51 protein-coding genes and 2 tRNA genes (2 of these 53 only partly in view) are annotated in these 57,671 nt (G+C 69.8%); 39 read left to right on the forward strand and 14 right to left on the reverse strand.

Features of this window, described 5'->3' with window-relative positions; all coding sequences use genetic code 11:
• Nucleotides 1-172 carry the 5' end (the start) of an Abi family protein gene (locus H9I38_RS01615; protein WP_226336874.1) on the reverse strand. The gene continues 833 nt to the left of window position 1, outside the view, so 172 of the gene's 1,005 nt are visible here — the first part of the coding sequence; its start codon is at nt 170-172; the stop codon falls past the left edge of the window.
• A 242-nt stretch (nt 173-414) separates the two neighbouring features.
• On the opposite strand from H9I38_RS01615, the gene H9I38_RS01620 reads away from it, so the two are divergent.
• The gene (locus H9I38_RS01620; protein ID WP_226336875.1) at nt 415-672 is read left to right on the forward strand and encodes a type B 50S ribosomal protein L31; all 258 of its coding nucleotides are present in this window, start codon (nt 415-417) and stop codon (nt 670-672) included.
• Between the two features lie 145 nt (nt 673-817).
• On the opposite strand, the gene pepN is transcribed toward H9I38_RS01620, so the two are convergent.
• Nucleotides 818-3,430 (reverse strand): aminopeptidase N, encoded by a 2,613-nt coding sequence (pepN, locus tag H9I38_RS01625; protein ID WP_226336876.1) that lies wholly within the window; start codon nt 3,428-3,430, stop codon nt 818-820.
• A 65-nt stretch (nt 3,431-3,495) separates the two neighbouring features.
• The gene (locus H9I38_RS01630) at nt 3,496-4,533 is read right to left on the reverse strand and encodes a YeiH family protein (RefSeq protein ID WP_226336877.1); all 1,038 of its coding nucleotides are present in this window, start codon (nt 4,531-4,533) and stop codon (nt 3,496-3,498) included.
• Nucleotides 4,534-4,607: 74 nt separating this feature from the next.
• On the opposite strand from H9I38_RS01630, the gene H9I38_RS01635 reads away from it, so the two are divergent.
• The 3 genes from H9I38_RS01635 to H9I38_RS01645 are packed head-to-tail and all read left to right on the forward strand — an operon-like array spanning nt 4,608 to nt 7,950.
• The gene (locus H9I38_RS01635; protein WP_226336878.1) at nt 4,608-6,179 is read left to right on the forward strand and encodes a circularly permuted type 2 ATP-grasp protein; all 1,572 of its coding nucleotides are present in this window, start codon (nt 4,608-4,610) and stop codon (nt 6,177-6,179) included.
• Nucleotides 6,173-7,102 (forward strand): alpha-E domain-containing protein, encoded by a 930-nt coding sequence (locus H9I38_RS01640; RefSeq protein ID WP_226336879.1) that lies wholly within the window; start codon nt 6,173-6,175, stop codon nt 7,100-7,102. Before H9I38_RS01635 ends, H9I38_RS01640 begins: the two co-directional genes overlap by 7 nt.
• Nucleotides 7,099-7,950: a transglutaminase family protein gene (locus H9I38_RS01645; protein WP_226336880.1), complete on the forward strand. Its 852-nt coding sequence runs from the start codon at nt 7,099-7,101 to the stop codon at nt 7,948-7,950. The genes H9I38_RS01640 and H9I38_RS01645 overlap by 4 nt, the downstream gene beginning before the upstream one ends.
• A 72-nt stretch (nt 7,951-8,022) precedes the next feature.
• Here the strand turns inward: H9I38_RS01645 and H9I38_RS01650 are convergent, their stop codons facing one another.
• The 3 genes from H9I38_RS01650 to H9I38_RS01660 form a co-directional block, all read right to left on the reverse strand.
• Nucleotides 8,023-9,534, reverse strand: a complete 1,512-nt coding sequence (locus tag H9I38_RS01650; protein ID WP_226336881.1) for an SDR family NAD(P)-dependent oxidoreductase — start codon at nt 9,532-9,534, stop codon at nt 8,023-8,025.
• Nucleotides 9,535-9,646: 112 nt separating this feature from the next.
• The gene (locus tag H9I38_RS01655; RefSeq protein ID WP_226336882.1) at nt 9,647-11,725 is read right to left on the reverse strand and encodes an acyl-CoA dehydrogenase; all 2,079 of its coding nucleotides are present in this window, start codon (nt 11,723-11,725) and stop codon (nt 9,647-9,649) included.
• A gap of 11 nt (nt 11,726-11,736) precedes the next feature.
• The gene (locus H9I38_RS01660) at nt 11,737-12,393 is read right to left on the reverse strand and encodes a TetR/AcrR family transcriptional regulator (protein ID WP_226336883.1); all 657 of its coding nucleotides are present in this window, start codon (nt 12,391-12,393) and stop codon (nt 11,737-11,739) included.
• 101 nt (nt 12,394-12,494) lie between these two features.
• Here H9I38_RS01660 and H9I38_RS01665 point away from each other — a divergent pair, with 101 nt between their 5' ends.
• From H9I38_RS01665 to H9I38_RS01700, 8 genes are all read left to right on the forward strand, one after another.
• Nucleotides 12,495-13,829 (forward strand): acetyl-CoA C-acetyltransferase, encoded by a 1,335-nt coding sequence (locus H9I38_RS01665; protein WP_226336884.1) that lies wholly within the window; start codon nt 12,495-12,497, stop codon nt 13,827-13,829.
• Between the two features lie 2 nt (nt 13,830-13,831).
• Nucleotides 13,832-15,169, forward strand: a complete 1,338-nt coding sequence (locus tag H9I38_RS01670) for a 3-oxoacyl-ACP reductase (RefSeq protein WP_226336885.1) — start codon at nt 13,832-13,834, stop codon at nt 15,167-15,169.
• 14 nt (nt 15,170-15,183) lie between these two features.
• Nucleotides 15,184-16,110, forward strand: a complete 927-nt coding sequence (locus H9I38_RS10885) for a MaoC/PaaZ C-terminal domain-containing protein (protein ID WP_226336886.1) — start codon at nt 15,184-15,186, stop codon at nt 16,108-16,110.
• 106 nt (nt 16,111-16,216) lie between these two features.
• Nucleotides 16,217-16,302, forward strand: a tRNA-Leu gene (locus H9I38_RS01680).
• A 287-nt stretch (nt 16,303-16,589) separates the two neighbouring features.
• On the forward strand, nt 16,590-17,918 hold the full coding sequence (locus H9I38_RS01685) for an MFS transporter (RefSeq protein ID WP_226336887.1): 1,329 nt from the start codon (nt 16,590-16,592) through the stop codon (nt 17,916-17,918).
• A tRNA-Leu gene (locus H9I38_RS01690) sits at nt 17,901-17,986 on the forward strand. The genes H9I38_RS01685 and H9I38_RS01690 overlap by 18 nt, the downstream gene beginning before the upstream one ends.
• 349 nt (nt 17,987-18,335) lie before the next feature.
• Entirely contained in the window at nt 18,336-19,013 is a 678-nt protein-coding gene (locus tag H9I38_RS01695) for a hypothetical protein (RefSeq protein WP_226336888.1), read from the forward strand.
• Between the two features lie 559 nt (nt 19,014-19,572).
• Entirely contained in the window at nt 19,573-20,298 is a 726-nt protein-coding gene (locus H9I38_RS01700; RefSeq protein WP_226336889.1) for a hypothetical protein, read from the forward strand.
• Between the two features lie 733 nt (nt 20,299-21,031).
• Here the strand turns inward: H9I38_RS01700 and H9I38_RS01705 are convergent.
• Complete coding sequence (locus tag H9I38_RS01705; protein ID WP_226336890.1) at nt 21,032-23,050, reverse strand: GH25 family lysozyme; 2,019 nt, start codon at nt 23,048-23,050, stop codon at nt 21,032-21,034.
• Nucleotides 23,051-23,321: 271 nt separating this feature from the next.
• On the opposite strand from H9I38_RS01705, the gene H9I38_RS01710 reads away from it, so the two are divergent.
• The 5 genes from H9I38_RS01710 (at nt 23,322) to mshC (ending at nt 28,307) form a co-directional block, all read left to right on the forward strand.
• On the forward strand, nt 23,322-24,302 hold the full coding sequence (locus tag H9I38_RS01710; RefSeq protein WP_226336891.1) for an SPFH domain-containing protein: 981 nt from the start codon (nt 23,322-23,324) through the stop codon (nt 24,300-24,302).
• A gap of 111 nt (nt 24,303-24,413) precedes the next feature.
• Nucleotides 24,414-25,766: a M20/M25/M40 family metallo-hydrolase gene (locus H9I38_RS01715; protein ID WP_226336892.1), complete on the forward strand. Its 1,353-nt coding sequence runs from the start codon at nt 24,414-24,416 to the stop codon at nt 25,764-25,766.
• Nucleotides 25,767-25,834: 68 nt separating this feature from the next.
• Complete coding sequence (locus H9I38_RS01720; protein ID WP_226336893.1) at nt 25,835-26,044, forward strand: hypothetical protein; 210 nt, start codon at nt 25,835-25,837, stop codon at nt 26,042-26,044.
• A 77-nt stretch (nt 26,045-26,121) separates the two neighbouring features.
• Nucleotides 26,122-26,952 (forward strand): undecaprenyl-diphosphate phosphatase, encoded by an 831-nt coding sequence (locus tag H9I38_RS01725; protein ID WP_226336894.1) that lies wholly within the window; start codon nt 26,122-26,124, stop codon nt 26,950-26,952.
• A gap of 44 nt (nt 26,953-26,996) precedes the next feature.
• Nucleotides 26,997-28,307 carry a cysteine--1-D-myo-inosityl 2-amino-2-deoxy-alpha-D-glucopyranoside ligase gene (gene mshC, locus H9I38_RS01730; RefSeq protein ID WP_226336895.1) on the forward strand — a complete coding sequence of 437 codons (1,311 nt, stop codon included), beginning with the start codon at nt 26,997-26,999 and terminating at the stop codon, nt 28,305-28,307.
• Here the strand turns inward: mshC and H9I38_RS01735 are convergent.
• Nucleotides 28,304-29,308, reverse strand: coding sequence for a proteasome assembly chaperone family protein (locus H9I38_RS01735; RefSeq protein ID WP_226336896.1), 1,005 nt, complete (start codon nt 29,306-29,308; stop codon nt 28,304-28,306). The genes mshC and H9I38_RS01735 overlap by 4 nt on opposite strands.
• A gap of 37 nt (nt 29,309-29,345) precedes the next feature.
• On the opposite strand from H9I38_RS01735, the gene H9I38_RS01740 reads away from it, so the two are divergent.
• From H9I38_RS01740 to H9I38_RS01810, 15 genes are all read left to right on the forward strand, one after another.
• A complete protein-coding gene (locus H9I38_RS01740; protein ID WP_226336897.1) occupies nt 29,346-30,077 on the forward strand; it encodes an HAD family hydrolase in 732 nt (243 codons plus the stop codon).
• A complete protein-coding gene (locus H9I38_RS01745; RefSeq protein ID WP_226336898.1) occupies nt 30,074-31,210 on the forward strand; it encodes a site-2 protease family protein in 1,137 nt (378 codons plus the stop codon). Before H9I38_RS01740 ends, H9I38_RS01745 begins: the two co-directional genes overlap by 4 nt.
• Nucleotides 31,207-32,271, forward strand: a complete 1,065-nt coding sequence (locus H9I38_RS01750) for a tRNA (adenine-N1)-methyltransferase (protein WP_226336899.1) — start codon at nt 31,207-31,209, stop codon at nt 32,269-32,271. Before H9I38_RS01745 ends, H9I38_RS01750 begins: the two co-directional genes overlap by 4 nt.
• Nucleotides 32,261-33,916 (forward strand): proteasome ATPase, encoded by a 1,656-nt coding sequence (gene arc / locus H9I38_RS01755; RefSeq protein WP_226336900.1) that lies wholly within the window; start codon nt 32,261-32,263, stop codon nt 33,914-33,916. Before H9I38_RS01750 ends, arc begins: the two co-directional genes overlap by 11 nt.
• Entirely contained in the window at nt 33,913-35,595 is a 1,683-nt protein-coding gene (gene dop, locus H9I38_RS01760; protein ID WP_226336901.1) for a depupylase/deamidase Dop, read from the forward strand. Before arc ends, dop begins: the two co-directional genes overlap by 4 nt.
• The gene (locus H9I38_RS01765) at nt 35,592-35,801 is read left to right on the forward strand and encodes a ubiquitin-like protein Pup (RefSeq protein ID WP_226336902.1); all 210 of its coding nucleotides are present in this window, start codon (nt 35,592-35,594) and stop codon (nt 35,799-35,801) included. Before dop ends, H9I38_RS01765 begins: the two co-directional genes overlap by 4 nt.
• A 3-nt stretch (nt 35,802-35,804) precedes the next feature.
• Nucleotides 35,805-37,202: a Pup--protein ligase gene (pafA, locus tag H9I38_RS01770; RefSeq protein ID WP_226336903.1), complete on the forward strand. Its 1,398-nt coding sequence runs from the start codon at nt 35,805-35,807 to the stop codon at nt 37,200-37,202.
• Between the two features lie 116 nt (nt 37,203-37,318).
• Nucleotides 37,319-38,680, forward strand: coding sequence for an FKBP-type peptidyl-prolyl cis-trans isomerase (locus H9I38_RS10890; protein WP_226336904.1), 1,362 nt, complete (start codon nt 37,319-37,321; stop codon nt 38,678-38,680).
• 62 nt (nt 38,681-38,742) lie between these two features.
• On the forward strand, nt 38,743-39,138 hold the full coding sequence (locus H9I38_RS01780; RefSeq protein WP_226336905.1) for an FKBP-type peptidyl-prolyl cis-trans isomerase: 396 nt from the start codon (nt 38,743-38,745) through the stop codon (nt 39,136-39,138).
• Nucleotides 39,139-39,213: 75 nt separating this feature from the next.
• Complete coding sequence (locus H9I38_RS01785; protein WP_226336906.1) at nt 39,214-41,316, forward strand: WYL domain-containing protein; 2,103 nt, start codon at nt 39,214-39,216, stop codon at nt 41,314-41,316.
• 28 nt (nt 41,317-41,344) lie between these two features.
• Entirely contained in the window at nt 41,345-41,578 is a 234-nt protein-coding gene (gene tatA / locus H9I38_RS01790) for a Sec-independent protein translocase subunit TatA (RefSeq protein ID WP_226336907.1), read from the forward strand.
• A 5-nt stretch (nt 41,579-41,583) separates the two neighbouring features.
• A complete protein-coding gene (tatC, locus tag H9I38_RS01795) occupies nt 41,584-42,384 on the forward strand; it encodes a twin-arginine translocase subunit TatC (protein WP_226336908.1) in 801 nt (266 codons plus the stop codon).
• A gap of 147 nt (nt 42,385-42,531) precedes the next feature.
• Entirely contained in the window at nt 42,532-45,303 is a 2,772-nt protein-coding gene (locus H9I38_RS01800; RefSeq protein WP_226336909.1) for a DEAD/DEAH box helicase, read from the forward strand.
• A gap of 34 nt (nt 45,304-45,337) precedes the next feature.
• Entirely contained in the window at nt 45,338-46,993 is a 1,656-nt protein-coding gene (locus tag H9I38_RS01805) for an amidohydrolase (protein ID WP_226336910.1), read from the forward strand.
• 80 nt (nt 46,994-47,073) lie between these two features.
• Complete coding sequence (locus H9I38_RS01810) at nt 47,074-47,841, forward strand: polyprenol monophosphomannose synthase (protein WP_226336911.1); 768 nt, start codon at nt 47,074-47,076, stop codon at nt 47,839-47,841.
• A gap of 149 nt (nt 47,842-47,990) precedes the next feature.
• On the opposite strand, the gene H9I38_RS01815 is transcribed toward H9I38_RS01810, so the two are convergent.
• Nucleotides 47,991-48,386, reverse strand: coding sequence for an RNA polymerase-binding protein RbpA (locus tag H9I38_RS01815; protein ID WP_226336912.1), 396 nt, complete (start codon nt 48,384-48,386; stop codon nt 47,991-47,993).
• Nucleotides 48,387-48,452: 66 nt separating this feature from the next.
• Nucleotides 48,453-49,358 carry a putative RNA methyltransferase gene (locus tag H9I38_RS01820; RefSeq protein WP_226336913.1) on the reverse strand — a complete coding sequence of 302 codons (906 nt, stop codon included), beginning with the start codon at nt 49,356-49,358 and terminating at the stop codon, nt 48,453-48,455.
• A gap of 60 nt (nt 49,359-49,418) precedes the next feature.
• Here H9I38_RS01820 and H9I38_RS01825 point away from each other — a divergent pair, with 60 nt between their 5' ends.
• Nucleotides 49,419-49,973 (forward strand): isochorismatase family protein, encoded by a 555-nt coding sequence (locus H9I38_RS01825; RefSeq protein WP_226336914.1) that lies wholly within the window; start codon nt 49,419-49,421, stop codon nt 49,971-49,973.
• 38 nt (nt 49,974-50,011) lie between these two features.
• On the opposite strand, the gene H9I38_RS01830 is transcribed toward H9I38_RS01825, so the two are convergent.
• Nucleotides 50,012-50,692, reverse strand: coding sequence for a phosphatase PAP2 family protein (locus H9I38_RS01830; protein ID WP_226336915.1), 681 nt, complete (start codon nt 50,690-50,692; stop codon nt 50,012-50,014).
• Nucleotides 50,693-50,798: 106 nt separating this feature from the next.
• Between H9I38_RS01830 and H9I38_RS01835 the strand changes: the two genes are divergently transcribed.
• Together H9I38_RS01835 and H9I38_RS01840 are read left to right on the forward strand one after the other, a co-directional pair.
• Entirely contained in the window at nt 50,799-51,188 is a 390-nt protein-coding gene (locus tag H9I38_RS01835; RefSeq protein WP_226336916.1) for a DUF3054 domain-containing protein, read from the forward strand.
• Nucleotides 51,185-51,466, forward strand: coding sequence for an Lrp/AsnC family transcriptional regulator (locus tag H9I38_RS01840; protein ID WP_226336917.1), 282 nt, complete (start codon nt 51,185-51,187; stop codon nt 51,464-51,466). The genes H9I38_RS01835 and H9I38_RS01840 overlap by 4 nt, the downstream gene beginning before the upstream one ends.
• 45 nt (nt 51,467-51,511) lie before the next feature.
• On the opposite strand, the gene trpD is transcribed toward H9I38_RS01840, so the two are convergent.
• The gene (gene trpD / locus H9I38_RS01845; protein WP_226336918.1) at nt 51,512-52,582 is read right to left on the reverse strand and encodes an anthranilate phosphoribosyltransferase; all 1,071 of its coding nucleotides are present in this window, start codon (nt 52,580-52,582) and stop codon (nt 51,512-51,514) included.
• 139 nt (nt 52,583-52,721) lie between these two features.
• On the opposite strand from trpD, the gene H9I38_RS01850 reads away from it, so the two are divergent.
• The 4 genes from H9I38_RS01850 (at nt 52,722) to H9I38_RS01865 (ending at nt 56,970) form a co-directional block, all read left to right on the forward strand.
• Nucleotides 52,722-53,363 carry a heme-copper oxidase subunit III gene (locus tag H9I38_RS01850; RefSeq protein WP_226336919.1) on the forward strand — a complete coding sequence of 214 codons (642 nt, stop codon included), beginning with the start codon at nt 52,722-52,724 and terminating at the stop codon, nt 53,361-53,363.
• Nucleotides 53,364-53,397: 34 nt separating this feature from the next.
• Complete coding sequence (locus tag H9I38_RS01855) at nt 53,398-54,195, forward strand: c-type cytochrome (protein ID WP_226336920.1); 798 nt, start codon at nt 53,398-53,400, stop codon at nt 54,193-54,195.
• Nucleotides 54,196-54,270: 75 nt separating this feature from the next.
• Nucleotides 54,271-55,290, forward strand: a complete 1,020-nt coding sequence (locus H9I38_RS01860; RefSeq protein ID WP_413463500.1) for a Rieske 2Fe-2S domain-containing protein — start codon at nt 54,271-54,273, stop codon at nt 55,288-55,290.
• 3 nt (nt 55,291-55,293) lie between these two features.
• On the forward strand, nt 55,294-56,970 hold the full coding sequence (locus H9I38_RS01865) for a cytochrome b (protein ID WP_226336922.1): 1,677 nt from the start codon (nt 55,294-55,296) through the stop codon (nt 56,968-56,970).
• 144 nt (nt 56,971-57,114) lie between these two features.
• On the opposite strand, the gene H9I38_RS10895 is transcribed toward H9I38_RS01865, so the two are convergent.
• Together H9I38_RS10895 and H9I38_RS10900 are read right to left on the reverse strand one after the other, a co-directional pair.
• Nucleotides 57,115-57,360: a hypothetical protein gene (locus tag H9I38_RS10895; protein ID WP_319002161.1), complete on the reverse strand. Its 246-nt coding sequence runs from the start codon at nt 57,358-57,360 to the stop codon at nt 57,115-57,117.
• Between the two features lie 28 nt (nt 57,361-57,388).
• A protein-coding gene (locus H9I38_RS10900; protein ID WP_319002162.1) for a hypothetical protein crosses the window boundary here: on the reverse strand, nt 57,389-57,671 show its 3' portion. Its footprint extends 254 nt past the window's final position; 283 of the gene's 537 nt are visible here — the last part of the coding sequence; the start codon falls outside the window, past its right edge; its stop codon occupies nt 57,389-57,391.

Raw genomic sequence — 57,671 nt, forward strand, 5'->3', positions numbered from 1 at the left:
GGCGGTAATAGCCGATCTGGCGAAGATAGCGGGCAGCCCTTTCCGGGTCTGGGATGACCAGCCCCCGTGTGGAGAGAAGCCTGATGAGATCGTCGAGGTCTAGCGCCGGCTTGTCGAATGTGCGGGTGCCCCGTGGACGGGGCAGCCGTGCCGCGTTTTGCGATCCCGTCACAGGGGCACCTCCTGGCCGCAGGCAAAGAAAAATCCCCCAAGTGCGCATCGCGGAGAGGCGTGGGGGATGTGGTGCGATCAGCTTAGCACGTCGCGCCAGCGCGCAGGAGCAGGTTGCCGCCGCCGTGGCGTTTTGGGAGACCCGGGTGCGAGTCCGGTAGACTGCAAAGGTTGCTCGGCAATCCGAGACACGCTACCGCGACCCTGGCAAAAACCAGGCGCACGATTCCCAAAGGATTGATCATGAAGAAGGACATCCACCCGAAGTACGCTCCGGTCGTCTTCCGGGACCTCGCTTCCGGCGAGAAGTTCCTCACCCGCTCCACCGTCTCCTCGGACAAGACGATCGAGTGGGAGGACGGCACCACGTACCCCGTCATCGACGTTGAGATCTCGGCCGCCTCGCACCCGTTCTACACGGGCAAGCAGCGCATCATGGACTCGGCCGGCCGCGTCGAGCGCTTCAACCAGCGCTTCAAGAGCTTCGGCAAGAAGAAGTAGTCTTCCCGCCGCACGGAAAGGCCCCGCTCGCTTCGGCGAGCGGGGCCTTTCTCTGTCAGGGGCCGCTGTCTCGGCCCTCAGTCGCTGCCTTGGGCCCAAGCTTCGGTCCCGGCCTCGATCCCGGGCCGAGGCGCCATGGGCCTCCCTACACCGCGTCCCGCGACCGCCGCTGCGCCCGCAGTTGAAGCCTCAGCGTGTGCAGATTCTCCTCGAGGATCCGTCGCAGCGCGGCGGGCGCGGACGTGTGCTTGCCGAGCCACTCCTCGAGGGAGTCGACGAACGCGTGCGTGCCGTTCCCGTCCGCGTCGAGGTCCAGCGGGAAGAACCCGCCCACGAGCCGTGAGGCGATCTCCTGCGAGCGCGATTCCCAGACGGGCAGCAGCCGCTCCGTGTAGTCGGCCCGGATCGGGTCCAGCACGCGGGCGTCATCGCGGCTGAAGCCGGCGGCGAGCGCCGAGATCGAGTCGTTGGAGAGGCTCTCGTCCTCCCAGGCCTCGTCCCAGACGCGCTGCTTGTTCTCCGCGCCGGGCCGCGCGGCCCGGGCCTGGATGCGCATGCGGGCGGCGGAGGCGGACGGCTTCGCGTCGTACCGGGCCTGGATCCGCTCCTCGTCGAGCCGCCCGGCCGCGGCGAGGGCGGCGGCGAACTGCCACAGCACGTCGTCGTCGGGCTCGAAGCCCGGCAGGGAGAGCGAGCCCTCGAGCAGAGCCTCGGCATCGTCCGTCCGGTCCGTCCGGGCGACCGCCGCCGCGGTGAGCGCGTACTCCTTGCGGTGGCCGGCCGGCGTGTCCTCGCTGCGCAGGCGCTCCCACGCCGCGTCGGCGATCTGCGCGGTGAGCTGCGGCCGCTCGCTCGCGGGCGCGAACCGCCGCGCCGCCAGCACAGCCCGCTGGAGCATGACCGTGGCCAGACCGACCTCCTCCGTGGAGGCGGCCACGCGCAGGGCCACGCCCACGAAGTCCCGGGCCGGCAGCTTCCCGGCCCGCAGCATCTCCCGGAGGTTGGAGAGCACGACGGCGAGCGCCAGCGGATCCTCGATGAGGTGGGCGTGCTCCACGAGCGTCTTGACCGTGATCTTGTCGAACTCGACCGTGGCGTAGGTCAGGTCCTCGTCGTTGACGAGCAGGAAGGACGGAGCCTCCGGGAGCTCGAGGCCCGCGAGCTCCGGCACCTCCGCCGAGCGGCCCTGGAGCTCCACGCGCGTGGTCCAGGTGCGGACCATGCGGCCGTCCTTGAGCTCGTACGCGCCGATGCCGAGCGTGTGGGGCCGGATCACGGGGATGCCGCTCACCGGGTCCTCGGAGCTCTGGTGGAGGACGGCCTTGGCGATCCGCCCGTCCTCGCCCCGCTCGACGGCGAGGGAGAGCCGGGAGACCCCGGCCGTCTGCAGCCAGAGGGCGGCCCACTGGCGCATGTCCTTGCCGGTGGCCTCCTCGAGGACGGCGAGGAGGTCCGCGAGGCGGGCGTTGCCGAACGCGTGGCGCTCGAAGTAGGTGCGGGCGGCGGCCATGAACGCCTCCTGCCCGGCATGGGCCACGAGCTGCTTGAGCACGGAGGCGCCCTTGGCGTAGGTGATGCCGTCGAAGTTCTGGCGGGCCGCCTCGAGATCGGGAATGTCCGCCACGATCGGGTGCGTGGAGGGCCCCTGGTCCATGTCGTACGCCCAGGCCTTGCGGCGGTTGGCGAACGTCACCCAGGACTCCGGGCGGCCGAGGGCCTCGGCGACGGCGAGCGTGCCCATGAAGTCTGCGAAGGACTCCTTGAGCCAGAGGTCGTCCCACCAGACCATGGTCACGAGGTCGCCGAACCACATGTGGGCCATCTCGTGGAGGAGGGTGTTGGCGCGGGACTCGATCTGGAGGGCGGTGGGCGTGCCGCGGTAGAGGTATTCCTCCGTGAAGGTCACGAGTCCGGGGTTCTCCATGGCGCCGAGGTTGTACTCGGGGACGAACGCCTGGTCGTACTTCCCGCCCCACGGGTACGCCGAGCGGAACACGTCCTGGTACCAGGTGAGCCCCTTCTTGGTCTGCTCGAACAGCGTCTCGCTGTCGAGGAGGTCCTTGATGGAATCCCGGCAGAACAGGCGCAGGCTGATGTCGTGGGCGTCCGGCGTGGCCTCCGTGGCCATGTCGGCCGTCCACCGGTCCTCGGCGATGAAGTACGGGCCGGCCAGGATGGTCGTGATGTACGTGGAGAAGGACTGCGTCGGCTCGAACTCGACCGTGTCCGCTCCCTCGCCCTCGGTCCGGCGGCGCGCGGGCGCGTTGGACTCGAGCACCCAGCCGGAGGGGCCGGTGAGCGTCAGCTGGTAGACGGCCTTGAGGTCCGGCTGCTCGAAGGTCGCGAACACGCGGCGGCAGTCGGCGGGCTCGTACTGCGTGTAGAGGTACGTCTGGCCGTCCGCCGGGTCCCGGTAGCGGTGCATGCCCTCGCCCGAGCGGCTGTAGCGGCTCTCGCCCTCGATCCGCAGCTCGTTGCGGCCCTCGCGCGGCGTGAAGCGGACGCGGCCGGGCGTCACGGCGGCCTCGAGCTCGAGCTCCTCGCCGTTGAGGCTGACCCGGTGCACGGCGGCCGCCTCGTAGTCGGCGAAGACCTCCTCCGCCGCCGCGGCGGTGAAGGAGATGGTCGTCGCCGAGCCGAAGGTCTCGACGTCCTCGTCCGGCGCCCGGGTCACGTCGATCTCCATCGCATAGGAGACATCGGAGACGATCTCGGCGCGGCGGCGGGCTTCCTGGCGGGTCAGATTCTGAGCATGCACGCAGTCCACTCTATGTGTCGCGCGTCATCTTTTCACTCGTCTCCGTGCGGAGACGGCGCCGGGAGTCAGCCGGAGAGCGTCGTCGACATGGCCACGAGCCAGCCGAGCACGAGGATGGCCGCCCAGGCCGCGAGGGCAGCGGCGAGCGCGCTGCGGCCGCGGTTCCACAGGGCCTGGGGGTCCACCGACGCGCCCAGGGCGGCGAGCGCGAGGGCGAGGGCCGTGTCCCGCAGCAGGCCGACGCCGTGGAGCACGCCCTCCGGGATCGGCAGCCAGGTGCGGGCCGCGAGCGCGAGGACGAACCCGAGGACGAACAGCGGGACGATCGGGGCGGCCTGCCCGCGCCCCTCGGAGTCCCGGCGGCCCCAGCGGCTCGCCACCGCGGTGACCGGGGCGAGGCAGACCACGCGGATCATCTTGACGGCCACGGCGAGCGCGACGACGGAGCCCGCGGCGCCGGCCACGAGCGCGTCGGAGGACTGGGCGGCGGCGACCACCTGGCCGACGTCGTGCACGCTCGCCCCGATCCACGCCCCCGCGGCGGGCGCGCTCGGGTGCGTCAGCGCGATGAGGAGGGGCATGAGGCCGATGGCGAGCGAGCCGCAGAGGGTGACGAGCGCCGTCGGGATGGCGGTCTTGCGGTGGTCGATCCCGCGGGCGGCCGCCATCGCCGAGATGGCGGAGGCACCGCAGATGCTGAACCCGGTGGCGAGGAGGAGCCGCTCGTCCCGGTCCATCCGGCGGCCGAGCGCCCACGTCACGGCGAGGGACGCGGGCACGACGAGCACGGTGGCGACGATCGGCAGCCAGCCGAGGCGGGCGATGTCTCCGAGGGAGGCCACGAAGCCGAGGAGAACCACGCCGAAGCGCATGAGCTTCTTCCCGGCCCAGGCGATGCCGGGCTCGGCCCGCTCGCGCAGCCCCCGGGTGCGGGCGAGGCGGGTCGCAGCCCAGGAGAGCGCGAGGCCCGCGAGGAAGGAGAGCGTCAGCCAGGGGACCGCGGGGAGGGCCGAGTGGAGGAGGAGAGCGAGGGCCGCCGCGCCGGCGGAGAAGAGGACGCCTGGAGCGAGCCGGGAGAGGGCTGAGGATCCGGAGGTGGCCATGTCCGGCATTCTCCCACGGGGCCCGCCTGCCGGACGCGTGTGCATCGGGGGCCTCGACCTGCAACACTGCCGGTATGGCAGATCTCTTCAACGGCTACCGGGAGCAGGTGGCCGCCGCGCCGTGGTTCGACGAGATGTTCGATCGAGACGGCCGCGCCCGCCCGGAGGCCGCACAGGTCAACCGCGTGCTGGAGTCTCTCACCCTGCAGGACGTGACTGCGCGGGCGGACTCGATGGCCCGCACGTTCCTCGACCGCGGCGTCACCTTCGACTTCGCGGGCGAGGAGCGCCCGTTCCCCCTCGACATCGTCCCCCGCGTCATCGACGGCGCGGTCTGGGATCCGCTCGAGGCGGGCGTGGCCCAGCGCGTCAAGGCCCTCGAGGCGTTCCTGGACGACGTCTACGGGGACATGAAGGTCGTCGAGGACGGGATCGTGCCGCGCCGCCTCATCACCTCGAGCGCCCACTTCCACCGGGCCGTGAGCGGGTTCCGTCCCGTGGGCGGCGTCCGCGTCCACATCGCGGGCATCGACCTCATCCGGGACGCCCAGGGCACCTTCCGCGTCCTCGAGGACAACGTGCGCGTGCCCTCGGGCGTCTCCTACGTCCTGGAGAACCGCCGGGCCATGGCCAAGGGACTGCCGGAGGCGTTCACCGACCAGGCGATCCGCGGCGTGGACGAGTATCCGCACCGCCTCCTCTCGGCGCTGCGGAAGTCCGCGCCGAACGGGGAGGAGGACCCGACCGTCGTCGTCCTCACCCCGGGCGTGTACAACTCGGCGTACTTCGAGCACACGCTCCTCGCGGGCCTCATGGGCGTGGAGCTCGTGGAGGGACGCGATCTCATCGTCCGCCACAACCGCGTGTACATGCGCACCACGGGCGGCGAGCAGCGCGTGGACGTCATCTACAAGCGGATCGACGACGACTTCGTGGACCCCCTCCAGTTCCGCACGGACTCCCTGCTCGGCTGCCCGGGCCTCGTCAACGCGGCCCGCGCGGGGAACGTGACCATCGCCAACGCCATCGGCAACGGCGTGGCGGACGACAAGCTCATCTACTCCTACGTCCCGGACCTCATCCGCTACTACCTGGGCGAGGAGCCGATCATCCCGAACGTGGACACGTACCGCCTCGAGGAGAAGGAGGCGTTCGAGTTCACGATGGACCGCCTCGACGAGCTCGTGCTCAAGCCCGTGGACGGTTCGGGCGGCAAGGGGATCGTCATCGGCCCCAACGCCTCCAAGGACGAGCTGGACCGCCTCCGCAAGCAGGTCACGGCGGATCCCCGCGGGTGGATCGCCCAGCCCGTCCTCCAGCTCTCGACGGTCCCCACGATGTCCGGCTCGAGCTTCGGCCCCCGGCACGTGGACCTCCGTCCTTTCGCAGTGAACGACGGCGAGGACGTCTGGGTCCTTCCCGGCGGGCTGACGCGCGTCGCGCTCAAGGAGGGCTCGCTCATCGTCAACTCCTCCCAGGGCGGCGGATCGAAGGACACGTGGGTCGTGGACGGCCGCCGTCCCGGCGTCGGCCCCCTCACGCCGGCCCCGGTGCGCGAGCGCACGAGCGTCTGGCCGCTCGAGAAGGGCCGGCTCGACTCGGCCGAGGAGCAGCAGCAACAGCAGGCAGGAGAGCAGACATGCTGAGCCGCATCGCCGAGTCCCTCTTCTGGATCGGCCGCTACGTGGAGAGGGCGGACGGCACCGCCCGCATCCTCGACGTCCACCTGGAGCGCCTCAACCAGCTGGCGCCGGAGGACCAGTCCCTGCTCGCCGCGGACCTCCTCGGCGTCATGGGCGCCCGCCCGCGCGAGGCGGGGGAGCTGACCCTCGAGGACGTCGTCGCGGCCCTCGCCAACGACCGCCAGTCGGCCACGTCCATCGCCGGCTCCCTCGTGGCCGCCCGCGAGAACGCCCGCCGGGCCCGCGAGACCGTGTCCTCGGCGCTGTGGGAGAGCCTCAACACCACGTGGTACGGGCTGAGCCAGCACCGCAAGGACGTCGTGGGCACGTACCGCTTCTGCCACTGGGTGCAGGAGCGGACCGCCATGGTCCGGGGCATCGTGGACTCCACGATGAGCCACGACGAGGCCTGGCAGTTCCTCGTGCTCGGCCGCAGCCTGGAGCGCGCGGACATGACGGCCCGCATGCTCTCGACGGGCGAGCTCGCCGGGGCCGGCCTGTCCTGGGTGACCATGCTGCGCGGCGCGGGCGCCTACGAGTCCTTCCTCCGCTCCCGCCGCTCGGCCTTCGGGGACGAGCACGCGGCGGAGTTCCTCCTCCTCGACCGCCTCTTCCCGCGCTCGATCGTCTTCTCGCTCCGCGAGGCGGAGAAGGCGCTGGCGAGCCTGGACCCGAGCTTCCAGCGCGTCGGGTTCATCAACGACGCCCGCCGGGTGGTCGGCCAGGCCCGCACCTTCCTCGAGTTCCACCGCGCGGAGAACCTCCTCGAGGAGGTCCCGGAGCACATGGACCGGGTCCAGAAGGCCTGCGCCGAGGCGAGCAACGCGGTGACGCGCACCTACTTCACACACGACGTCGACCTTGCCTGGGTGGGGGAGAACCGATGACCCGACTGCACATCCGCCACAGCACGGAGTACCAGTACAACGACACGGTCACGCACAGCTACAACGAGGTGCGCATGACCCCGCTCACGGACTCGCAGCAGGTCGTCCTCGACTCCACCGTGGACGTCAAGCCCTCGAACGCCGTCGTCATGACGTTCAAGGACTACTGGGGCACCCGCGTCTCCGCGTTCGACGTCCAGGTCCGGCACACGGCCATGAGCGTCGAGTCGACGACGACGGTGGAGATCGCCCGCGCCGAGCCGCCCCTGACCGCCGACAACCAGGCCGACTGGGAGGAGCTGCTCAGCGAGGACACGGTCAACCGCTTCGCGGACTGGCTGCCGCAGTCCGGGCTCTCGGAGCCGGGCGAGGAGGTCCGCTCGATCGTCAAGGGGATCGCCCAGGGCAAGTCCCCGCACGAGGCGGCGGTGGCCGTCTTCGCGTGGCTGCGCGGCGAGATGACGTACGTGCAGGGCGTCACCGGGGTGCGGACGAACGCGCAGGACGCGTGGGAGCACCGCAAGGGCGTCTGCCAGGACCTCTCCCACCTCAGCATCGGGGCGCTGCGCTCGCTCGGCATCCCGGCGAAGTACGTCTCCGGCTACCTCCACCCGCGCAGCTCCGCAGGCATCGGCGAGACCGTGACGGGGCAGTCCCACGCGTGGGTCGAGTGGTGGGACGGCGAGTGGCGCTCCTGGGACCCGACCAACCACAAGCACGCGAGCGACTTCCACGTGACCGTGGCCCGCGGGCGGGACTACCGGGACGTGACGCCGCTCCGCGGACTGCTCAACGGAGGCCGGGGATCCACGCTGAACGTCTCCGTGGAGATCACGCGCCTCGCCTGAGGCGGCGCGTCCCGCGCCTCACTCCGGGACCGGGTCTCACCACGGGACGAGGTGTCACCCCGCGACCAGGGCTCACCACGGCACAGGCCGGTAGTCCTTGAGGAACACGCCGTACAGGTCCTCGCCGGCCTCGCCGCGGACGATCGGGTCGTACACCCGGGCCGCCCCGTCCACGAGGTCGAGCGGCGCGGACCAGCCCTCGCGCGCCATGCGGAGCTTGTCCGCGTGCGGGCGCTCGTCCGTGATCCAGCCCGTGTCCACGCTCGTCATGAGGATGCCGTCCGATTCGAACATCTCCCGCGCCGAGGTGCGGGTCAGCATGTTCAGGGACGCCTTGGCCATGTTCGTGTGCGGATGTCCCGCGCCCTTGTAGCGCCGGCCGCCGAACTGGCCCTCCATCGCGGAGACGTTGACCACGTAGGTCCGCCGGTGCGCAGACGCGCGGAGCGAGGGCCGCAGGCGGGAGACGATGAGGAACGGCGCGGTGACGTTGCAGAGCTGCACCTCGAGCAGCTCGAGCGCGTCCACCTGGGAGACGGTCTGCGTCCAGGAGTTGGAGTCCGCCGTGTCCGGGATGAGGCCGCCGGCGTCGATCGCGGTGCCGAGCTCGTGGCGCTCGAGGGAGGCGTGTCCCATCTCCATGCCGGCCCGCGCCACGTCGAGCGCCTCGAGGGGAGCGGCGCCGAGGACGGCATGGGAGCCCGGAGCCGCGAGCTGGCCGGCGGCGCCCAGGGGGTGCCGCTCGTGCGCGCGGCCGAGCGTGACGGTCTCGGGAGCGGGCAGGGTTCCGCCGTCAGCCGCCGGAAGCGCGGCGGGCAGATCCTCGTCCTCGCGGGCCACGATCGCGGAGTAGGCCCCCGCCGAGCGGCGCACGGTCTGCGCGGCGTTGTTGATGATGATGTCGAGCGGGCCCTCGGCGGCGAGCCGGTCCGTGAGCCGGATGACCTGGGCAGGGTCACGGAGGTCGATGCCCACGATCTCCAGCCGGTCGATCCACTCGGCCGCGTCCGGCATGAGCGCGTACCGGCGTGCCGCGTCCTTCGGGAAGCGGGTGGTGATGACCGTGTGCGCGCCGTCCCTCAGCAGGCGCAGCGCGATGTGCATGCCGATCTTCGCCCGGCCTCCGGTGAGCAGCGCCCGCCGCCCCCGCAGGTCGGTCCGCGCGTCCCGCTTGCCGTGGGAGAAGTCCGCGCACTCGGGGCAAAGTGCGTGGTAGAAGGAGTCCACCTGCGTGTAGGGCTCCTTGCAGATGTAGCAGCCGCGCGGAGTCCGGAGGTGCCCTGCGATCCGCGTCGTCGAGCGGGAGGTCAGCTGGGAGCCGCGCGTCTCGTCGTCGATCCTCTCCGGCGAGGCCGTGGCGGTGGCCTCGAGCACCGAGCGGTCGAGGTCCCGGACGTGGGCGCGCGCGACGTCACGGCGGTACTTCTTCACCGCCTTGAACATCTTGCCCGTGGCCCGGCGGACCGCCACGTAGTCCGGGTGGTCCTCCGGGAACTCGTGGATGCGCGCGAGCACGCGCAGGCAGGCCTCGACGTCGGAGGGGTCCAGGGGATCGGCGTCTGGGAACGGCACGGAACTGCTCATAGCCGTTCAAGGATACCGAAGGCCCCTCCGGCGGACCGGAGGGGCCTTCGGGGCACCGCGCCGTGGCGGGCTCGCCGCAGCTGGCTCGCCGTTGCGGGCGCGCGGGCGCAGGCTACTTCTTCGGCGCCTTCGCCTTGGCGTGCAGCACCTTCTCGTCGATCGGAGCGTCCGACGACGCGCGCAGAGCGTGGTAGTACGCCTGCGCCTCGTCCTGGCGCTCCTGCTCGCTCCCGCTGGAGATCGGCGCCCGCCGGTGCTCCTGCGTGTAGCCGAACGCCGCCACGAGGTCCGCCGCGTGCGGGCGGAGCTTTTTGAGGAGGCGGTTGATGTACTCGCTCAGGGTCTTGGCCCGCTGCGTGGAGATCCGGCCGTTGATGAGGTGCCAGGCGAGGTTCTCCTCGATGAGGCACAGCCCGAACAGGTCTCGGACGATCGTGAGCACCGAGCGGGTGCCCTCGTCCTCGATCCGCTCGAGCGCCCGCGTGAACGCCTCCCACTGGAGCAGCTCGCCGTGGGCCTTGGCCGCTGCGATGAGCTCGTCCTGGTGGCTGTTGAACTGCTCCGCGGCCTCTTCCGCGCTCAGCTTCCGGCTGCCGCGCAGGTCCATGGCGACGGCAGCCACCATGGTGTTGACCCGGTCCGTCAGGAGGTCCCGCTGGGTGGCGGGGTCCCGCAGCGCGATCGCGGACTTCCGCTCCGAGCCCGTGTCCGCCACCGTCTGCGCGAGGCGCCGCAACCCTGAGCGGCTGAGCGCCGCCTCGGCGGCCTGGTTGGCGATGTACTGGGCGCGGCCGGACGTGTCCAGCTCCTTGAGGTGACGGGCGTAGTCGCCGAGCAGGCGCTTGGCCACGAGCTGGAGCAGCACGTTGTTGTCGCCCTCGAACGTGGAGTACACGTCGAGGTCCGCCCGGAGGGACGTGAACCGGTTCTCCGCCATGAAGCCGGCGCCGCCGCACGCCTCGCGGCACTCCTGGAGGATGTCCAGGGCGTTCCAGGTGGAGACCGGCTTGAGCGCGGCCGCGAGCGTCTCGAGGTCCTGCCGGGACAGGTCCGTGTCGTCCCGCCCGGAGAAGACGTCGTCGAACTTCTCCAGGAGCTCCTCGTGGGCGAAGCTCATCGCGTACGCCTTCGCGATCCGCGGGATGAGGCGGCGCTGGTGCCGCTGGTAGTCGAGGAGCACCTCCTCGCGGATCGGCGAGGCCGTGGTGAACTGGCGGCGCTCCTGGGCGTACTGGACCGCGATCTGCAGGGCCAGCTTCGAGGCGTTCGTCGCCGCGCCGTCCAGCGAGACGCGGCCCTGCACGAGCGTGCCGAGCATCGTGAAGAACCGGCGCCCCGGGGAGGCGATGGGGGAGGAGTAGGTGCCGTCCGCGGCCACGTCCCCGTACCGGTTGAGCAGGTTGGCGCGCGGGATGCGGACGCGCGTGAAGTGCAGGCGGCCGTTGTCGATGCCGTTGAGGCCGCCCTTGACGCCGTCGTCCTCGCCGCCCACGCCCGGCAGGAACTCGCCCGTCTCCGGGTTCCGGATGTCCACGTAGAAGGCGTGCACGCCGTGGTTCACGCCGCGCGTGATGAGCTGGGCGAAGACGACGGCGGCCACCCCGTGCAGCGCCGCGTTGCCGAGATAGTCTTTCCACGCGGCCGTGAACGGCGTGTGGATCTCGAACTCCTCGGCCTCCGGGTCATACGTGGCGGTGGTGCCGATCGAGGCGACGTCCGAGCCGTGGCCTCGCTCGGTCATGGCGAACGCGCCGGGGATCTCGAGCGAAGCGATGCCCGGCAGCCAGCGGTCGTGGTGCTCCTGGGTGCCGAGGTGGAGCACGGCCGCGCCGAAGAGGCCCCACTGCACGCCCGCCTTGATCTGCATGGACGGGTCGCCGGTCACGAACTCCTCGAAGGAGGCGATGTTGCCGCCGTGGTCGTCGCTGCCCCCGAACCGGGCCGGGAACGCGCGCTGGACCGCCTTCGCCTCCACGAGCTTCTTGAGCTGGCCGAGCACGCGCTCGCGGTGCTCCTCCAGCCCGAGCCCCTCGATCTTGTGGAACGCGGGGTCCTTGACGAGCTCGCGGGAGGCGGAGCGGGCCTCGGCGTACCGGCCGAGCAGGGCCTTCTCGAGGAGGGGGACGTCGATGCGGGCGTCAGCGTCGTCGTGGACGTCCCGCGAGGCCGGGATGGTGTGCTTCTCAGTCATGGTGTCTCCATCTAGCGGTGGGAGGAGGGACTTGTGGGGAGGGACGCCGACGGCGCGAGCCCGTAGGCCAGCCAGCCGGTGATGAGGTCCCGCATCTCGGCCAGGGACGGCCGGGCGGCGGGAGGGGAGTAGAGCCACGTCTCCGCGGCGGATCGGATGAGTCCCACGCTCGCGTGGGGCCAGTAGGCCAGGACGGCCTCGCGCTCGGACGGCGAGGTCTTCTCGGCCTCGCCGAGGACGTCGGCGAGGGACTGGGACATCAGCTCCGTCACGGTCTTGAAGAAGCCCCGGATCTCGTCCGAGGAGAAGTCCTGCGTGACGAAGGCGTACGTGTTGGGGGAGCGCTCGATGAGCTGGAGGTAGGCGCCGAGCATCCTCCGCAGGGCGTCGAGCGCGTGCTCTCCGTCCTCGACGGCGGCCACGAGCTCGCGGCGCACCCGGCGCAGGACGCGGTCCGCGACGGCCTCCTGGAGGCCCGCCTTGTCCTCGAAGTACCGGTAGAAGACGGACTTGGACGTGCCCGCCGCGGAGGCGATGTCCTCCATCGAGGCCTGCGGGCCGAGCTCGTCGATGGCCCCGATGGCGGTCTTGACCAGCTCGCGGCGCCGGGCGGCGCGGTGGGCGTCCCAGCGGCGGCTGCGGCCGTCGTCGTTGGATTCAGTCTTCACGGTACCGAGCGTATCAAGTACGCTGGGTTTCGGGTACAGGGCCCTTGGCCCGAACACACCGTCCCCGCAGATCGCGGGGACCGCGAGCACTGGGAGAGACATTGAGCACCAACAGCCAGAACCGCTCCGCCGCGGCGGGCGCGGCCGCACAGGGCAAGACCCGCAAGGCCGTCGTCGTCGGCGGCAACCGCATTCCGTTCGCCCGTTCCAACGGGGCGTACGCCCACGCCTCCAACCAGGACATGCTCACCGCCGCCATCGACGGACTGGTGGCCCGCTTCGGCCTGCAGGGCGAGCGGATCGGCGAGGTCGCCGGCGGCGCCGTCCTCAAGCACTCCAAGGACTTCAACCTCATGCGCGAGTCGGTCCTCGGCTCGCAGCTCTCCTCCGACACGCCGGCCTTCGACGTCCAGATGGCCTGCGCCACGGGCCTTGAGGCGGTGGCCTCGCTGAGCGACAAGATCAAGCTCGGCCGCATCGACTCCGCGATCGCCGGCGGCACGGACACGACGAGCGATGCGCCGATCGTCGTCTCCGAGGGGCTGCGCCAGACCCTCCTGGAGCTCTCGCGGGCCAAGACCGCGGGCGCCAAGCTCAAGGCCGTCAGCCGCCTCCGCCCCAAGGACCTCGCCCCGCAGGCCCCCGGCACGGGCGAGCCGCGCACCGGGATGTCGATGGGCGAGCACCAGGCGATCACCACCCACGCCTGGGGCGTCACCCGCGAGGAGCAGGACGAGCTGGCCCTCACGAGCCACCAGCGCCTCGCGAAGGCCTACGAGAGCGGGTTCTTCGACGACCTCGTGACGCCGTTCCGCGGCCTCGCCAAGGACAACAACCTCCGCGCCGACTCCTCGATGGAGAAGCTCGCCAAGCTCAAGACGGTCTACGGCCGCCAGTTCGGCGAGGAGGCCACCATGACGGCCGGCAACTCCACGCCGCTGACCGACGGCGCCTCCGCCGTCCTGCTCGCGAGCGAGGAGTGGGCCCAGGCCCACGACCTCCCGATGCTCGCCGACGTGGTGGACGTCGAGGCGGCCGCGGTGGACTTCGTCCACGGCGAGGAGGGCCTGCTCATGGCTCCCGCCTACGCCGTGCCGCGCCTGCTGCAGCGCAACGGCCTCACGTTCGAGGACTTCGACTTCTTCGAGATCCACGAGGCCTTCGCCGGCACGGTGCTCTCCACCCTCAAGGCCTGGGAGTCGCCGGAGTTCTGCCGGGAGAAGCTCGGCCTCGACGCGCCGCTCGGCAGCATCGACCGCGCCAAGCTCAACGTGCACGGCTCCTCGCTCGCGGCGGGCCACCCGTTCGCGGCCACCGGCGGCCGCATCGTGGCCACGCTCGCCAAGTCCCTGCACCAGAAGGGCTCGGGCCGGGGCCTCATCTCGGTCTGCGCCGCCGGCGGCCTCGGCGTCGCCGCGATACTGGAGGCTCACTGACCATGACTGACAAGTACGCAGAGCTCGTCCACGCGGGCCTCGGCAAGGAGCTCGCCTCGCGGCTGGGCCTCCCGCAGCCCGCGCGCCTGCGCCGCTACGAGCCGGGACAGCCCCTCATCGAGGGCACCGTCCTCGTGCTCGGCTCGAGTGCGGGAGCCGACGCCCTCGCCCGTCTTCTCCACGAGGAGGGGATCGACGTCCGCCGCCACCCGGATTCGGCGAGCCGCTTCGCCGCGGTGATCCTGGGGCTCGACGACGCCCGGCGCCCCGCCGACCTCGGCGAGACCGCGCTCGCCGCAGGCGCGGCCCTCAAGAAGCTCGGCAAGAGCGGGCGGGTCGTGGTCCTCACGCGTCCGGCTGAGCATGAGGATCCCGCCGTCGCCGCGGCCCGTCAGGGCACGCTCGGCCTCATGCGGTCCCTCGCGCACGAGATGCGGCACGGCGGCACGGCCAACGCCGTCGTCCTCGAGGACGGGCTGGACTTCACGGTCCCGTCCGCCTGGGGTGCCGTCCGGTTCTTCCTCTCCGGGCGGAGCGCGTACGTGAGCGGCCAGCCCCTGCGCGTCGACAGCGCGGAGGGGTACACGCCCGCGGACCCGGATCGCCCGCTCGAGGGCAAGGTCGCAGCGGTGACGGGCGCGGCCCGCGGCATCGGCGCGTCCATCGCGAAGGCGCTCCGACGGGACGGGGCCCAGGTCATCGTCGTGGACGTCCCGGCGGCGGGGGAGCAGCTCGCCGCCGTGGCCAACGAGGTCATGGGCACTGCGCTCCAGCTGGACATCACGGCCGAGGACGCGGGACAGCGCATCCTGGACCACGCGCGCACGCGCTACGGCTGGCTGGACATCGTGGTGCACAACGCGGGCATCACACGGGACAAGCTGCTCGCCAACATGGACGAGTCCAAGTGGGACTCGGTCATCGCGGTCAACATCGAGGCCCAGCTGCGGATGAACGAGGCCTTCCTCTCCTCCGAGGCGTTCGCCAAGGACGGGCGGATCGTCTCGCTCGCCTCGACCTCCGGGATCGCCGGAAACCGGGGGCAGACCAACTACGCCACGTCCAAGGCGGGCGTCATCGGCATGGTCGCGGCCACCTCGCCGCGGCTCCAGGAGCGCGGCGGCTCCATCAACGCCGTCGCGCCGGGCTTCATCGAGACGGACATGACCGCGAGGATGCCGTTCGTCACGCGCGAGGTGGCCCGCCGCCTCAGCTCCCTCCAGCAGGGCGGCCAGCCCGGGGACGTGGCCGAGGCCATCGCCTTCCTCGTCTCGGGCGCGGCCGGCGGCATCAGCGGGCAGACCCTGCGCGTCTGCGGCCAGAACCTGGTGGGGGCCTAGGCATGGGAGACGCAGTGACATCGCACCAGCGCACCGTTGAGCTTCCGGCTCTCGGCCCGCTCTACGCGCAGGCAGCGCGGCAGGCGGTGGCGGCCAAGCTCTCGCGCGGCCGCCGCGGCAGCGCCCTGCCGGAGACGGTTCTCGTTTCTGAGAACGTGAGCCCGGACCGGGAGGCCGACCGGCGCCTGCGGGAGACCGCCGGCGGCCGGGCGGGGGAGCACGCCTCCGCCGAGTACCTCCACGTGCTCGGCTTCCCGCTCGCGGTCAAGCTCATGCTCGAGCCGGACTTCCCGCTGCCCGTCCTCGGGATGGTCCACCTCGTCAACGAGGTGGAGTATCTCGCGCCGGTGGCGTTCGACGACGTCCTCACCGTCCGGGCCCGCGCCGAGCGTCTCGCTCCGCATTCGGCGGGGACGACGGCGGACGTGGTCGTCGAGATGCTCCGCGGGGACGAGCTCGTGTTCTCGAGCCGCGCGACCAACCTCGCCCGGGGCGTCTTCCTCGCCGGGAAGGCGGAGAAGCAGGCCCAGGAGCCGCTGGAGCTCTCGGGGCGGACGGCCCAGTGGACGCTCGGGGCGGACGCCGGCCGAGCCTGGGCGGGGGTCTCGGGAGACTACAACCCGATCCACCTCTCCGCCCTCACGGCGAAGGGGCTGGGCATGCCCTCGGCGATCGCGCACGGCATGTACACGGCCTCGCGGGCACTGGAGTCCTCCCTGCCGCCCGGAGTCGAGGCCGGATTCCGCTGGACCGTGCGCTTCATGGCGCCCGTGCGGCTGCCGGGTCGAGTGGACCTGCGGATCGACGTCGAGCGCGGTGCGCCCGAGCGGTTCGCGGGGTCCGACGTGAGCGCCGTCCGGTACACGGGGTGGAGCGCGAAGACGGGCAAGCCGCACTTCACGGGCGATGTGGAGCAGCTCGCTGCGTCGGCGAGCGCCTGATCGTTGCCCTCGAGGCTCGGCGGCGAGCCTCGATTTGGACTTCCGGCGGCGCACTGGTAGAGTCTTCTCCGTTGCTGACAGCGGTTCAGGCCGCTGGAAGTCACCTGCGCGGGTGGCGGAATAGGTAGACGCGCTAGCTTGAGGTGCTAGTCCACGTATAAGTGGGTGGGGGTTCAAGTCCCCCCTCGCGCACAGAACAGATCCTTCGGGATCGGAGCGGCCCCGGAACCACACAGTTCCGGGGCCGCTTTTTTCTCGTCACATTCAAGGGCCGCCAGGCGTGGCCGCGAAAAGACCCCGGTGATCGCATGCAAACAGGTGTTTGTACGTGAAGAGACCGTGCGATAAGGTCCGGACATGGATGCACACAGACGTTTGTCTCCGGATATCGGGCTGTTCGCCAGGAGGCTGATTCTTCACAGGCCGCTCGGGCTTGTGCCGTCCCCGAGCAGCTGATGTCCGTGAACACGTCGAGGACCTTGTACTGGTCCAGCACCGTGTCCATGGCCGTCACGGCTCTGTTCATCTCGCAGTCCAACGACTTCATCCTCGTCAAGACACTCGCGGGCACGCCGAGCGACGTCGGGGTGGCCAACGCCCTCGAGACGGCCGCCTTCCTCGTCCTCTCCCTGCCCGCAGGGCGGCTGCTCGTTCGCTGGCGAACCGCCTCGATCCAAGCGGTCACTGCTGCGGGTGACGCTCTTCTCCTCGCGGTGCTGCTCGGGGCTCTCGTGCAGGGGACGCTCACCGTCCCGCTGCTCTGGACTCTGTCCGCTGCCGCCGGCGTGTTCGCGGTTGCGCACGGCATTGCGTCGTCGTCCATGGTCAGCCGCATGTTCGAGGAATCGCTCCTGGCCAAGGCCGCGTCCCGGCGGAGCGCCCTCGTCCAGACCTGCGGCATCGTGATCCCGGCACTCTCAGGACTGACCTTGGAGGCAGCCGGGCCCTCGCCGCTCGTGGCTGCGGCTCTGCTGCTCGCCTCCCTGTCCGCCGTCCTCATGCTCCGGCTTCGGACGGGAGAGCCGAAGCCGGAGGAGATCGACTCTGACGGCGCGGCGGCTCGTAGGGACGGAGACCAGGGCTCGCCCAGCCGCCAGGGAAGGGGCATCGTCCAAGGTCCCCGCGGGCGCCAGCTCCTTGCGCTCTCGGCCGCGCTGCTGCTCTCCAATTCGGGGCTCGCGCTCGGGAGCAGCGTGACCACGGTCTACGAGAACCGGATTCTCGGCCTGGGCTTCGACGCGATCGGCGCGGCGGTGGCCGCCGGCGCGGTGGGTGGTGTGCTCGGGGCCCTCGCCGCGGAGCCGCTCATGGCGCGGATCAGCGGGCGCGTTCTCCGCAGCGGAACCTGCGCGGTCCTCGGGCTCTGCGTCGCAGTCCTGTGGGCCGCGGCGGACACGGGGGAGCTGGCCTTCTGGGCCGTGGCGGGGCAGTCCGCCCTGTACGGCTTCGTCATGTCCGTCTTCAACGTCGCGATCTTCACCTGGGCCAGCACCGCCTTTCGAGGTCGCGAGACTCCACGGGTCATGGGGCTGCTGCAGACGGTCGGGTACGGGTCCGTGCCCGCAGGCGCTCTGGCCGGGGGAGCGCTCGGCGACGTGATCGGTCCTCGGCAGACGCTGCTCGTCTGGCTTGTGCTGGTCCTCGCGGCGCTGGCCGTCGCCCTGCTCCCGGTCGGCCGCGAGGAGTCCGGAGAAACGCCGTCGGAGGCCCGTGGTTCGGAGGCGGCTCCCGCGCCTGGTAGAGTTGATCGAGTTGCTGACGGAGGCTCCCGGCCTTCGGAATCACCACCTGCGCGGGTGGCGGAATAGGTAGACGCGCTAGCTTGAGGTGCTAGTCCACGTATAAGTGGGTGGGGGTTCAAGTCCCCCCTCGCGCACAGAAGGGTTCAGATCGAAACTTCAAGGATCTGAGCTCGAAACAATCCCGGCCAAGAAATTGGCCGGGATTGTTTGTTTTCCTTGGCTTCTTGCACTGACTTAGGTTCAGATCACCCGGGAACAAGAGGACATGAAAACCTACGGGGACTACTCCCTGGCCCTGCATGAGCAGCGCAACTCCATCGAGGCCGACCCTGCTCTCACAGACGAAGTTCGGCAAGTGCTCGTAGCCGGACTGGAACAGACCTTCAAGGCCATGCAGGCCCTGCCAGCGGCCCGACGGGTCCTTGGCTGAGCTGCACAGGTGAGAGAATAACCGAGTTCACTTTTTTGTGAGGAGAAATAGTCATGTTTGAGACAGAGTTTCAAGGCCCAGTGGCCATCGCCCAAGGCAGCACCCACGAGGGAGTAGCTGAAGGGGTGCTATGGGCGGATGAACAGATGCGACCCGGGCAGAAAGTCACTTGTTGGTTCCCCTCTCAAGCAACTTATACAGGGGAGCTGACGCCAAGGAGTCTGGACCGAACCCCAGGCTTCCAAGTCTGTATCAGCAAAGACGTCACGATCCTCAACGCCTCGGGCCCTGTACTTGCTTTCTACGCGAACCCGAAAGACATCTCCAGGCTGATGGCCACCCGAGACATGACTGCCCTGTGCGTTCTGTATTGGAGTGACCCCCTAGAGACGTGGTCGGAACTTCTGGGGGCCCAGCGTCTAACGACGCACATTGACCCTACAAGAGGCCTCGGCCGAGAAGAAGAGCCACCTCTGACTGACGGCATGATTGAGGCTCTAGACAACACGGGCACCCAGTTGAACCAGAGCAATTCTGTAGACGGCGGATACGAAAAGCGCGACCTGCTGAACGGGCTGAAGAATCTCAAGACTGAGTACGGGCAGTTGCCGGCATCTCGAATGGCCCAGTGGGCGATGGCTCGTGGATGGAAGCGCGATAACCCTATGCGACTGGAACAGATGGTGAAGGACCTGAACGCAGGGAAGCAGCTACGGGCACCGCGGATTTAACCCAGCAGAACTGGTCGGTTGCTGGTTGATCCATTCAGCCTCTTCACGGTTAGGCCAATAACGGCACATCTGCTGGGACGTGACGGGCCCCTCGGCGATGCGGGTGTTTGCACCGGTTGGTGTAGCCGTGTATGAGCCATGGGCTTCATAGACCGTCGTAGGCGGATGGCCGGGCATGGAGGCTTCCTCGAATGGCTCTGAGAACTTCACATTCGAGATTGTGTGCTCCCACTTCTTGCCTTCGTTGTAATCGACAACACGCGGTAGCGCCGCAATGCAGGTCTTCTTCGCTTCCTGTGTGATCTCTTCGCTCGCATAGCTGCGAGACGGGGAGGGGCTGGGGTCGTCGCGTCGTCATCCGGTTATCTGCAACCGCGCGACCTTTCCCATCCTTCTTCCCTGTGTCGACAAGGGCTTGACGTTGTTGACAGTGTGTACGACGTAGACACGTCAGTTACAGGGAAAGCCAAGAGTGTCACTGACGTGGAGGAATGGGCGTGCAGGGCCCACACGCCCCATTCCTGGCCCTGACACGAACACCGTCGCCTACAACGGGAGCGTGGAACAGGCCTTCTTCCACGACTTCGAGTATTGGGCGAGCGATGATGTGAACGTCCTGGCTCCTCGCGACCACCAGCTCACGCGCATGGCTGGCCAGTTCCTCTGCGCCATCTTCCGAGGGATGGGCGTCCGCTTCTTCTTCACGGAGAAATGGACGGCAGAGAAGATGAGCAACGATCGAAACAAACTGCCAGTCAACGCTGAGGGGGCACCGGACTGGGCTGGTATGGCAACCGTCATGGAGGGCATCGTGGATGCCTCGAAGCAATTTCTTGCCGCCCTGTCGACAGTGCCCTACCGCCCGCGAACCATCAGTGAGGCGTACTGCATCTCGAAAGGCTACGTGGTGACGGATGGGCCTGCACTCACTTTGGTCGGCACGGGGCAGGGCGCGGTCGGGTTCGTCGCCTTCCACAGCGAGCCTGTGGTCGTCAGCAACAACGCGAAGCTGCTCCGGCCCATTGAAACGCTCACCGAAAACCAGTTGCTGTTCCTCGACGCAGTGCTGAACGGGCTCAGGTCCCGCTTCTCCTACGGCGACATCGCCAGCATCGGCCGGTGCCTGCGCATGGAGATCAAACTTCCTGCCGACACTGATGGCCTGCCGGACTGGGCCCGCATGGAGACCCTGATGGATAGCGTGCTCGATCGCGTGAGGGGTCGGGTAGATCAGCTCTCCGCACTTGCCGCGCTCGATCCGCCGACGGAGGCGGAGGAGGGCTAATGAAGGTCGGCTACGCCCGCGTGAGCACCCGCGACCAGGGGGCTCCCTGGAGGGCCAGGAGGCCGCTCTGACGGGCGCTGGATGCTCCAAGGTGTCACGGACCGCCTGAGCGACGCGCGGGCCGACAGGCCCGGCCTGGCGGCTGTGCTCAAGTACCTGCGCGACGATGCCGACGAGGTGCTCGACATGGCCCGTCTCGAATGGCTCGGGCGGTCCCTGCCTGAGGCCCTGCGTACGGTCCAGCAGCTACCTTTTCCTGGGTTGGTCTATGTCAAAACGCTATTACTGAGTGACCCTATTACCCATATGCCGTCCAAGAGAGAACAACCCAGTACAGTCACCTCAGTTACGCACTACACCCATTACTGGTAAATCCGCTGTACTGACGTTGCAACAAGAGGTGAGGGATAACGAGTCTTGCCCGCTGCCCTCATCGGGTGAGAATGGGGTGCTCCGGTCTTTCGACACGCCGGACTGTTGGGGAAGGTTGCCCACCCTTGTTGGGGAAGGTGTTTCAGAAACCAGAAATCCGGGTTCGATGATGCCTGTGTTTCCAAGGGCCCTGAGTCGAGGGACAGTTTCGATCTGAACCCACAAGTTGCCTCACAATGAGGCGATTGTCCAGCGGCATTCAGCAAACGCTGACACGGGACAGAAAAGGGAGAGGCCCGGAACCGTTCGGTTCCGGGCCTCTCCCTTTTTCAATGCCGGGCTCGGCCGGCCGCCGGGCCTGTCAGAGCTCCCGGGATCCGGAGAGCGTGTGCGTGTCCCAGCCGCCCGTGCCGATCTGGCCCTGGTAGCCGGGGACGTCGCCGCGGAAGTCGTACCGGCGGACGTTGCCGGCGTTGTCGCGCACGATCCAGATGTTGGATCCGGGCTGTGCGGCGGCCAGCTGGGTCATCGGCGCCCATCCCCAGCCCACGGTCTTCGCCGGGGCGGGCACGAACTGGCCCGAGTTGTAGCGGCGGTAGACGCGGAGGCTGCCGTCGCCGTAGCGGGCGACGATCTCCTGGGCGCCCGTGCCATCGGTCTGTGCGAGGCGCGGGACCAGGCCACGCCAGCCGTTGCCGATGACGCCGGTGTAGGCCACCCCGCTGCCGTTGCCGGTGTACCGGCGGAGGGCGCCGGTGGAGTCCACGGCCAGGATGGAGTCGAAGCGGTCGTTGTAGGCGTACTGCCCCACGGTGATGTCGAGCCCCTGCCAGCCGTTGCCGATGACCTGGGGGCCGGAGAACGAGCCGTCAGAGCGCCCGTAGCTCACGGCCAGGACGCCGGAGGCCCACTGGGAGACGAGGTCCCGCACGCCGTCGCGGTTCCAGTCCGAGACGTGCACCGAGATGGCGCTCTGCCATCCGCTGCCGGCGATCTGGGTGCGGGTGTTGAGGTTCGAGACGCCGTTCGGGTACCGGTAGAGCGCGCCCGTGCCCTTGTCGACGACGGCGAGGTCGTTCGGCCCCAGCGGCTGACCGGTCGGGGTGGACGGCGCGGCGGACGCGGTGCCGAGCGGCGTGTACCCGGCGTTGTTCACGAAGCTGCGGAACTGGGCCTGGCTGCCGCCGTACACGTTCTGGTCGCCGGCGAAGGCGCCGCTGTCCGAGTACTGCCAGATGTCGTAGTCGCGCCAGCCGGTGCCGCCGGGCATGGGGCCGACCTGGCTCGCGTACGAGGCGAGGTGGAGCGGGGACCGGGAAGCCGAGGGCAGCGAGCCCACGCAGGTGTTCCACCACATGGTCGCCGAGTAGATGGCCGGGTACCGGCCGGTCCGCTGCTTGTAGCGCTCCTGGAACTGGGTGATCCAGGTCCGCATCTGCTGCTGGGACAGGTTGAAGCAGGAGTTGCCGAGCGCGGGGTACGGGTTCCACTCGATGTCCAGGAGACCCGGCATCGTGCGCCCGTCCGCGCTCCAGCCGCCGCCGTTGTCGACGAACCAGTCCGCCTGAGCGGCGCCGCTCGACTGGTTGGGCAGGGCGAAGTGATAGGAGCCGCGTGCCATGCCGGCGTTGTAGGCGCCGGTGTACTGGGCGCCCCACGCGGGGTTCTTGTAGGCGCCCTGGCCCTCGGTCGACTTGACGTAGGCGAACTGGGAGCCCTTGGCCCGCTCCGTGTTGAAGTTGACCCCGGTCTGGAAGCTCGAGACGTCCTGGCCGAGGATGGACCCGGCCTGCCACGGGGTGTTGCCCATGGGGACGGCCTGCGCGTAGGAAGCCGTCTGGGCGGAGGGAGCGATGAGGTTCTCGCGGAGCGCGGCGACGCTCGAGGACTGCGACGCGGTCTTGGCCCCGGCGGGCTTCGACGCCGCACCGGGCGTCGAGGGAGCATCCTGCGCGCCCGAACCGTTCTGCGCGTACTGGCGCAGAGCAGCCTGATCGAGGAAGCGGGACTGGCCCATGACGGCGCCGTGCTTGCCGATCTGCGCCTTGAGCGAGCCCTCCTTCGGGGCGGGGACGGCGCCGACGACCTTGTCTTCCTTGGTCACGTCGGCAGCCGGCTTCGTGTCGCCCGAGGACAGCTTCACCTCGGTGCGGTTGAGGTTCTCGTCAGCGCCCGAGTCCGCCGGCGCGCTCGGCTGGGAGCTGCTCTTGTCCGCAGGGGAGGACGGCGCAGGCGAGGACGGGGCCGTCGTCGTGCTGGAGGGCGCGCTGGGGGAAGGCGCGGGAGCCGAGGGAGCGGCTCCCGCCGCACCGCCGGTGGCGGTGGCGACGGCGAGGAGAGTGGTGGTGATGACAAGCGGTGTTCGTTTGAAGAGGTTCACAGGCAGAGCTTTCTGAGATGGGGGTCTCTGGACCGAATCCAGCCCCGCTGGGGGAGTCAAGGCGATCACCGGTCTCGCTCTCCACTGTGACACGATGCCCGCCAACGCGGCAGAGGTTGGTTGAAGGTCTGAAGGGCGCTTTTCTTTCCTGCCGTTCTCAGATCGTGACCAGCAAGCGGAAGCGGGGGCACAGGCGACATGACAAGATGGAGGTGCAAGAGACCGGGATCACTTGAGGGTTTCCGGTCACCAGATGAATCGGGGGAGTCCTGTGCTGTTCATTCTCATCGTCCTCGCGGTGATCGCCGTCCTTCTCTTCTTCTCGCTGTTCATCGTGCGGCAGAAGACCGCGGCCGTCGTCGAGCGCCTCGGCCGCTTCAACCGGGTGGCCATGCCGGGCCTCAACATCAAGATCCCGTTCATCGACCAGGTGGCGCAGCGCGTCGACCTCCGCGTCCAGCAGATCGACATGGACATCGAGACGAAGACCGAGGACAACGTGACGGTGCTCGTCCGGACCTCGGTCCAGTTCGAGGTCGCGGCCACGGACCCGTACAACCCGCACGGCATCAACCCGCAGGGCGTCATGGCCGCCGTCTACTCGCTGAGCAACCCCGGCGCCCAGATCCGCACCTATGTGGCGGACGCCGTGCGCGGCAAGGTGCCGAACATGTCGCTCGACGAGACCTTCAGCGACAAGGCGGCCATCGCCGAGCACGTCTCCACGGAGCTGGCGCAGCGCATGAGCGGCTACGGCTTCCACATCCTCAACACGCTCGTCCCGGACGTGGCGCCGACGGACGCTCGCGTGCTCTCCGCGATGAACAACGTCATGGCCTCGCTCCGCGAGAAGGAGGCCACGATCAACAAGGCCCAGGCCGAGAAGTCCGCCACGATCATCCGCGCCGAGGCGGACCGCGACCGCTCCCGCCTCGCCGGTGAGGGCGTTGCCCTCCAGCGCAAGGCGATCGCCGAGGGCCTCGCGCAGTCCGTCCGCGAGATCGGGGACGCCACGAACGGCGACGCCGCCAACTCGCTCGCCGTCCTCATGTTCACCCAGCAGGTGGACGCTCAGATGGCCTTCGCCGAGAAGGGCAACGCGAGCACGGTGCTCCTCCCGCCGGCCGCCGACCAGTTCCAGAACACGTTCGCCTCGATCCAGTCCGCGATCCTCGCCGCGAACGAGTCGAAGGACCACATGGCGGAGCACCGCCGCTCCAACGGGTCCCACTCTGGTGGCAGCCAGGCCTGACCGCCTGACAGCAGTCGAGAGCGCCGCGCGTCCGGTCCCCGGCCAGGGGATTGGGGGCGCGGCGTTCTCTCCGTAGGCTGGCGGGAGAACCGATTCGGGAGGAGCGCAGGCATGGGCCGCGAAGCCACAGACAACCAGACCGGCGGGGGAGTCGGGGAGCTCCCGGACGAGCGGGCGCTCGACGACGTCGTCGAGATCTGCCGGGACCTCATCCGGATGGACACGTCCAACTACGGGGACGGCTCGGGGCCCGGCGAGCGCAAGGCGGCGGAGTACGTCGCGGAGCGGATGACCGGGGCCGGTCTGGATCCACAGGTCTTCGAGTCCGAGCCGGGCCGGACCTCCGTCGTCGCGCGCATGGCCGGCAAGAACCCTGACCTTCCGGCGCTCGTGGTGCACGGGCATCTCGACGTCGTCCCCGCCGCCGCGGAGGACTGGAGCGTCGACCCGTTCTCCGCCGAGGTGAAGGACGGCCTCATCTGGGGGCGCGGAGCCGTGGACATGAAGGACATGGACGCGATGATCCTCGCCTCAATGGAATCCCTGGCGCGCACCGGAACCCGCCCGGAGCGGGACATCGTCTTCGCGATGTTCGCGGACGAGGAGGCCGGCGGCGTCCACGGCGCCCAGTGGGCCGTCCGCAACCGTCCCGAGCTCTTCGAGGGAGCCACGGAGGCCATCAGCGAGGTCGGCGGATTCTCCGGCGAGATCGCGGGACAGCGCGTCTACTACGTGCAGACGGCGGAGAAGGGGCTCGCCTGGCTGCGGCTCCTCGCGCACGGCCGGGCCGGGCACGGCTCCCAGATCAACACGGACAACGCGGTCACCCGGCTGGCCGGCGCGGTGGCGCGGATCGGGGAGCACCCGTGGCCCATCGAGTTCACCAAGACCACGGAGCAGTTCGTCAGCATCGTGGAGGAGATGACGGGGGTGGACTTCGACGAATCGGACCCCTCCGCCTTCCTCGAGCAGCTGGGGACGGTCTCGCGCTTCGTCGGCGCCACCTTCCAGAACACCGCCAACCCGAGCCTGCTCAAGAGCGGCTACAAGGCCAACGTCATCCCGGGGACGGCCGAGGCCCAGATCGACGTCCGGACGCTGCCGGGGCAGCAGGAGGACGTCCTCGAGATCATCCGGAAGCTTGCGGGGGAGCACGTCGAGGTGAAGCCGATCCACCAGGCCACCTCGCTCGAGGTCCCGTTCGAGGGAGACCTCGTGGACCGGATGGTCGAGGCGCTCGGCGCCGAGGACCCGGGCGCCCCCGTGCTGCCGTACACGCTCTCCGGAGGCACGGACAACAAGTCCCTCTCGGAGCTCGGCATCGCGGGCTACGGCTTCGCGCCGCTGCGCCTGCCCCGCGAGCTGGACTTCACCGCCATGTTCCACGGCGTGGACGAGCGGGTCCCGGTGGACTCGCTGGTCTTCGGCACGAAGGTCCTGCATCGTCTCCTGACCTCGTACTGAGGCCCCTGCCCCGTCTCACTCCGCGCCCGGCCCTGACCGAGGGGCCGGGCGCGGCGTATTGTTATGGCATGAGTCACTCGGCTGAACAGGCACTCGACGCTCTCGTCACGCTCCTGCGGGAGCACCTCTCGGCGGTCCGCGAGTCCCGCGGGGACGGCGACTTCGCCGTCGAGGCGCTCTACGACAAGCTCACGGACGCCTATGACGACTATGCGGAGGCGCTCGACGACGAGTTCGGCGAGTCCCTTCCGTTCGACGTCGTCGACGACGAGGACTGACCCCGCCCGCCCCGGGGCGCGCCTGAGGGGCCGCCGGCGGACAGCCCCTGCACAGCGCTTCCGTTTAGAGTGAGAGCGTGCAGTGGATTCAAGCGATCATCCTCGGGCTCGTGCAGGGCCTGACCGAGTTCCTCCCCATCTCCTCCAGCGCTCACCTGCGGATCGTCGGCGAGCTCTTGCCGGACAGCCGTGACCCGGGAGCGGCGTTCACCGCGATCACCCAGCTGGGCACGGAGACGGCCGTCCTCATCTTCTTCTGGAAGGACTTCGTCCGGATCCTCACGCAGTGGTTCCGCTCGCTGACCAAGAAGGTGCCGAGCAGCGATCCGGACGCGCGGATGGGATGGCTCATCATCATCGGCAGCATTCCGATCGTCGTCTTCGGCCTGCTGCTCAAGGACCAGATCGAGACGGGCTTCCGCAGCCTCTGGATCGTCGCCACCACGCTCATCGTCTTCGGCGTGGTCCTCGGCATCGCCGACGCGGTGGCCAAGCAGCGCCGCACGCTGGACGAGCTCACCCCGAAGCACGGCATCCTCTACGGCCTGGCCCAGTCGCTCGCCCTCATTCCGGGCGTCTCCCGCTCCGGCGGCACCATCACGGCGGGCCTGCTCATGGGCTACACGCGCGAGGCGGCGGCCCGGTACTCGTTCCTCCTCGCGATGCCCGCGGTCTTCGCCTCGGGTCTCTACGAGCTCTACGGCGCGCTCAAGGAGAGCTCGCCGACCGTGTACACGATGCCGCAGACGCTTCTGGCCACGGTCATCGCGTTCGTCGTGGGCTACCTCATCATCGGGTGGTTCCTGCGCTTCATCTCCCACAACAGCTTCCGTCCGTTCGTCTGGTACCGGATCGGGCTCGGCGCCGTCCTCTACGTGCTGCTCGGCACCGGCGTCATCCCGGCCTGACCCCCCCCACGGACACCTCACTCCCCGTCGAAAGGACTCCGCGCGTGCGAGCCTGGTCCTCCGCTCCCGTCCCCGCCGTCCCCGGCCGCCCGCCGCAGCTCTCCCTCTGGGACACCTCGCGCGGCGAGCGGGTCGAGCCGAACATCTCCGGCACGGCCGGACTGTACGTCTGTGGCATCACTCCGTATGACGCCACGCACATGGGACACGCGGCCACCTACGTGGCCTTCGACCTGCTCGTGCGGCAGTGGAAGGACGCCGGCGCGGACGTCGTCTACGTGCAGAACGTGACGGACGTAGACGATCCGCTGCTGGAGCGCGCCACCGCCACCGGCGTCGAGTGGACCCGGCTCGCGGAAGAGCAGACCGACCTCTTCCGTACGGACATGGAAGCGCTCAACGTCATCCCGCCCACTCAGTATGTGGGTGCCGTGGAGAGTGTTCCGCTCATCGTCGACGGCGTGGAGCACCTCCTCGCCGAGGGCGTGGCCTACCGCGTCCCGGGCACCGAGGGCGGACCGGACGGTGACGTCTACTTCGACGTCGAGGCTGCGCAGCGCGTCACCCCGACGACCGAGGCAGGCGCCTGGGTCCTGGGTCAGGTGTGCGGCTACGACGAGGCAGAGATGCTGAAGCTCTCCGCCGAGCGCGGGGGAGACCCGGACCGCCCCGGCAAGCGCCACCGGCTGGACCCGCTGCTCTGGCGGGTCAAGCGCGAGGGCGAGCCCGCCTGGGACGGCCGTTCGCTCGGCGAGGGACGCCCGGGCTGGCACATCGAGTGCTCGCTCATCGCGCGCAAGCACCTTCCCGCGCCCTTCACCGTCCAGGCCGGCGGCTCCGACCTGCGCTTCCCGCATCACGAGATGTCCGCCGCGCACGCCTATGCGTCAGACGGTGTTCCCCTGGCCGAGCACTATGCCCACGCCGGCATGGTGGGCCTCGACGGCGAGAAGATGAGCAAGTCCAAGGGCAACCTGGCCCTGGTGAGCCGGCTCCGCGAGCAGGGCGTGGACCCGATGTCCGTCCGTCTGGCCCTCCTGGCGCACTCCTACGGCACGGACTGGTTCTGGAGCCAGGAGGTGCTGAATGAGGCCGAGGCGCGCCGCCGCCGGTGGACGTCCGCCCTCGAGGCCGAGTGGAGCGAGTCCGAGGCGGAGGCGCTCATCGCGAAGATCCGCGAGGCCCTTGCCGACAATCTCGACGCGCCCCGGGCGCTCCAGGAGGTCGACGACGCCGTCTCGCGTGTCCTCACCGCTGCTCAGACGGCCGAGGGCGCGGCGCGGGAGAACGACGGCGCCGGCCGCGTGCGGGAAGCCCTGGACGCGCTGCTCGGAATCCGGCTGAACGCGGCCTAGCCCGGCTGTCCGGGGGCCGCGTCTCCGGTGCCGCCGCTGTCCGATTCGTCATCGGAGTCGTCGTCGGCGCGACCGCCCGCGTCGTCGTCGTTGTACGCCCGGAGGTACTGCTCGAACTCCTTGGCGATCGCCTCGCCGGAGGCCTGGGGGAGGGCGGCCGTGGCGTCCACGGCCGAGTCGACGGCCTGCTCGAGCTTGTGGACGTACTCGGAGATGTCCGAGTCCGCCTCGGCGAGCTCGTTGACCGTGCCCTCCCACTCCTCGGCGTCCTGGGCCAGCGTTCCGTCCGGCCAGACGCGCCCGAACAGCTCCTCGAGCGCGGACAGCAGTGCGAGCTCCGCCTTCGGGGACGGCGCCTGGCTGACGTAGTGGGGGACCGAGACCCACACCGAGACGGCGGGCAGACCGGAGCGGGAGAACTTCTCGCTGAGGATCCCGAGCATGCCCGTGGGCCCCTCGTAGACCGACTGCTCGATCCCGAGGATGCGGCGCAGCGGCTCGCTCTCACTCGTCGTCGACGTCGGGAGCGGACGCGTGTGGGGCGTGTCGGCGAGCATCGCGCCGAGGAGCACGACGGCGTCCACGCGCTCCCGGGCCACGATGCCCATGATCCGTTCGGCGTAGGACTTCCAGAGGAAGCTCGGCTCGTGTCCGTAGGCGACGATGAGCCTGAGCCGCTCGCCGGTCTCGCCGGCCTCGTAGAAGCGCACCCCCGGCCAGGCGACCGTCCTTCGGCCGTCCGTCTGCCTGCGGACGCGCGGGCGGAGGACCTGGTAGTCGTAGTAGCGCTCGTCGGACAGAGACTCGAAGCTCGAGGCCTCGGTCAGGCGCCGAATGCGCCGCAGGACGCCGCTCGCGGACTCGCCCGCGTCATTCCATCCCTTGAAGGCCAGCACGAGGACGGTGCGCGGGGACTCGGACTCGCCGCCCTGCACGGCGCTCATCGCGTCGAGAGCGTCGAGGAGGGTCTGCTGGTCGTCAGGATCGCCGTGCTCGGTCATGCCCTCCAGCTTATGTGCCGAACGTAGACTGGAGCGCATGGCCACCACTCGCCCCGAAGACGCTGACATCCCCGTTCCCGCCGCGATCCTCTGGGACATGGACGGGACCATCGTGGACTCCGAGCCGTACTGGATGAACGCAGAGACGGAGCTCGCGCGGCAGCACGGGGTCGAGTGGACGCACGAGCACGCTCTCCTCATGGTGGGCAACGCCCTGCCCGTCTCGGCCGAGATCCTCCAGAGGCACGGCGTCGACCTCGGCACGCGCGAGATCGTGGACACGCTGACGCGCCGCGTCGTCGAGCAGACGCAGGAGAGCATCCCGTGGCGCCCGGGCGCGCGAGAGCTCCTGCTGGACGCCCGGACTCGGGGGATTCCCTGCGCGCTCGTCACCATGAGTGAGGAGCCGTTCGCGCGGGCCATCGTCGACGCCCTCCCGGAGGGGACGTTCGACTCCGTTGTGACCGGAGATCGCGTGGAGCGGGGCAAGCCCCACCCCGACGCCTACGAGCTCGGGTTCGCGGAGCTCGCCGAGCGGAACCCCGGTCTGGATCCCGCCCGGACCGTGGCCATCGAGGACTCCTGGCCCGGCTATCAGGCCTCCACCGCCGCCGGATTCCCCACGCTCGCCGTACCCCTCCACGCACCGCTTCCCGAAGACCCCTCGCGCGTCGAGTGGGACTCCCTCGAGGGCCGGAGCGCGGCCGACGTGGCCCGAGCCGTCCTTCCCGCGCGGCAGCGGGCGGGGGAGCGGGAGAGCGCCGGATGAGCGGACCCGGTCCCCGCCAGGAGGGCGGACTCACCGTGGGGCGGGTCTCCGGCGTCCCCGTGACCGTGGGCTGGTCCTGGCTCGCCGCGGCCGCGGTCATGGTCCTCGCCTTCGGCCCGAGGCTGGCTTCGGAGCTCGGCCGGGGCGCCGGATACGCGATGGCCGCGGCCTACGGGGTCGTCCTCCTTCTGTCCGTCTTCGTCCACGAGCTCGCGCACGCCGTCGTCGGCAATCGCAAGGGCCACCGGAGCGAGCAGATCGTCCTCACCTTCCTCGGCGGGCACACGCGGATCGCCGGGCCCCGCGGCCGGCGGCCGCGCAACGCGGACCTGCTCATGATCGCCCTGGCAGGGCCCTGCGCCAACATCGTCCTGGCCGCGGCTGCGTGGCTCGGGATGCTCGCGCTCGCCCGCGGGCCGGAGACGCTCCTCCTCAGCCCCTCGGGCACCTGGGCCGCCCAGCTGCTCTGGGCCGTCCTGTGGGCCAACCTCCTCCTCGGAGCCTTCAACCTCCTGCCCGGCGTTCCGCTCGACGGCGGACAGCTCGTCGAGTCCGCGGTCTGGGCGGCCACGGGACGCCGCCGTCGGGGAACGGCGGCAGCGGCCTGGGCCGGGATCGTCATCGGCCTCGGCCTCGTCTCGTTCGCCGTCGTCCTCTTCCTGCGCCGCGTCGACCTCGCCGTCGCCGTCGGAACCGCACTGACGGGGGCGTTCATCGCCTACGCCGCCTACCGGCAGCTCCAGCGCGTTCCGCTGCTCGCGTACCTCGACTCGTGGGACGTGTTCGAGCGTCTGCGGCCGGTCGCCGGCGTCATCGCCGCGGACGCCCCCGTCCCGGCCGGACTCGACCGGCTGCTCGCCGTGGAGGACGGCGGCCGGATGATCGGCTACCTGGACCCCCGCGGCGCGAGTGGGCCGCTCGTCTCCGACTCCATGCTCCTCGTGGGCGCCGTTCTGGAACGGGACGCCGAGGTGGCCGACGTCCTCGACGCGTTCCGCGATGAGGACGTCTGGGCGGTCGGCGTCGTGGAACGCGGCCGCTGCGTGGGAGTCTTGACCAGAGAAGACCTGAACATCGAAGCCCGCGATCTCACCGAGCGGGCCGAACTCGACACCGACGAGAAGGACGCATGACCGAGACCCCAGAGATGCCCGGAACCGCCTCGCCGACGGGCGCCGACGCCCGCCGCGGCCTGTTCCGCCCCGGGGACCGCGTGCAGCTGACGGACGAGAAGACGCGGCTCTCGACCATCACGCTCACCCCGGGCGGCGCCTACCACACCCACCGCGGCGTGCTGTGGCATGACGAGATCATCGGTCTCCCCGAAGGAAGCCGCGTCTCCAACTCCGAGGGCTTCTCCTACCTGGCGCTCCGGCCTCTGCTCAGCGACTTCGTCCTCTCGATGCCCCGCGGCGCGGCCGTCGTGTACCCGAAGGACGCCGGGCAGATCGTGACGATGGCGGACATCTTCCCCGGCGCCCGCGTGGTCGAGGCGGGTGTCGGGTCGGGCGCCCTCTCCATCTCCCTCCTGAGGGCGGTCGGCGACGGCGGCGTCCTCCACTCCATCGAGCGGAGGGAGGAGTTCGCCGACGTGGCCAAGGGCAACGTGACCACTTTCTTCGGCGGCGAGCACCCCGCGTGGAAGGTCTCCATCGGGGACTTCCAGGACCGCGTCGTCGAGCTGGAGGAGCCCGGCTCCGTGGACCGCGTCGTCCTGGACATGCTCGCCCCGTGGGAGTGCACGGACGCGGTGGCCACCGTCCTCGCGCCGGGCGGGGTCTGGATCAGCTACGTCGCCACCGCCACGCAGCTCTCCCGGACGGCCGAGGCGATCCGCGAGGACGGCCGCTTCACCAACCCCGTCTCCTGGGAGTCCATGGTCCGCGGCTGGCACGTCGAGGGACTCGCCGTGCGCCCGGACCACCGCATGGTGGCCCACACGGGATTCCTCCTCGTCACCCGCCGGCTGTCCGACGGCGCCGAGCCCGTCTACCCGGCCAAGCGGACCTCGAAGTCCGACTTCCAGCCCGAGGACGTCGAGGCCTGGACGCCTGAGCGGGAGTGGGAGCCCGGGGAGATCGGCGAGCGGGGCGTCTCCTCGAAGAAGCTCCGCCGCGCCGCGAAGGACGCCGCGTCAATGGTTCAGCGGGGAGCGTTCCGGATTGTGAAGGGAGGCGAGGAGCATGACGGATGAGACCCAGGCGCAGCGGCGCGAGGCCGTCCTGCGGGACAAGATCCGTCAGCTGGACCGCCAGCTGGCGCAGGCCACCACGTCCAACTCTCGGCTCGTCGAGGCCCTCGGAACGGCCCGGGACGAGCTCCGCCGCCTCAAGACCGCGCTGGACCAGGAGGACGAGGGGACGCTGGCCTATGCCACCGTCGTCGCCGTGCGCCCCGCCCGGCCCGAGCCGATCGAGGGGCGGCCCACGGCCACGAAGGCGGCTCGGGCGGCCGGCGTGGACGTCATGCAGCAGGGCAGGAAGATCCGCGTCCGGATGTCGCCCCTGCTCGCCCTGGAGACGGTGAGCGAAGGGGACGAGGTCCTCATCGACGAGGCCATGCAGATCGTGGCCGTCTACCCGCCGCAGACCACGGGCGAGGTGCTCACGGTCAAGGAGGTCATGGGGCCGGACCGCCTGCTCGTGACCACGCGCTCGGACGAGGAGCGGGTGCTCTCCCGCACCCGCGGACTCGTCGGCCAGCGCATCCGGGTGGGCGACGGCGTCGTCGTCGACCTCCGGACGAACACCGCCACGGGACGGGTCGAGCGCCAGGAGGTCCAGGACCTCGTCATGGAGGAGCGGCCGGACGTCACGTACGCGGACATCGGCGGCCTCGCGGAGCAGATCGAGGAGATCACGGACGCCGTCGAGCTCCCGTTCCTCCACGCGGACGAGTACCGCAGGCACGAGCTCGCGCCGCCCAAGGGCATCCTCCTCTACGGACCGCCGGGCTGCGGCAAGACCCTCATCGCGAAGGCCGTGGCCAACTCGCTCTCGGCGCGCGTCGCCGGGCGGAAGGACGCAGGGGAGGGCGAGCGCCGCAGCTGGTTCCTCAACATCAAGGGCCCGGAGCTGCTCGACAAGTACGTGGGCGAGACGGAGCGCCACATCCGCACGATCTTCGCCCGGGCCCGCGAGCGAGCCGCCTCCGGCCATCCGGTCATCGTGTTCTTCGACGAGATGGACTCGCTCTTCCGAACCCGCGGCTCGGGCGTCTCCTCGGACGTGGAGACGACGATCGTCCCGCAGCTGCTCGCCGAGATCGACGGCGTCGAGCGGCTCGACAACGTGATCGTCATCGGCGCGACGAACCGCGAGGACATGATCGACCCCGCGATCCTCCGCCCCGGGCGCCTCGACGTGAAGATCCGCGTCCAACGGCCGACGAGGGACGGTGCGCGCGACATCCTCGGCAAGCACCTGACCGCGGGGATCCCGTACGCCGAGGGGGAGTCGGCCGAGTCCCTCGCGGACGCCGCCGTGGAGGACGTGTTCGCGCGGACGCCTGAGCGGGCGCTCGTGGAGCTCACGTTCGCCGGGGGAGAGACGGCGAGGCTCTACTTCTCGGACTTCGTCTCCGGCGCCGTGCTGCGCAACATCGTCGACCGCGCCAAGAAGTTCGCGGTCAAGGACTCGATCCGCTCCGGCGAGACCGGCCTGACGAGCGCGCACATCGCACGAGCCGTGGCACAGGAGTGCCGCGAGCTCGAGGACCTGCCGAGCTCGGCCAACCCGGAGGAGTGGGCCCGCGTGCTCGGCCGCCGCGGAGAGCGGATCGTGGCGCTGCGCAACCTCGCCCACACGGACCCGGGCCGCGCCGACGGAGTCCCCCGATGAGCGTGCGGCGCGTCATGGGAGGAGAGTCCGAGTTCGGCCTCACCTCCCAGGGCATGACGGACTCCTCCCACGCCTACCTCTCGGCGGTGCTCGTCTCGGCCTACGCGGACTCAGAGGAGGAGCGGGCCCGGGCCGAGGGGCGCCCTGGCTTCCTTCCCTCCGGCGGCTGGGACTACTCCACGGAGCGGCCGCTCCGGGACGCGAGGGGATTCTCCATGAGCCGGGCGTCCGCCCACCCGAGCCAGCTGACGGACGCTCCGCCCGTGCTCGACGCCGAGCAGGTGGCCGTGGCCGGCACGTCCCGCTCCTCGCGCCCCCGCGTTCCGCTCGTGAAGCGGGGCCGCGACGAGCTTGTGACCAATGCGGTCCTCACCAACGGCGCCCGGTTCTACGTGGACCACGCCCACCCGGAGTACTCCTCCCCGGAGGTCCTCACTCCGCGCGAGGCGGTGGCGTGGGACCTCGCTGGGGACGTCGTCGCCATGCGGGCCGCCACGGCGGCGGAGGCCGGCGGCCTGCCGCACATCGATCTCTTCAAGAACAACACCGACTCGAAGTCCAGCTCCTACGGCACGCATGAGAACTACCTCGTGGACCGGGCCGTGCCCTTCGACGAGCTCACAGAGCGCCTCACGCCCTTCTTCGCCACGCGGCAGGTTCTCTGCGGCGCAGGCCGGGTGGGGATCGGTCTGCCAGGCGGGCCCGTGCACTACCGCCCTGGATTCCAGGTCTCCCAGCGCGCCGACTTCTTCGAGGAGGTCGTGGGGCTCGAGACCACGCTGCGCCGCCCCATCGTCAACGCCCGGGACGAGCCGCACGCGGACGAGCTCCGCTTCCGCCGGCTCCACGTCATCATCGGGGACGCCAACCTGGCTCCGGTGTCCGTGCTGGTCCGCTTCGGCTCCACCTCGCTCGTCCTCAAGCTCATCGAGGACGGCCTCGCCCCGGACATCCGCTTCGAGGACCCGGTCCGCGCGCTCCAGACCGTCAGCCACGACATCCCCGCCGATGCCGGCTCCACCGCGGAGACCCTGCGGGGCGCCTTCCGCTCGCCCCTTCCGCTGGAAGGCGGCGGGAGCACGACGGCGCTCGCCGTGCAGCGCGCCTTCCTCGACGCGGCGGAGCGGGCCTACCGCGGGGCGGACGCAGAGACGGACGAGGTCCTGGACCTCTGGGACCGGCTCCTGACCGGGCTCGAGACGGACCCGATCAGCCTGGCCGCGGACGTCGACTGGATCGCGAAGTTCCGGATCGCCGACGCGGTGCGGCGCCGCGACGGACTCGACTGGGACGACGTCCGGCTCCACGCCCTCGACCTCCAGTATGCCCTCCTCGATCCGGAGAGGGGACTCGCGCTGCGGCTCCGCGCCTCCGGGGGACTCCGAGCGGTGGCCTCCGAAGAACAGGTCCTCTCCGCCGTGGCCGCGGCTCCGCGGAGCACGCGGGCGGCGGCGCGCGGGTTCGCCGTCGAGCACCATGCGGACACCCTCGTCTCGGCCTCCTGGGACACGCTGACCTTCGCCCTGCGCGGCTCCAGCGCGCCCTCGAGGATCTGGATCGGCGATCCGCTCGTCGGCGACGGCGAGCTCGTGGACTCCGTCCGCGGACGCCCGGCCGCCGACTTCGCCGCAGCCCTGGCCGATAGACTGGCCGCCCCTGACGAAAGGACCGCACCGTGAGCTCTGAGTCCATCCATCCGCAGTCCGGCGGACAGCGCCGCGAGGAGACCGAGGCGGGAGACGTCTTCCCGGCCGAGGGCGCGCGCCGCAGCGCCCCGCAGGCGAACACCGAGAACCTCGACGACATCCTGGCCGACATCGACTCGGTCCTGGCCTCCAACGCCGAGGACTTCGTGAGCGGGTTCGTCCAGAAGGGCGGCCAGTAGGCCATGCAGACGCGGATCGTCGGGATCGAGACCGAGTTCGGCCTCTCGTTCGCGGCGCGCAGCGGCCGCAGGATCTCGCCCGAGGAGCTGGCCCGGATCCTCTTCAAGCCCGTGGTGGCCTGGGGTCGCAGCTCCAACGTGTTCCTCGAGAACGGATCGCGCCTCTACCTCGACGTCGGCTCGCACCCGGAGTACGCCACGGCCGAGTGCTCGAGCCTCGCCGAGCTCATCGCCCAGGAGAGGGCCGGGGAGCGGATCGTCTCCGACCTCGCCGCGCAGGCCTCCCAGACGCTCGACGCCGAGGGGTATGACGGCGACGTCTACCTCTTCAAGAACAACGTGGACTCCGTCGGCAACTCCTACGGCTGCCACGAGAACTACCTCATCAAGCGCTCGCTCGAGCTGCACCGCCTCTCCGCGTGGCTCGTCCCGCTCCTCGTGACCCGCCCGCTCATCGCAGGAGCCGGCGGCTTCGTGCAGGGGGAGCGGGGACCGCGGTTCGTGCTCTCCCCGCGCGCCGAGCACCTCTGGGAGCCGGTCTCGAGCTCGACGACGCGCTCCCGCCCCATGATCAACACCCGGGACGAGCCGCACGCGGACGCGCAGCGCTACCGGCGCCTGCACGTCATCTCCGGGGACTCCTCGATGGCCGAGCCCACGGTCCTGCTCAAAGCCGGCACGGTGTGCCTCGTGCTCCGGATGCTCGAGGCGGGGAAGGTCCTGCCGGACGTCTCGATCGCCAACCCCCTGCGCGGTCTGCGCGAGGTCTCCCTCGGCGGCGGCGCGCCCGTGTCCCTGGAGCTGGCGGACGGCCGCAGGATGACCGCCCTCGAGGTCCAGCAGACCTTCCTCGAGCAGGCGCGCACGTTCTGCGAGGCGGAGGGCGCGTCCGCCGAGGAGGAGCAGGTCCTCTCCCTGTGGTCGCGGGTCCTCGACGAGCTGGAACACGCGGTGCCGGCAGACGGCGGAGGGCTCGCGGAGACCGGCCCGGCTCTGCGCTCCCACGTGGACTGGGCCGCCAAGAAGGGCATTCTCGACGCGTTCGCGGTCCGGGACGGCCTTGAGCCGGGAGACCCCCGCCTCAGCCAGCTCGACCTCGCCTATCACGACGTGAAGTCCGGGCGCGGCCTCGCCTCGATCCTCGAGCGCTCGGGCCGGCTCGAGCGGATCGTCGGGGAGCAGGACGTCCTTGCGGCCATGGACCGGGCGCCGTCGACGACGAGGGCCGCCCTGCGCGGGCGGTTCCTCTCCGAGGCCCGTGCGGCCGACACGCCGGTCACCGTCGACTGGATGAACCTCAGGGTCAACGCCCGCCCGGACCTCCCGCTGGCCCTCAAGGACCCGTTCGAGACGGACACGGCGCGGATCGAGCCGCTGCTCGAGATCATCCGCACCCTCTGACGGTCCGCCCCCGGTTCCTCCGACACAGCGGACGAGGCGGGCGCGAACACGGTATTGACAGGAACTCCTGCCAGAATGACGGCTGGAGTACGAACCACGATCGAAGGACCACATCCGTGCGCAGAAAGCTCGCCATCGCGGCCGTCCCGCTCGCCCTCGTCCTCGCAGGCTGCTCGGGCACGAGCACGCCCGTCGGTGACAAGAAGGGGACCGAATCGCTCAAAGCGGACGTCAAGGGGGACGACCAGGCCCCTGACGTCACGTTCGACAAGCCCATGAACGTCAGCGAGGACACCGTCAAGGTCCTCAAGCAGGGCGACGGAGAGCAGATCAAGGACGGCGACCGCGTCATGTACCGGCTTGCCGGCTATGACGGCAACTCGGGCCAGAAGGTCAACGACACGTACAGCTCGAAGCAGGACTCGCCGCTCATCTACGGCGCCCAGCTCCAGCAGCAGTCGAAGGCCCTCTTCGACGGACTCAAGGACCAGAAGAAGGGCGCGACGGTCGCCTTCGTGCCCAAGGCCCAGTCCGACCAGCAGCGCGGCGTCATGGTCTTCACCATCACCGACGTCCAGCACCCGCCGGAGTTCAAGGACTTGAAGGCGGGCGAGCAGTTCGGCGACAAGACGGCCACGGACAAGATCGGCGTCAAGTACGGCGACGACTCATGGGTCCCGAAGGTCTCCATCGACAAGAAGCTCCAGGCGAAGGCTGCGGCCGCCCGCCTCTTCGGCGAGCCCAAGAAGGACGGCGCCACGATCCAGGACGACTCGAAGGTCACGCTCAAGACCTCGGTCATCGACATCGCCTCCGGCAACCAGGCGCAGGACACCTATTCGCCGGGCTCGAAGCCGACGGCGCCGACGATGGCCGACCTCAAGAAGGAGATGCCCGTCCTCTACCAGGCGCTCAAGGGCCAGAAGGAGGGGCAGACCCTCGTCTACGTCCCGAAGGCGGACAAGGGCCAGCAGGCTTCCGCCATGGTCCTGACCGTGGCCGGCGTGGAGAAGTACCACAAGCCGCAGAAGCTCTCGGCGGACCAGGTCAAGAAGCTGCGCTCGGAGGGTGCCCTGCCCACCATCAAGGAGCAGGGAGCCAAGAAGACCCCGTCCATCGAGTTCCCTGAGGGCAAGAAGGCCCCGCAGGACCTCGTGGTGGAGACGGTCAAGGAGGGCTCCGGCCCCGCCGTGAAGGCCACCGACTCCGTGACGGCCACGTACTCGGGCTGGGCCTGGGACTCCCACAAGAACTTCGACGAGAACTTCACCAAGAAGCCGACGTCGTTCGAGCTGGACAAGGTCATCAAGGGCTGGACGCAGGGCCTCGAGGGCCAGAAGGTCGGCTCCACGGTCATGCTCTCCATCCCCAAGGAGCTCGCTTACGGCGAGCAGCCGCAGGGTGACGCCCAGGGCGATCTCGTCTTCTACGTGAAGATCGAGAAGGCCGAGGCTCCCAAGAAGCAGCCGGCCAAGTGACCGCATCCCGGTCGCACGGCCTCTGACCACCAGAACCCCTGAGCACGAGGAGAGGAACACACATGTCGTTCGGACAGCGCGAATTCGACCGCACCAAGCCCGAGATCGACTTCCCCGGCGAGGAGGCTCCGTCGGAGCTCGTCGTCGAGGACATCATCGAGGGCACCGGCACTGAGGCGGTGGCCGGGAAGACCGTCTCCGCCCACTACGTCGGAGTGGCCCACTCCACGGGCGAGGAGTTCGACGCCTCGTGGAACCGCGGCGCCCCGCTCGACTTCGTCGTCGGGGTGGGACAGGTCATCCAGGGCTGGGACCAGGGCCTGCTCGGCATGAAGGTCGGCGGCCGTCGCAAGATCACGATCCCGCCGCACCTCGCTTACGGCGACCGCGGCGCGGGCTCGGTCATCAAGCCGGGGGAGACGCTCATCTTCGTCGTCGACCTCATGGCCGTCCGCTAGAGACCGGCTCACCCGCTGAGAACGCCCCGCTTCCCGCCGCACAGAGGGACGCGGGGCGTTCTATACCCTGGAACCATGAGCTCTGCCCCCTCTCCGAGCGGTCCGACTCGGCTCGACCGCGCCGTGGAGCGCTGCCTCGCGCTCTGGACGGCGCTCAGCGCCTCGGAGCTCGGGCTGACCTGGCCGGAGATCGCCTCCTCGGTGGAGGGATACGAGCACCGGGAGAGCAGCCGCAAGACCTTCCAACGGGACCGAGCGGCCCTCGAGTCCGCCGGTGTGGCGTTCGAGCCCGGGGACTTCTCGCGGGCCGACTACCGGTACCGCCTCCGGCCCCGGGCGCAGGCGCCGCGCCTCTCGGCCGCGGAGCGGAGCGCGCTCGGCCTCGCCGCCCTGTCCCTCTCCGGCTCGAGCGTGGGCCGGGCCGCCCAGCTCGCCGCGCAGCGTCTGGGCGCAGCCGGCGCGGACGCACCGGATCCCCACAGCCCGGACGCGAGCGCTGCGGCGCCCCTTGAGGCCTGGAGGCCCCTGCTGCCCGACGACTCGGACTGGCTCGACGTGTGGTGCTCCGCCATCGCGGACCAGGGCGCCGTCTCCTTCCGGTACGCCAACGCCCGCGGCGAGCGCTCTGCCCGGGCGGCGTGGCCCTGGACCGTCTACGTGCATGCGGGCGAGTGGTACGCCACGGCCTTCGACCTCCGCCGCGGCGAGCCTCGGGTCTTCCGTCTCGACAGGATGGCTGACGTCGAGCCGATCGCCTCCGCGGATCGCCTCGCCCCCGATCCGTTCACCCCGGCCGAGCGGGCTGCCGCCGTCCGCGAGCTCTGCGCGAGCATTCCGGAGAGTCCCCGGGACGAGATCCTCGTGGCCGTGAGGGCAGGCCACGCGCCCGTGCTCCGCGCGGCAGGCAGCCCGGACGGGCCTGCGACGGCGGACTGCCGTGCGGCCCTCGGCGAGGACTGGACAGCGCTCAGGGTCGAGGGGCGCAGACGGGACACCGTCCTCTCCGCCGTGCTCGCCGCCTCCGGGGAAGCCGCCGTCCTCGGACCGCCCGACCTGGCGGCGGATCTCGAGGACGCGCTGGACGCGCTCGAACGCGATCACCGTCCGGACGCCGAGCAGCCCCGCGAGGCGGAGGACGCCCGCGGGTCCCGGGTGAAGACCACCGCCCAGGACCGCATCTCCCGCTGCCTGGCGCTGCTCACCGCCCTCGAGGCCCGTGGAGGCGGCTCGGTCCGCGAGCTCGCCGAGGCCACGGCCTCCGAGCCCGAGACCGTCCTCGAGGACGCCTGGGCGCTCTCCCTGGCGGCGGGTCCGTCCTCCCAATGGTGCGAGGTCAGCGTGTCCGAGGACGAGGAGCACGTCTTCTTCGCCTCCGTTCCCGATGCAGCGGGCGTCCCCGCTCCGCCCCTGCGCGAGCTCATCCCGCTCATCTCGGCTCTCGGGGCCCTTCTGCGCGACGTCGACGGCGGAACGGCCGCCCACGATGCGCTCGCCGGTGCGCAGCTCAAGCTCCTCGCGGCAGCGGAGCGCCCGGAGCTCGCCACGGCCCTCCTCACGGCGGGAAGCCGGCGAGGTCATGCCGATTCCGGGCCGGCCGCCGTCGTCGTCGAAGCGCTGCTCGAGGGGCGGCTTCTCGAGTTCGAGTACCTCAAGGACACGGAGGCGGACACGCGCAGACGGCGCGTCCGGCCGGTCAGGCTGCTCGAGTCCGGCCGCCGGGCCTACCTCGTGGGCCTTGAGGAGGGCTCCTCGCGGGCCAAGCACTTCGCTCTGGAGCGGTGCTGGGGAATCTCCGCCGTGGAACCGCGTGACGGTGGGCCGGGCGAGCCCCCTTCTGCCGACTCGGACGCCTCGTTTCCGCCCGCGCGCCTCGAGATCGAGCCGCCCCGCTGGGGGACCCGGCGCCAGAGCGCGCCCTCTGTTCGGATCGCGGCGAAGTCGGGCCCTCACGGGTCCGCGCGGGCGCTGCTCCAGGACTTCGACGCGGTCCGGGTGCGTCCGGCCGAGGACGGCCGGCTGCTCGGAACCGTCAAGGTGTTCCGCGGGCCCTTCGTCCGCGAGGTGCTCTCCGCCGCCGGCCAGATCGCCGTGGCGGAGGGAGGAGAGCTGGCCGCCGAGGTGCTCGCCAGTGCACAGGCCGTCAGGAAAACCCAAGCCGGGACGCGTAGAATCGTCTGAGCACTCTGCTTCCGAAAGGACTCCACTCATGGGCGCCATTCAGCCAACCCACATCGCCGCAATCGTCGTCGTCGCGCTGCTGCTCTTCGCTGCTCCGAAGCTGCCGCAGATCGCCCGGAACCTCGGCGAGTCGATGCGCGTGTTCCGGTCCGAGGTCCGCCAGATGAAGGACGAGAACGGGGATGAGAAGGACAAGCGGGACGGGAGCCACTCGGAGGACGGCACGGTGACGGGCCGCGTTGTCGACGGTGACCGCAAGTAGCCTCGATGGCTCGCGCTCATCGTAAGCACAACCCCGAGGGGCACATGTCCCTCGGCGAGCATCTGAAGGAAGCCCGCAACAGGCTCTTCATCGCGCTCGGCTTCGTCATCGCCGGGTCCATCGCGGGAGCCTTCCTGTGGAAGCCCGTCTACGAGCTCATCCAGCGGCCGGTCCAGGCCGCGGCCCGCGGACACGGAAACATCAACTTCGGCACCCCTACACAGAGCTTCGACCAGTTCCTGCAGGGATCCATCGGCATCGGCGTGGTGCTGTCCTCGCCGTTCTGGCTCTACCAGATCTGGGCGTACCTCCAGCCGGGGCTGACCAAGAAGGAGCGGCGGTACTCGCTCGGCTTCCTCTTCGCGGCCGTCCCGCTCTTCCTCGGGGGCGTCTACATCGCGTGGCTCATCTATCCCCACGCGCTCAAGGCGCTGTTCGCCTTCACCCCCTCCGGAGCCACCAACCTCCTCTCGGCGTCCGAGTTCATCCAGTTCGTGGTGCGGCTCCACCTCGCCTTCGGCGTCTCCTTCCTGGTGCCGCTGGGGCTCGTCGGCGCCAACATGCTCGGCTTCATCTCCGGCCGCCGTGTCGTCAAGGCGTGGCGCATCGTGGTCTTCGCGTGCATGGCCTTCGCCGCGATGGCCGCCCCGGGCCCGGACCTCTTCCCGATGTTCGCCCTGGCCGCCCCGATGCTGCTTCTCTTCTTCCTGGCCGTGGGCATCTGCCTCGTCAATGACCGCCGCCGCGCCAAGCGGGAGGCGGCCCGGCCGGCACCGGACACGGTGAGAGCGCTCTCGGACATCTGACCCGCTCGCGCCGGAGAGCCCTCTCGGGAAGCGTGAGGTCTGCTGCCTGCCACCCCGGATTCCTCTGATTCCTCCCGCCGCGAACCACGGCCCGAGCCTCTCGGCTCGGGCCGTTTCGGCGTCCTCCCGCTGTGTATCGTGGGGAACATGACCAGCCCAGCCGAGCGATACCACCAGATGAAGGAGCGCCACGCTGAGGCCCGCACCGAGCTGAGCCGCTTCCGCGCTCAGCAGGACTTCCCGCTGGACAGCTTTCAGATCGAGGCGTGCAAGAGCATCGAGCAGGGCAGGGGAGTGCTGGTCGCCGCCCCCACCGGGGCAGGCAAGACCGTCGTGGGCGAGTTCGCCATCCACCTCGCCCTGGCCCAGGGCAAGAAGGCCTTCTACACCACGCCCATCAAGGCGCTCAGCAACCAGAAGTTCCAGGAGCTCTCGGACGAGCTCGGCGCGAACCGGGTGGGGCTCCTCACGGGGGACACGTCGATCAACGGCGAGGCCGACGTCGTCGTCATGACCACCGAGGTGCTGCGCAACATGCTGTACGCGGGCTCGAGCACTCTGGAACGGCTCGGGTTCGTGGTCATGGACGAGGTCCACTATCTTGCCGACCGCTTCCGCGGCGCCGTCTGGGAGGAGGTCATCATCCACCTCCCGGAGTCCGTGAGCGTGGTGTCCCTCTCGGCCACGGTCTCCAACGCGGAGGAGTTCGGCGCCTGGCTCGGCACCGTGCGCGGCGAGACGGACGTCATCGTCTCCGAGCACCGCCCGGTCCCGCTCACCCAGCACGTGCTCGTCCGGGACCGCCTCGTGGACCTGTTCGAGGAGCAGGTCTCCTTCGACGAGGTCTCGCATGCGGCGCGCACGCCCGTGGTGAACCCCGAGCTCGTCCAGCTGGCGAAGCGCTCCTCGCCCGCCTCGTTCGGCCACGGCGGACGGGGACGCGGGGGAGGCCGGCGCGGTCACCGCGGCCGCCCGCCGCAGCGTCACGGCGGGTCGGGCAAGGTGTCCCGCCCCCGCATGATCTCGAGTCTCGAAGAGCAGGGGCTCCTGCCGGCGATCGTCTTCATCTTCTCCCGCAAGGGCTGCGAGCAGGCGGTCCGGCAGTGCGTCGAGCACGGCCACGTGCTCACCACCAAGGAAGAGCGCCGCGAGATCCAGCGGGTCATCGACCAGGCGGCCAGCCACGTGGCCACCGAGGACCTCGACGTCATCGGGTTCTGGTCCTGGCGCGAGGGGCTCATGAAGGGCTACGGCGCCCACCACGCCGGCCTGCTCCCCGTCTTCAAGGAGGCCGTGGAGCTGCTCTTCGCCGGCAACCTCATCAAGGTGGTCTTCGCCACGGAGACGCTGGCCCTCGGGGTGAACATGCCGGCCCGCAGCGTCGTGCTGGAGAAGCTGGACAAGTTCAACGGCGAGTCCCACGTGGCGGTCACGCCGGGGGAGTACACGCAGCTCACCGGCCGGGCCGGCCGCCGCGGGATCGACGTCGAAGGCCACGCCGTCGTCGTCTGGGACCGGGACGCGGACCCGGCCCAGATCGCCGACCTCGCCTCGACGCGCACCTATCCGCTCAACTCGAGCTTCGCGCCCACGTACAACATGAGCATCAACCTCGTGGCCCAGTTCGGCCGGGACCGTGCGCGCAGCATTCTCGAGTCCTCCTTCGCCCAGTTCCAGGCGGACCGCGGCGTCGTCGGGCTCGCGCGGCAGGTGCGCGAGCGAGAGAGGGCGCTCGACGGCTTCACCGAGGCCATGACGTGCGAGAAGGGCGATGTCCGCGAGTACATGCAGATCCGCCGGGACCTCTCGGACGCGGAGAAGAAGGCCAAGCGCAGCTCGCGCCGGCAGATGAAGAGCGCGGTCGCGGCCTCGCTCGAGTCCCTGACCCTCGGAGACGTGGTGAGCGTTCCGAGCGGCCGCCTCAAGGGCAAGGGCGTCATCATCGACGTGGACGCGCAGAGCCTCAGCCCTCGTCCCACCCTCCTCACCCTGCAGAGGACCATCCGCCGCATCGGCGTCGACGATCTCGCAGAGCCGGTCGACGTGCTCACGAGGATGCGGATCCCCAAGCGCTTCACGGGGCGCTCCCCGAAGGAGCGCCGCGACCTCGTGGCGGCCCTCAAGGACGCCCTGGCCCGGGCGGAGCCGGCGCCGCCGCGCAGGCCTCAGTTCGCCACCGCGCAGGATGCGGAAGCCGGCGCGGACGTGGCGGACCTCCGCTCGCGCCTGCGCCAGCACCCCGTCCACCGCTGCCCGGAGCGCGAGGAGCACGCGCGGTGGGGCGAGCGGTACCTCAAGCTGCAGAGAGAGACCGAGGCGCTGCGCTCCAAGATCAGCGGCCGCACCAACACGATCGCGCGCCAGTTCGACCGTGTCTGCGAGGTGCTCATGTCCACGGGCTACCTGACCCCGGAGGCGGAGGTCACGGAGGCCGGGGACACGCTGCGGCGGATCTACGGAGAGCGGGACCTGCTCACGGCGCAGATGCTCAACGCGGACCAGTTCGAGGCGCTGGCGCCGGGCGAGCTCGCGGCGCTCGTCTCCACGCTCGTCTACCACGGGAAGCGGGAGGCGCCCCCGGGGCGCCCGGTCCTTCCGACGCACGCCCTGCAGGAGCGTTACGGCGCCCTCGTCGGCATCTGGTCCCGGGTCACGGACGAGGAGGAGCGCGCCCGCGTTCCGCAGATGTCGGATCCGGACCCGGGCCTCGCGCGCGCCGTCTACCGCTGGTCCCAGGGGGACACCCTCAAGCGCAGCCTCGAGGGCTCGGACCTCTCCGCGGGCGACTTCGTCCGGTGGGCCAAGCAGGTCATCGACTCCCTGGACCAGATCCGCGCGGCCTCGCGGTCCCAGGACGTCAGGGCCACGGCCGAGGAGGCCGTGGACGCAATCCGCAGGGGAGTCGTCGCCTCGTCGTAAGGTGGTCCGGACGCCCATTCGACGAAGGAAGAACGTGACGAGCACCCTCTACACCAACGGAGCGATCCACTCGACGGCAGACCCGGGCGCGAGCGCCATGCTCGTCACGGACGGTCTCGTCGAGTGGGTGGGGGACGCCCGCTCCGGGATCGTGCCCGAGGGCGCCCGGCGTGTGGACCTCGAGGGCGCTTTCGTCGCCCCGGGCTTCGTGGACTCCCACGCCCACGCCATCGGCGTCGGGCGGACGGCCGTGGAGGTGGATCTGCGGGACTGCCGGCACGCCGTGGACGTCCTGGACCGCCTGGCGGAGCGGGCCGCCGCGAGCGGACCGGACGAGACCGTCCGCGGCTTCGGCTGGGATGAGACCCTCTGGACCGACCCTGCGCTCCCCACTTTCTCCGAGCTCGAGCGCGCCGTGGAAGGGCGCTGCCTCTACGCGCCCCGCGTGGACTCCCACTCGGCGCTCGTCACCCGAGCCTCCTACGACCGCGCCCGCATGGAGCTGCCGCAGTCCGGCCCCGACGAGCCGGGCGTCGTCGACGGCGCCGCCCGCACCGAGATGGCCCGCACGTTCAACGCCCTGAGCGAGTCCGAGTCCGCCGAGGCCGCCCGCCTCGGCCTCGCCGAGTTCGCCCGGACCGGCCACGTCGCCGTCGTCGAGAACGCCGCGCCGCACCTCGGCGGAGAGCAGGACGCCGTCAGCCTCAAGCGCGCCTCGCTCGAGACGCCCGCTCCGGCGCTCTTCGCGCTCTGGGGCGAGCTCGTGGACCGCGAGGAGGACGCGCGGCGGATCGTCGGCGAGCTCCACGCGCGGCTCGGGATCGAGGGGGTCGAGCCGTGGGTCCTCGGCCTCGCAGGGGACCTCAACGTGGACGGCTCCATCGGCTCGCGGACGGCCGCGCTGCGCGCGCCCTACCTGGACGGCGAGGACAACGGCATCGCCTACCTCACGCCGGAGCAGGTCCGGGACCACTTCGTCGCCACGACCCGGGCCCGGCTCCAGGGCGGATTCCACGTCATCGGCGAGCGCGGCATGGACATCGTCCTCGAGGGCGCCCAGCTCGCCGTGGAGATCGTCGGCCAGAGGGCGTTCGCCGCGCGCGGCCACCGCCTGGAGCACGCGGAGATGACCGACGACGACGCGCTCGCCCGCATGCTCGCCCTCTTCCTCACGTCCTCGGCCCAGCCCGGATTCGACGCAGCCTGGGGCCGGCCCGGCGAGCTCTACGACCAGCGCCTCGGGGACCGGAGGCTCACGATGAACCGGTTCGCCTCCATGTCCCGGCTCGGCGTCCCGATGGCGTTCGGCTCCGACGCCCCGGTCCTGGCTCCGGACCCCTGGGGCCAGGTCAAGGCCGCCATGGACCATTCCAACCCGGCCGAGTCCGTCACGGCGCGGGCCGCGTTCAACGCCCACACCCGAGGGGCGTGGCGCGCGCTCAACCGGCACGCCTCCGGCGGCCCGCGGCACGGCGAGGGCCAGCTCGTCCCCGGCGCGCCGGCCTCGTTCGCCGTCTGGGAGATCGAGCAGCTCGCCATCCAGGCGCCCAACCCGACGGCGAGCGCGTGGTCCACGGACCCGCGCTCCCGCGTTCCGATGCTCCCCGCCCTGGACACGGACTCAATGCCCCGGGCACTTCGGACCGTGTCGGACGGTGTCACCATCTTCGATTCAGGCGAGCTCGCCTAGAATGGATCAGAGCAATGCAAGCGGCGCACTCGTCCCCGGGGCGCCCGTCCCTCGCGCAGAGCGCGAGTGAGAGGCTGTCCGTGCGAGTTCTCACGATTATCCCGACCTACAACGAGATCGAGTCCCTGCCCAGGACCGTCGCCCGCCTCCGCGCTGCCGTCCCGGAGGCTGACATCCTCGTGGTGGACGATTCCAGCCCGGACGGCACCGGCGAGTGGGCCGATGACATGGCCTCGCGGGACGAGCGCATCCACGTCATGCACCGCGCGGGCAAAGAGGGCCTGGGCGCCGCCTACATCGCCGGCTTCCGCTACGCCCTGGAGAACGGCTATGACGTCATCGTCGAACATGACGCGGACGGCTCCCACCAGCCGGAGCAGCTTCCCCGCCTCCTCAAGGCGGTGGAGGACGGGGCGGACCTCGCCATCGGCTCCCGCTGGGTGCCGGGCGGCAAGATCGTCAACTGGCCGCTCTCGCGCAAGCTCATCTCGCGCGGCGGCTCCTTCTACTCCCGCGTGATGCTCGGCATGCCGCTGCGGGACATCACCGCCGGCTACCGCGCCTACCGCCGCCGCGCCCTCGAGGCCCTGGACTTCGACGAGATCGAGTCGGTCGGCTACGGCTTCCAGGTGGACATGACGTTCCGGATGCACAAGCTCGGCATGAAGATCGTCGAGGTTCCCATCACGTTCATCGAGCGGGAGCTCGGCACGAGCAAGATGAGCGGAGACATCGTCCGCGAGGCCATGGTGAACGTGACGCGCTGGGGCGCAGGGGAGAGGCTCGGCCAGGCCAAGCGGCTCGGCCAGGGGCTCTCCGAGCGCGTTCGCCAGGCCCGCCGCCGGTAGGGCCATAGCGGGTCCATCCGCCGGAAAGGCGGGCGGACGCAGTGAGCGGACACAGCAGCCTGACACAGCGAAGGGGCCGTCACCCGATCGGGTGACGGCCCCTTCCTCGTGTCCGGGCGGGCTGACCTGGGTCGGCTGACCTGCGCCGGCTACTTCTTCTTGGCGCCCTTGGACGCCGGAGCCTTCTTGGCGGCCTTGGCCTCGGCCTCAGCCTGTCCGCGACGCTCGCGCAGGGCGGTGAGACGGTCCTGGAGGATGACCTCGAGCTCATCGATGCTGCGGCGCTCCAGGAGCATGTCCCAGTGCGTGCGCTGCGGCTTCTCGTTGGTCTCCTCGGGCTTGGCGCCGTTGACGATGACGGCTTCCTTGCCGGTCTTGGTGGTCCACACGGACGGGACCTCCGCCTCGGTGGAGAACGTCACGAAGAAGGACTCGCCGTCTTCCGTCCGGTACTCGATGTGCTGCCGCGGTGCCGGCTCGACTCCGGCCTCAGTCTCCATGGACTGCGACCCGAGTCGCATTCCTCGCAGGCTGCGATCGCTCACGTCATCCTCAATTCTTCGTTCCGATTCACGGACGGCGGCTCTGAAAGAACTGCCAAAACCCCTAGTCTACCGGCTCATCGGCCCGCTGGCGGGTCGATCGCCCGCGGCGGAACCCGTGAGACCGTATCGGCTGATCTCGAACCGGGCCGTGACGGCCGCTGTCGGCGGACCGCCGGGTGTCGCGCCCCGAGCCTCGAGGATCCGGGCCAGGATCTCCTCCCGCGTGCTGTGGTGCCCCGCGGGCCCCATGAACGCGAGATCCGCGAGGACCCCCGGCTCGGTCTCGAGCCGGGCCTCGACCACGCTGCGCCCGTCCCGTCTCAGACCGGTCTCCGCGGCGGCGGCATCGAGGGCGGCCGCCTTGTCTCCGGCCTGGCCGAGCATGATCCCGAGCTCTCTCGCCTCCGCGAGGTGCCCCTCGGCCGGGGTCACGACGACGACGCTCCCGCCGGGCGCCAGCACCCGTGCGAACTCGGGGAAGTTGTGCGGCGCGAAGACGTTGAGGACGGCGGCCACGGCGTCCTCGGCCAGCGGAATCGGACGCCACAGGTCCCAGACGAGGGCGAGCGTGCGGGGCAGCCTCGCAGCCCGGCGGACCGCATGCTTGGAGAGGTCCAGGGCGAGCACGGACTCGCTGTCCAGCCCGTGCGCGTAGTAGCCCGTGCCGCATCCCGCATCGAGCAGAGGCCCGTGGGGGAGAAGCTCGTGGAGAGCGGTTTTGAGGGGCGCGTAGAGGCCCGAGGACTGGACCCGCTCACGGGCCGCGATCATCTCGCCGGTGTCCGCCGTGAACCTCGTGCCCGCGCCGACCATGAGGTTGACGTACCCCTGGCGCGCCGCATCGAACCGGTGTCCCGCTCGGCAGACGAGGGACCGGTCCCTGGGGTGCAGGGGAGTCGGCGCCGAAGGGCTGCACTGCGGACAGCGGACGCTGCCGCGCTCGAGAAGGCCGATGCCTGCGAAGAAGGACACCTCGCAAGCCTAAGGGAACCTAAACTTAGAGGTGAGGGTCCTCACGCGAAGGAGAAGATTATGTCAACCTCTGACGCCGCCGCACTGCTCGTCGTCGACGTGCAGGAAGCAGTGCTCGAGCACGCCTGGGAGCGGGACCACGTCATCGCGCGGATCAACCACCTCATCGAGCGCGCCCGCGCCGAGCACGTCAGCATCGTCTGGGTCCAGCACCATGACGAGGAATCGCTCGCGCGGGGCTCGGCGGGATGGGCCGTCCACGGCGGAATCGACGGGCCGCGCTCTGACGAGCAGATCGTGGAGAAGACCCACGGCGACGCGTTCGAGGGCACGGAGCTCGCTCGCGTTCTGGGCGGGCTCGGCGTGGGACGGCTCGTCGTCGTCGGCGCCGAGACGGACGCCTGCATCCGCTCGACGATCCACGGCGCGTTCGCACGCGGCTACGACGTGACCCTGGTGGCGGACGCGCACACGGCCAACGACAAGACGGCCTGGGGCGCGCCGCCGGTGGCGGACGTCGTCGCACATCTCAATCTCTGCTGGCGGTTCCAGACCGGCGAGGGAAAGACGGCCCGCGTGGCGGAGTCCGTGGACGTGGACTTCGACCAATCCTGAGCCTTCTCCAGAACGCCGATAATATACATTATGTCAACTTAGCGTTCAGTCCGCCGCGCGGGGCCTCTCCCGAGGGCCGCCGTCATCGCGTCCGGGCCGAGCAGCGCCGATCCCCACGCCAGCGCCGACCCGACGCCCACCATCGCTCCCGCGAGCGTGTCCGTGAACCAGTGCACGCCGAGGTACAGGCGCGTGCCCGCGACCACGGCGATCATGAGCGCGGCGAACGCCCAGACCAGCGCCTTCCAGCGGCGCCGGACGATCATGACGACGACGAGCGCCGCCGTCGAGAACGCCAGCGAGGCGATGCCCGTCGTGTGGCCCGAGGGAAAGCCGAAGTCCACCTCGGTGACCAGGTGGTCTGTGAGCGGCGGACGATCGCGCTTGAACAGGAGCTTCAACAGGAACGTGACGGCAGCCGATCCCCCGACCGCCCCGAGCACGTACGCCGCCGAGCGCCAGGTTCCGGTGCGCCACCAGAGCAGCCCGCCGATGAGCACCGACAGGACGATCGTCCCCACGGGGCTGAAGATGTTCGTCACGACGACGGCGGCGCTGGTGATCCAGGCCGACCGGTGCTCGATGAACTCGTCGAGCACGCCCGTGTCCTCACGGGTCGAGAGGCCCACATGGACCACAAGGCCGAGGGCGACGGCGAGGAGGACGAGGGCCGCTCCGGTCCAGAAGGGCCAGGCCAGGGTTCTGCGCAAATAGGTCACCTCATCATTCTCGCCGACTCCCCCTATGGAGAGACTGTGCCTCGCCCAGCTCCAGGGCATGAGCCTAAGATGTGAGAGCACGCATCTCACCCCAGGGAGTCCTCATATGAGCACCGCGCCTCGGCGCCGCTGGGCCGTCCAGGCTGTCCTCGACGTCGTCCTCGTCCTCGCCTTCGCCGCCATCGGCCGCTCGAGCCACGGGGAGTCGCCAGACCCCGTCGGGATCCTGACCACTGCGTGGCCCTTCCTCGCCGGGCTGGCGCTCGGCTGGCTCGTGAGCCGCTCCTGGCGGGCGCCGCATGCGCTCGCTCCGGCCGGCCTCACGGTCTGGCTCGGAACGCTCGCGTTCGGCATGGCCCTGCGCGCGGTGACCGGCGGCGGCGTGGCCGTCAGCTTCATCATCGTCGCGGGCGTCTTCCTCGCCCTCGTCCTCCTCGGCTCGCGCGCCGTCCTGGGCGCCCTCGCCCGCCGTGAAGAAAGGAACCCACAGGCATGATCACCGCGATCGTCCACATCCAGACCGACACGTCTCTCATCCCGGAGACCGCGCAGGAGCTCGCCGCCTTCCCCGAGGTCGAGACCGTCTACTCCGTCACCGGCGAATGGGACCTCATCGCGATCGTCCGCGTCGCCGAGCACGAGGCCCTTGCAGACGTCATCTCCGACCGTCTCTCCAAGGTGCAGGGCGTGGCCGAGACGAGCACGAACATCGCGTTCCGCACGTACTCGGACGCGGACCTGGACCAGGCCTACGACCTGGGCCTCGGAGACTGAGGCCGCGGGCCCGGAGGGGGCACGGCGATCGCTCCCCCGGGCCGTCTAGGCCTGCTGCGCCCTCTGGGCCGCCGCCTGGGAGCACTCCACCCAGGCCTCGAGCTTCTCGATCGCCTGGCCGTTCTCCAGCACCTCGCGGACCCGCTCGATCTTGTCTCGGAGCCTGGATTCGAGCGAGCCGTCCGCGGCGGCGTCGAAGGCCACGAGCCCCGCGGCCGCGTTGAGCAGCACCGCGTCCTTCGGGGCACCCTCCTCCCCCGCGAGAGTCCGGCGCGCGACGTCCGCGTTGTGGCGCGCGTCGCCGCCCGTCAGGTCGGCGATGGTCCACGTGCCGAGCCCGAGCTGCGCCGGCTCCACCTCGCACCGGCGCACCTCCCCGTCCCGGACCTCCCAGACGGTGGAGGGCGCGGTCACCGTGAGCTCGTCCAGGCCGTCCTGCCCGCGGAAGACGAGCCCGCGGCTCCCCCGGCGCGCCAAGACGCCCGCGATGAGCTCCGCCGTCGTCTCCTTCGGGGTGCCGATCGCCGAGGCCGCAGGATGCGCGGGGTTGGTGAGGGGGCCGAGCACGTTGAAGATCGTCGGGACCCCCATCTGCTTGCGCGCCGCGGCCGCGAAGCGCATCGAGGGATGGAAGACCTGGGCGAAGACGAAGGCGATGCCCACCTCGCGGAAGATCCCCTCGACGTCTGAGGCCGGGGCCTCGAGGCTGACGCCCAGGGCTTCGAGAACGTCCGCCGAGCCGGACATCGACGAGGCGGAGCGGTTGCCGTGCTTGACGATGGGCGCGCCCGCCGCGGAGGCGGCGATCATCGACATCGTCGAGATGTTGACGGTGTTGAGCTGGTCGCCGCCCGTGCCGACGATGTCGAGGCTCTCCCCCGAGACGCCCAGGGGACGCGCATGGCGTCGCATGGCGTCGGAGAAGCCCGCGACCTCCTCCACCGTCTCCCCCTTGGCGGCGAGGCCCATGAGCAGGGCTCCGAGCTGCGCCTCCCCCGCAAGGCCGGACATGATCGAGTCCATAGCCCACACCGACTGCTCGTAGGACAGGGAGTGCCCTGCGAGCAGGGGGCGGAGAAGGGACGGCCAGGTGGTCTCAGCTGCTGCGGCGTTCACGACTCAAGGCTATAACTACGGCGCGTAGAAAATCTTTTCGGCCTCGGATCCGCGAGATTCCGGGCTTCTGGCCCCTCCGACAGTGGCTCACACCGTGTTGCGTTGGGATTCACAGTGAATTTTTAGACATAATGGCAGAGTGACATCTGCGACCAATGCCCCAGCTCCCGCGACCAGCGCGACGCTCAACCGGCCCAACATGGTCTCCATCGGAACCATGGTGTGGCTGGCGAGCGAGCTCATGTTCTTCGCGGGCCTCTTTGCCATGTACTTCTCGCTTCGCGCAGCGCTCCCCCAGGAATGGGCGGAGGAGGCGGCCAAGCTGAACGTGCCGTACGCGCTCGTCAACACGATCATCCTCGTGTCGAGCTCGGTCACCGCCCAGTTCGGCGTCTGGCGCGCGGAGGAGATGCAGCCCCGCCGCCGTGGAGGGATCTTCTCCTTCGGCAAGTGGGGCATGATCGAGTGGTTCTACCTGACCTTCGTGCTCGGCGCGATCTTCGTGGGCGTCCAGGCCTTCGAGTTCGCCACGCTGGTCAACCATGAAGAGCTGTCGATCTCCACGAACGCCTACGGCTCCGTCTTCTACCTGACCACGGGCTTCCACGGCCTCCACGTGGTCGGCGGACTCCTCGCGTTCCTCCTCATCATCGGCCGCGCTTACCTCGCGAAGCGGTTCGGCCAGTTCGAGGCGACGGCAGCCATCGTCGTGTCCTACTACTGGCACTTCGTCGATGTCGTCTGGATCGCTCTCTTCTCCGTCATCTACTTCCTCAAGTAGAGCTCGGCTCGCGAACAATAGTTAGGAAACTCTCGTGAAGTCACGTTCACTGAACCGGCGCCACCCCTTCGCGATCTTCGCGCTGCTGGTCCTGGCTCTGGTCCTCACCGGCGGCACCTACGCGTTCGCCACGAAGTCGAATGATGCGAAGGCCGAGTCGAGCTCGAGCGCCTCCGACGTCGAGTCGGGCCAGAAGCTGTTCGCAGCCAACTGCGCGACCTGCCACGGCCTCCAGGGACAGGGCACCAAGTCGGGTCCGTCGCTCGTCGGCGTCGGCGCCGCTTCGGTCGACTTCCAGGTCGGCTCCGGCCGCATGCCGATGCAGATGCAGGGCCCGCAGGCCATGCGCAAGCCGCCGCAGTTCAACGACGAGCAGATCAAGCAGCTCGGCGCCTACGTCGCCTCGCTCGGCCCCGGCCCGTCGGTCCCGACGAACGAGCAGCTGGACTACAGCAAGATGTCCTCCGAGGACATCGCCGAGGGCGGTCAGATCTTCCGCACGAACTGCGCCATGTGCCACAACGCCGCGGCCGCAGGCGGCGCGCTGACGCGCGGCAAGTTCGCGCCGACGCTCCAGGGCGTCTCCTCGAAGCACATCTACGAGGCCATGGTCACGGGCCCGCAGAACATGCCGGTCTTCTCGGACTCCAACCTCAGCCCCGAGGAGAAGAAGAAGGTCATCGCCTTCCTCAAGACCAGCGAGGAGCAGGGCTCCCCGGGCGGAGCGAAGCTGGGCTCGCTCGGACCGGTGTCCGAAGGCCTGTTCATCTGGACGGCCGGCCTCGGCGTGGTCATCGCCTTCACCATCTGGCTGACGTCCCGCTCGCACTAGAAGCTTGAACGGGCTCGGCCCGATCTGAGGTAGCACAAGTGAAAATCAAACTCGACAACATGGATTGGAGGAACCGTGAGCTCGCATAAGGACTCTTCCCACGCAGTGTCCAGAACGGCTGACACTGCGGACCGCTTCGCGGATCCGGGAATTCCCCCTCACGGTGATCGCGTCACGGACACCGATCCGCACGCCGCGAAGGCGGCGGAGCGCCAGGTGGCCCTGCTGTTCGGCTTGTCCGTCCTGGGCACCCTCCTGTTCTTCTTCGCGTACTTCTGGATGAAGCCCGGCGCGGAGAACCACATCGCAGGCGTCCGCACGCAGAACCTCCTCCTCGGCCTCGGCACGGCGTTCGCCATGTTCGGCATCGGCATCGGCGTGGTCCACTGGGCGAAGACGCTCATGCCGGACCACGAGATCGCCGAGGACCGTCACGAGATCCGCCCCGAGCAGGACCGCCAGGACGCCTCCGCGATCATCGACCAGGTGATCGGCGAGTCCGGCATCGCCCGCCGTCCGCTCATCCGCAACAGCCTCATCGCGGCCGGCGCCCTCGCGCCGCTTCCGGCCATCGCGATGTTCCGCGACCTCTCGCCGAACATCGACGTCGACCAGCTGCGCCACACGCTCTGGAACAAGGGCGTCAAGCTGGTGCGCGATCCCGACGGCACCCCGATCCGCGCCGCGGACGTCCAGCTCGGCTCGGCGTTCCACGTCATCCCCGAGAACCTGGAGTCCGCTGAGCACAAGCTCAACGAGAAGGCCAAGGCCGTTGTCCTCCTCATGCGCCTCGACCCGGACGAGATGCACATCTCCCCCGGTCGCGAGAACTGGCACGTGGACGGCATCGTCGCCTACTCCAAGATCTGCACGCACGTCGGCTGCCCCGTTGCCCTCTACGAGCAGCACACGCACCACCTGCTGTGCCCCTGCCACCAGTCGACGTTCGACCTCACCCAGGAGTGCAAGGTCATCTTCGGCCCGGCAGGCCACGCCCTTCCGCAGCTTCCGATCGAGGTCGATTCGGACGGCTACCTCGTGGCCCAGTCCGACTTCCACGAGCCCGTCGGCCCGTCTTACTGGGAACGAGGTTAAGACATGTCGAATACTCCCAACGACACGTTCGTCCCCGCGACGAAGCTCGGCCGGTTCGCCAACTTCGTCGACTCCCGCACTGGCGGCTCCGCCATGGTCAAGGAGTTCGGCCGCAAGATCTTCCCGGACCACTGGTCCTTCATGTTCGGCGAGGTCGCGCTCTACTCGTTCGTCATCCTGTTGCTCTCGGGCACGTTCCTGACGTTCTTCTTCGACCCCTCGATGGCTGAGACCCACTACTCGGGCTCGTTCATCCAGCTCAAGGGCGTCGAGATGTCCGTGGCCTACCACTCGGCCCTCGACATCTCGTTCGACATCCGCGGCGGCCTCTTCATGCGCCAGGTCCACCACTGGGCCGCGCTCATGTTCGTGGCCTCGGTGTCGGTCCACATGCTCCGCGTGTTCTTCACCGGCGCCTTCCGCCGCCCGCGCGAGCTCAACTGGGTCGTCGGCGGCGTCCTCCTCATCCTCGCGATGGCGGAGGGCTTCACCGGCTACTCGCTCCCCGATGACCTGCTCTCCGGCAACGGCCTGCGCATCATCGACGGCGTGATCAAGTCGATCCCGATCATCGGCACGTACATCTCCCTCTTCCTCTTCGGCGGGGAGTTCCCGGGCAGCGACATCATCAGCCGCCTCTACGTGCTCCACATCCTGCTCATCCCGGCCATCATCCTGCTCATGATCGTCATCCACCTCTTCATGGTTGTCGTTCACAAGCACACGCAGTACCCGGGTCCGGGCCGCACCAACTCCAACGTCGTCGGCTTCCCCGTCGGCCCGGTGTACGCGGCCAAGGCAGGCGGCTTCTTCTTCATCATCTTCGGCATCATCGCGATCATCTCGGGCCTGTTCACGATCAACCCGATCTGGAACTACGGTCCGTACGATCCGTCCCCGGTGTCCGCAGGCACGCAGCCTGACTGGTACATCGGCTGGGTCGACGGTGCTCTCCGCCTGATGCCGGGTGTTCTGGGCAACTTCAGCTTCGAGTGGAACATCCCGTTCCCCTGGGGCAAGAACACGCTCGTGCTCAACGTCCTCCTGCCGGCCCTCGGCCCGGCTCTGGGCCTCCTGACGCTCATGTTCACGTGGCCGTGGATCGAGCGCTGGGTGACCAAGGACAACCGCGAGCACCACGTCCTCGACCGCCCGCGGAACGCGCCGTTCCGCACGGCCGTCGGTGTGGCAGGCTTCATCTTCTACTGCACCCTCTGGGCTGCGGCCAGCTCCGACCTCATTGCCACGCACTTCCACGTGTCTCTCAATGACGTCACCTACTGGCTGCGCGCGCTCTTCTTCCTCGGTCCGATTCTCGGCTTCATCATCACGCGCCGCGTCTGCCTTTCGCTCCAGCGCAAGGACCGCGAGATCGTGCTGCACGGCCGCGAGACCGGACGCATCGTGCGCCTGCCGCACGGCGAGTACCAGGAGATGCACGAGTCGCTCGACCCGTACAAGCGTCACCGTCTGGTGCACTTCAACTCGTACGAGGTCATCCCGGCGACGCCGGACATCGACGGCAAGCTCTCCGGCAAGGAGCGCCTGCGCGGTCGCCTGTCCCGCCTCTTCTTCGAGGATCGAGTCGCACCGGTGACCCCGGCGGAGCTTGAGGAGGCCCATCACGGCCACCACGGCTCCGTTGAGGGCCAGGGCTCGCACAAGGCGATCGGACACTAGTCCGAGGCCCATTCCGGCGCACAAGGCCCGCTCTCCCCTCCGGGGAGGGCGGGCCTTTCTGCTGCGTCTCCCTCCCGCCCCTCACTCGTTCCCATCCCGTCGAGCAGCATGACGAGCGCGGCATGCTCCTGGCTTGGAGCGCTCTCAGATCAGCTCTGCCACCGGCCCCTCATGGACCGCCTCATAGATGGCGTTTCGGATGGCGTTGGCCTCAGCGGAAGTCAGAGTCCGGTCGATGGGACGCAGCATGATCCGCAGGAGGAGGTTGCCCTGTCCGTCACGCGTGCCCAGCCTGGTGCGCGCAGCTTTCGGCAGCTCTTCGTGCCGTGTGCTGCCGAGCACCTCGAGCGACTCGACGAGCTCAGCGTCGTCGCCGAGGGCGAGACGCACCCGGTCTCCCAGCGTCTCTGCGTCCTCGTCAGCATCGACGACGACGGAGATGTCCCGACGCGCCGTGGAGCACGTCGATCTGCAGGCCGCCAAGCGTGTACGGATGCGTCACGGCGGTTGTCCTCCACTGCGCGCCCGGGAGCACTGCCTCGACCAAGCGGCCGGCCATCGTGCGCAGGTCCTCGTCGCACAGGTCCTCGTCGCGCAGTGGTGACCTGCTGCGGAGGCGCCACAGGTCCACCTGGTGCGGCTCCCCCACATGGATGCGGTCCACAGCGTCGCGACGGTAGACCAGGCCGGGCGCCACGAGC

Origin of the sequence: Arthrobacter sp. UM1 (assembly GCF_020483305.1) — a bacterium.
Classification (GTDB): Bacteria; Actinomycetota; Actinomycetes; order Actinomycetales; family Micrococcaceae; genus Falsarthrobacter.

Excerpts from the sequence above, each read along its gene's own strand:
- H9I38_RS01620 (WP_226336875.1), top strand. The coding sequence starts at position 415 with ATGAAGAAGGACATCCACCCGAAGTACGCTCCGGTCGTCTTCCGGGAC.
- H9I38_RS01630 (WP_226336877.1), bottom strand. The coding sequence starts at position 4,533 with ATGGCCACCTCCGGATCCTCAGCCCTCTCCCGGCTCGCTCCAGGCGTC.
- H9I38_RS01635 (WP_226336878.1), top strand. The coding sequence starts at position 4,608 with ATGGCAGATCTCTTCAACGGCTACCGGGAGCAGGTGGCCGCCGCGCCG.
- H9I38_RS01640 (WP_226336879.1), top strand. The coding sequence starts at position 6,173 with ATGCTGAGCCGCATCGCCGAGTCCCTCTTCTGGATCGGCCGCTACGTG.
- H9I38_RS01645 (WP_226336880.1), top strand. The coding sequence starts at position 7,099 with ATGACCCGACTGCACATCCGCCACAGCACGGAGTACCAGTACAACGAC.
- H9I38_RS01650 (WP_226336881.1), bottom strand. The coding sequence starts at position 9,534 with ATGAGCAGTTCCGTGCCGTTCCCAGACGCCGATCCCCTGGACCCCTCC.
- H9I38_RS01655 (WP_226336882.1), bottom strand. The coding sequence starts at position 11,725 with ATGACTGAGAAGCACACCATCCCGGCCTCGCGGGACGTCCACGACGAC.
- H9I38_RS01670 (WP_226336885.1), top strand. The coding sequence starts at position 13,832 with ATGACTGACAAGTACGCAGAGCTCGTCCACGCGGGCCTCGGCAAGGAG.
- H9I38_RS01695 (WP_226336888.1), top strand. The coding sequence starts at position 18,336 with ATGTTTGAGACAGAGTTTCAAGGCCCAGTGGCCATCGCCCAAGGCAGC.
- H9I38_RS01715 (WP_226336892.1), top strand. The coding sequence starts at position 24,414 with ATGGGCCGCGAAGCCACAGACAACCAGACCGGCGGGGGAGTCGGGGAG.
- H9I38_RS01720 (WP_226336893.1), top strand. The coding sequence starts at position 25,835 with ATGAGTCACTCGGCTGAACAGGCACTCGACGCTCTCGTCACGCTCCTG.
- H9I38_RS01735 (WP_226336896.1), bottom strand. The coding sequence starts at position 29,308 with ATGACCGAGCACGGCGATCCTGACGACCAGCAGACCCTCCTCGACGCT.
- H9I38_RS01740 (WP_226336897.1), top strand. The coding sequence starts at position 29,346 with ATGGCCACCACTCGCCCCGAAGACGCTGACATCCCCGTTCCCGCCGCG.
- H9I38_RS01745 (WP_226336898.1), top strand. The coding sequence starts at position 30,074 with ATGAGCGGACCCGGTCCCCGCCAGGAGGGCGGACTCACCGTGGGGCGG.
- H9I38_RS01750 (WP_226336899.1), top strand. The coding sequence starts at position 31,207 with ATGACCGAGACCCCAGAGATGCCCGGAACCGCCTCGCCGACGGGCGCC.
- arc (WP_226336900.1), top strand. The coding sequence starts at position 32,261 with ATGACGGATGAGACCCAGGCGCAGCGGCGCGAGGCCGTCCTGCGGGAC.
- dop (WP_226336901.1), top strand. The coding sequence starts at position 33,913 with ATGAGCGTGCGGCGCGTCATGGGAGGAGAGTCCGAGTTCGGCCTCACC.
- pafA (WP_226336903.1), top strand. The coding sequence starts at position 35,805 with ATGCAGACGCGGATCGTCGGGATCGAGACCGAGTTCGGCCTCTCGTTC.
- H9I38_RS01780 (WP_226336905.1), top strand. The coding sequence starts at position 38,743 with ATGTCGTTCGGACAGCGCGAATTCGACCGCACCAAGCCCGAGATCGAC.
- H9I38_RS01785 (WP_226336906.1), top strand. The coding sequence starts at position 39,214 with ATGAGCTCTGCCCCCTCTCCGAGCGGTCCGACTCGGCTCGACCGCGCC.
- tatA (WP_226336907.1), top strand. The coding sequence starts at position 41,345 with ATGGGCGCCATTCAGCCAACCCACATCGCCGCAATCGTCGTCGTCGCG.
- tatC (WP_226336908.1), top strand. The coding sequence starts at position 41,584 with ATGGCTCGCGCTCATCGTAAGCACAACCCCGAGGGGCACATGTCCCTC.
- H9I38_RS01800 (WP_226336909.1), top strand. The coding sequence starts at position 42,532 with ATGACCAGCCCAGCCGAGCGATACCACCAGATGAAGGAGCGCCACGCT.
- H9I38_RS01825 (WP_226336914.1), top strand. The coding sequence starts at position 49,419 with ATGTCAACCTCTGACGCCGCCGCACTGCTCGTCGTCGACGTGCAGGAA.
- H9I38_RS01835 (WP_226336916.1), top strand. The coding sequence starts at position 50,799 with ATGAGCACCGCGCCTCGGCGCCGCTGGGCCGTCCAGGCTGTCCTCGAC.
- H9I38_RS01840 (WP_226336917.1), top strand. The coding sequence starts at position 51,185 with ATGATCACCGCGATCGTCCACATCCAGACCGACACGTCTCTCATCCCG.
- H9I38_RS01865 (WP_226336922.1), top strand. The coding sequence starts at position 55,294 with ATGTCGAATACTCCCAACGACACGTTCGTCCCCGCGACGAAGCTCGGC.